Origin of the sequence: Vibrio orientalis CIP 102891 = ATCC 33934 (assembly GCF_000176235.1) — a bacterium.
In the GTDB taxonomy this organism is placed as follows: Bacteria; Pseudomonadota; Gammaproteobacteria; order Enterobacterales; family Vibrionaceae; genus Vibrio; species Vibrio orientalis.
Map to the genome: position 1 here is coordinate 1 of NZ_ACZV01000001.1, position 57671 is coordinate 57671.

Below are 57671 nucleotides of genomic sequence, written 5' to 3' on the forward strand. Positions count from 1 at the left end.
CACCTGCATGCGCTTTACGCCCAGTAATTCCGATTAACGCTCGCACCCTCCGTATTACCGCGGCTGCTGGCACGGAGTTAGCCGGTGCTTCTTCTGCAGCTAACGTCAAGTGAGGCCGCTATTAACGACTCCACCTTCCTCACTGCTGAAAGTACTTTACAACCCGAAGGCCTTCTTCATACACGCGGCATGGCTGCATCAGGCTTGCGCCCATTGTGCAATATTCCCCACTGCTGCCTCCCGTAGGAGTCTGGACCGTGTCTCAGTTCCAGTGTGGCTGATCATCCTCTCAGACCAGCTAGGGATCGTCGCCTTGGTGAGCCCTTACCTCACCAACTAGCTAATCCCACCTAGGCATATCCTGACGCGAGAGGCCCGAAGGTCCCCCTCTTTGGCCCGAAGGCATTATGCGGTATTAGCCATCGTTTCCAATGGTTATCCCCCACATCAGGGCAATTTCCCAGGCATTACTCACCCGTCCGCCGCTCGACGCCCTTAACGTTCCCCGAAGGTTCAGTTAAGTCGTTTCCGCTCGACTTGCATGTGTTAGGCCTGCCGCCAGCGTTCAATCTGAGCCATGATCAAACTCTTCAATTTAAGATTTTGTTCGGCTCAATGAATACTGACTTCAAAACTACTAATGTAATTTTAAAGCTATTATCGTTCCAACAGAACGATAATGAATTGACTGTGCCAAGTCCGAAGACTCGTTTGGTCACTTCGTTTCATTGAAACCTAATTTGATACCGAGGTATCTAATTGGATTATCATCAACGAGTGCCCACACAGATTGATAGGTCTATATTTTTAAAGAGCTTTTTCTAACTTCCGTTGCGCTCAGCGCCGCGTCGTTAGGGGTGCGTATCTTACGCTTCCCATTTTGAGAGTCAAGCATTTTTTCAAACTTTCTTTTCTCTCTTTCCAACTCGGTGTGTGATGTTTGTCTCACTCCGTGTCGGTGAGGCGGCATTATAGGGAGGTCTGACAGGATGACAAGTGTTTTTTCGAAATTAATTTCTGTTTGCTCAAAAAGAAATCAAATCATTAAAAATAGAATAAAATTTCAACATTTGAGTCATGTCACATCAATATATTGGAAAAACAACAACCATATACGTAAGATCCCTGTGTCTATTTTGTTAACAGTAGACCTAATTTTTCTTCAAACCTAAAAGTTGTATTCTAATATGAGTTCAAACAAATCGACCTTAATGATTGTCGCCTTAGCTGTATTAGGTGGAATCATCTTTTCGCAGGTTGCTGTGTCGCCTGCATTAAGCTTTGTTCTGGGTGTTTTTGCTTCCGCTTTTATTCTTAAACTTTCGAACACCACTATTGAGCAGGAACAACCTAACGATCCATCCACTAAAACATTGTATGTAGGTAATCTTCCATACAAAGCAAACGAGTCACACGTAAAAGAGTTGTTTGCTAAACATGGTGAAGTCTTTGCAGTGCGCTTAATGAAAGATAAACGCACAGGTAAACGAAGAGGCTTTGGATTTGTGGTGATGGCAGCAACTGATGCTCAAACCGCTATCGATGCTTTAAATGAAAAAGACTACATGCAACGCACTTTAAAGGTACGTATCGCCAACGATCCTAAATCGCAATCGGAAAATGTTGAACTGGACTAAAGCCGAGCTGGTGTAATGCCTTATTTAACGCTCCCTCTTCCCAAGGGGGAGCTGTTGAGAAAATCTCTCGCTTTCCACGCGTTTCTTTCTTGCCCGTCGTCTCAAGTAAGTCTTCAACTCTTCTTGCGATCGCTTCCCCAGAGTCAACCAACAAAACACGATCTGTCAGTACCGCTTGAATCTCTTGCTTAATTAATGGGAAATGAGTGCAGCCCAGTACTGCGACATCTACTTTATTTTCGATTGCTGCGAGTATTTGTTTTAACTCGGCTAAGTCAACCGCCTTTCCTCTCAACTTCTCTTCCGCAATATCTACTAAGCGAGTCGAACCTAATAGCTCGACAGGCTTGCTTTGTGAGAAGTCTCGAATCAGGTCATGGGTATACGGGCGTGTTACTGTCGCAGGGGTCGCGATCAACCCCACCGCTTTATTGGCTAAGTTTGATGCAGGCTTGATAGCTGGAACCACGCCAACGACAGGAATAGTCAGTTTTGCACGTAGTGTAGGAAGAACGATAGTGCTTGCCGTATTACAGGCGATGACGACTAAATCGATATGATGCTTTGCAACTAATGAAGTAACTAATCTATCCACTCGGTCGATCAAAGTATCATGGTCCAACTCACCATACGGGTAGGCTTCATTGTCAAAGATATAGAGATACTCAAGTTGAGGCAGCTTACTTTGAATTTCTTGATAAACAGATAGACCGCCTACCCCAGAATCAAAGATTAAGATTTTTGCTTGTTGCTTGGACACTTGAGTCACTCATTTACTTTCGACCATGCAATGATACTCACTGCTCGATATTTGGCAATCTCTTCGCTTGATAGCGTTGATGACTGAACCGTTCGCCGTGCTCTACGTCGATTAATTCAAGTTCAAGGCGACCAGTGTAGCTACGGGTCTGGGTGACTAAGGTATGAAACTCACCATCTTCTCCGCATGGGTCAACGCCTGCGGGTAGACTATCGATGAAGGTTTTGGCGTACCATTTACCGCAATAACTTGAGTCCAACTGCGTGCCATCAGTTGTGACCACCAGCGTTGTGATGCCTCGTTCAATAATCTCTTCAGCAAGTTCGCGGCTGTTTGCTCCTAGTAGCGGAAAAACACACTCCCACCCTGCAGGTTCAATGTAGCTACGGCGGTATGCCTCGATACCATTACAAAACATATCGCCAAACGCGACTGCATCAATATTGAGGTTAGAAGCCTTTAGCGCGTTGATGATGGTTGATTGATACACCTCGTTGGAAGGAAACACTGCAGGCAGTTCGATTTTAATCAGAGGAAGACCCAACAACTCAGCTTGCATATCGACCACCGATATCGGCGTCGCTTGAAAAGGCACTTCGTCTTCAACATAGGTGGTATAAAGCCCTACCACTTGGTATTGATCGCTGTCCATCAATCTTTCGAGAGTGAGAGTCGAATCCTTGCCGCTCGACCAGCTAATGATGACGTTCTTTTTCATACTGTTTTTCTATTGATAAGAAAAAACCGCCCGGAGGCGGTTTGATACTTTAAAATGCGTATGTAGCATTCAGGTAATATGAACGCCCCATCGTGTTATAAGTTTCTTGTGTTGTGTACTCTTCATCGAACGCATTATGGATTCGACCTCGAACAGTCAACTGTTCACTGAATGCGTAGCTCGCTGCAAAATCAACTAACGTGAAAGCTTCTAACTCATTGGTATTGTCAGCATCTTCATAACTCTTACCACGGTAAACCGCTGTCGCATCTAGCTGCCATGCATTTAACTGATACCCTAAGTTCCAACGCGCTACATGCTTAGAACGACGAATTAGCTGTTTACCCGTTGATGAATCTGTCGCATCAACATAATCATAGCCAAACGTATTTGAGACATTATCTAGGTAGAAGGTAATTGATGATTCAATACCTTTCATTTCTGCTTTATTCACGTTCGAAGGAATCCAATCGCCTGCTGTGTTATTTGGATCCACTGGAGCCCAAGCAATCAACTGATCAATTTCAGATTTATAGCCCGTTACTTGCCATTCAACGGAGTCATGATAACCATGGAAGCCGAGTTCATAGCCAAAGCTTTCTTCAGGTTGAAGATTTGGGTTACCCGCATCAGGATAATAAAGATCATTAAATGTTGGTGCTTTAAAGCCAGTACCAACATTAGCCGCAGCTTTTATCTCGTCAGATAACTTATAAGATGCACCTAGTTGCCATGTATTGCTGCGGCCATAACTTTCGTTGTCATCGGTGCGCACACTCGCTTCCGTAGCAAACTGTTCTACCACATAGTTTGCAGTTACGAAGAGAGCTTTATTGTCACGAGACTCTTGGATGTAGGTTCCCTCTGTTGTAGAAACCTTCTCTTCATTCCACTCTAAGCCGCCAGCAAACGTGAAATCATTAGTTAGTTTGTAGCTATGCAGCCAAGTCGCAACGTTTCTTTCACTTTCAAAACGAGAGTCATCTTCCAAGTCGTTACTATCACGGCCTTTGTCAGCATTCACTGCTAGCGTAAGTTCAGAAAAATAACTTCCATTTAGATATTTAGCCTTACCAGCAAAGTTATAAAGTGTGCTTTCTGATTCCGCATTAGGCTGAATCACATTGGTGAACGAGCCAAAATCAAAGTTCGTCTTGTCGTATTCAGAGTTACCTTTGTGGTAATAACCTTGAAGGCTAACTTGAAGAGCATCATTCACTTGATGCCCAATCTCAGCCACAACACTCGCTTTATCATACCCATCTTTATCATCTTCAAAAGGTGTTGTATCTGTCGAGGTGCGCGCTGATACGGCTCCGCTATCACCATTAACAGAGACGCTTACTTTACCCCAAGTGTTTTCGTTGAGATCACTAGCTGCATTAATACCCGCTTCGTAGTAGCCATGGCTTCCCATACCACCAGTTACTTCGGCAATGCTTTCACCTTGGTAGTTGGTCACGATGTTGATCACACCAGAGATAGCATCAGAACCGTAAAGTGCAGCTCTCGCACCGCGAATAAACTCTATACGTTCAACACCCGTTAGTGGAATCTGGCTAAAGTTCGCTTCACCTGCAGTAGAGCTACCAATACGAACACCGTTAATCAGTACAAGTAAGTGGCGAGAAGAGCTACCACGAACATAGACGCTTGAATACTGTCCAAAGCCAACACTGTTAACTTGCACACCTGGTAATGAGCGCAACGCTTCCGGTAGTGATTTTACCTGAGAAAGTTCAAGCTCTTCTTTGGTAACAATAGTAATCGGAGAGATAACATCTTTGATACTTTGCTCAAAACGGTTCGCTGTGACTACCATAGTCTCATCGGCAGAAACTTCTTGAGCATAAGAATAAGAGGTGTGTGAAAGTAGCGATGCCACTGTCATCGCTAAAATAGATCGGTTCATTTTTATAATCCTAAATCGCGTAAGTCCTACTGAGCGTGGAGCGTCTTGCTTCCAGTGTGTTTACTCAGTTGCTGGCAGGTCTTCGGACTTAAGAGCTCGGATTTACCACCTAATCACTCGACTTCCCACACAACTCTATGTGCAGTGTCCTATTGAGCTTTCGTTCTCTTTTACCGCTGCGCGTCAGTTCTGGAATTACACCAGATTCCCTTTTCAGCCATCTATACATCTAAATGGCACCAGCTTGGCGACGATGTTATTAAGCTATTAGTTGTTTGTCTAGCCAATATTGTCGATTTATATCATTTAGACACATTTCATAGCGCTCACAACTGCCTCTTTACACACTATCTTTAACACATAACCGGACAAGACTGGACATAGCGCTGAGATTGAATAAAATCTGCGCTCTTAAACTAAATACACCTTCCACAGGTACCAAACCAAAGGTAATAATCATGGCGACTCTTGATGTAAACCCGCAAACCTACCAAGAACAATTGGCTGATAAAGTCGATCGTCTTAATGAAATGTTCGCATCTTACAATGTACCTGAGTTGGAAGTATTTGAATCTCCTGAGCAGCACTACCGTATGCGAGCGGAGTTTCGCGTTTGGCATGAAGGTGAAGACCTTTACTACATCATGTTTAACCAAGAGACGCGCGAAAAATACCGTGTCGACCAGTTCCCAGCCGCAAGCCGCCTAATCAACGATTTAATGCCACTGCTGGTTGATGCAATGAAAGACAATGATTCACTGCGTCGCAAACTGTTCCAAGTTGATTTCCTTTCGACGCTAAGTGGCGAGATTTTAGTATCACTGCTTTACCACCGTCAGCTTGATGATGAATGGACACAAAATGCCAAAGCGCTTAAGCAACGCCTAAATGATGAAGGCTTTAACCTCAATATTATTGGCCGTGCACGTAAGATGAAGATTGTCCTAGATCGTGACTACGTAATTGAGAAGCTGGATGTAAATGGCAAACCATACATTTACCAACAAGTAGAAAATAGCTTTACTCAGCCAAATGGTAAAGTTGCTGAAAAGATGCTTGAGTGGGCGGTGGATTGCACCCAAGAGAGTACTGGCGATCTGTTAGAGCTTTACTGTGGTAACGGTAACTTCTCACTCGCTTTGGCACAAAACTTTGACCGTGTATTAGCGACGGAACTTGCTAAGCCATCTGTAGTATCAGCGCAATACAATATTGCGGCGAATAAAATTGATAACGTACAGATCCTGCGCCTGTCTGCTGAAGAGTTTACTGAAGCAATTGAAGGTAAGCGTGAGTTCCGCCGACTAAAAGATGCCGGAGTTGATCTACACAGCTACAACTGCAACACCATCTTCGTTGATCCACCACGTTCAGGGATGGACATCGATACTTGTAAGATGGTTCAAGGTTACGAGCGCATCATGTACATCTCTTGTAACCCAGAAACGCTAAAAGAGAACCTAGATGTGCTGTGCGAAACGCATAATGTGACGCGATTTGCTCTATTTGACCAGTTCCCATATACCCACCATATGGAAGCGGGTGTACTGCTAGAGCGCAAAGCGTAACTACTCAACACAAAAAACGTCAAAACAAAAAACGAGCCACTTGGCTCGTTTTTTTTATCTCTGCGTTACTTAGAAATTACGACTCTACTTTTTCAGAAGATGGAGTTAAGAAACCTAACTTCTTCGCCACCCACACGAGTAAACCTAGAGTGATAAAGATGGCTAACATATTTGAACCAGCGTCTGGGTGCTGCGCCTTGATAAAGGCAGAATGGCCAAAGGCACCGACAAAGAAACACGCTAGGCCAACGAGCGGAATATCTTCAGAGACTGGGTTGTTTAGGTATTCTTGATAAAGAGCTTGTACTGAGAGAACAAGCGCAATCAGTGGAAAAATAGAGAAAGAAACTTCGCTCATTGTCAGCCAAGACAACATCGCATCACCACACATACCCGCAACCAGTGCCAGTACGAGTGTTTTTTTCTCAGAACCACGATTAACTTGGTTTATTTCATTCGACATTAATCTATCCCACCTTTTAATCGGTTACGTTCACGTTCTTTGCGATACCAGAAAGCCCCTTTGGCTATCATTCGCAATTGCATTATTAGACGCTCGGCGAGTTCATCTCGCTCATGTCCACCAAGATCCAACGCTTCTGCGCCAGAACTGAAAACTAAAGTGACTGACGCTTCCGCTTGGGTAAACGCTTCATCACGAGCCATACCTGTACTGATCAGGTATTCGGTCATCTCGGCTACAAAGTGCTGCATTTCTCTTGCAACCGCGGTTCGAAACTCAAATGAAGTACCAGAGCGTTCACGTAATAATAGTCGGAATACGTTGGGGCTACTTTCAATAAACTCCATAAAAGTTTCGACTGAAGTACGAATCACACTGCCTTCTTTGACAATGCGCTGACGAGCTTGGCGCATCAATTGACGCAGCAGCAAACCACCTTCATCAACCATGGTTAGACCTAACTCATCCATATCTTTGAAGTGGCGATAAAATGAGGTAGGAGCAATGCCAGCTTCACGCGCAACTTCACGTAAACTTAAGTTTGAAAAACTTCTATCGGCACTGAGTTGACTGAACGCAGCATCAATCAAAGAACGACGTGTTTTCTCTTTCTGCTGTGCTCGGATTCCCATCGATTTCATATTCTTTTTCTACTTCGTACTTCGATGGTCATTAATATACAACGATTGACTTAAGGAGATAACCCAAAATCTCTCGCTTTGACGATCGAGAGGCAATTAAACCGAGTTCCGTTGATTTTTCAATCTTTTCACTCTTAATTAGAGACATACGACATACCCTTTAATCTATTTGCTTGATTCTACGTGATCCCACCGACTCTCTAGTGTGCTTTTGGTGTACGCCTTAACGGAATCAGTTAAAATCTCGCTACAGCAATGTTAAGACAATATAACAAGGAAGAAGCTATGGTGGAGAGTAACCACTTTGATGTAATCGTTATTGGTAGTGGCCCAGGTGGTGAAGGGGCAGCGATGGGATTAACCAAAGCAGGACTAAATGTCGCCATTGTCGAAAAGGAAAGCAGTGTCGGGGGTGGTTGTACTCACTGGGGCACTATCCCTTCAAAGGCACTTCGCCACGCGGTTAGCCGTATTATCGAATTCAATAACAACCCTCTGTTCTGTCATAACAATACCAGCCTACATTCCACATTCTCGAACATCCTTGGTCATGCAAAGTCGGTTATCGATAAACAAACGCGTCTACGCCAAGGCTTTTATGATCGTAATCAGTGCTCACTGATTTTTGGTACGGCGCGCTTTATCGATAAGTACACCATTGCCGTGATGCAAAGCGATGGTACTGAAGAGACTTATAGTGCAGACCGTTTTGTCATCGCTACTGGCTCGCGCCCATATCAACCTGAAGGTGTTGATTTCACCCATGAGCGCATCTATGACAGCGACTCAATCTTAAACCTTAAACACGACCCTAGACATATCATCATCTATGGTGCTGGGGTGATCGGTTGTGAATACGCTTCAATCTTCCGTGGTTTAGGGGTGAAAACCGACCTGATCAACACTCGTGACCGTCTACTGGCGTTCTTAGATAACGAGGTGTCAGATGCGCTTTCCTATCACTTCTGGAACAGTGGTGTGGTGATTCGCAATGATGAAACGTTTGAGAAGATTGAAGGCACTGAAGATGGCGTGATTGTTCACCTAGAGTCTGGCAAGAAAATGCGCGCCGACTGTATTCTTTACGCCAATGGACGTACTGGTAACACAGATAAATTAAACCTAGCAGCTGTCGGTCTAGAAGCAGACTCACGTGGCCAGTTAAAAGTCGATGGCAACTATCAAACTGAAGTGGACCATGTCTACGCAGTGGGCGATGTGATTGGCTACCCTAGCCTAGCCAGTGCCGCGTATGACCAAGGACGATTTGTTGCTCAGGCAATTAACAAAGGCCAAGCTGAAGGTCACCTGATTGACGACATCCCGACCGGAATTTATACGATTCCAGAAATCAGCTCAGTGGGTAAAACTGAACAAGAACTTACCGCAGCTAAAGTGCCTTATGAAGTCGGCCGTTCTTCGTTCAAGCACCTTGCTCGCGCCCAGATTGCAGGTAAAGATATTGGCAGCTTGAAGATTTTATTCCACCGCGAAACCAAAGAGATTCTCGGTATTCACTGTTTCGGTGAACGCGCGGCAGAAATCATTCATATCGGTCAAGCAATCATGGAGCAAAAAGGCGAAGCGAATACCATTGAGTACTTCGTTAACACCACCTTCAACTACCCGACCATGGCGGAAGCCTACCGCGTTGCGGCATTGAATGGTTTGAATCGCCTGTTCTAAGCTTAATCTGCATATAAAAAAGCCGCACTGTGCAAAGTGCGGCTTTTTTGTATTTTACGTTCAATCAGTGACTATGGCCTTGAGAGAGGTTAATCAATACCACCCCGCCTGCAATCATTAACATGCCAATCCATACCGTGGTATCAAGATGTTGGCGATAAACAAAAGTCGAAATCAAACTGACCGTCACAATCGCCAGTCCAGCCCATAATGAGTGCACAATACCCACTGGTAAATCTTTCATCGCTTGACCTAAAAACAGAAACGCCGCCAAATGACCTGCTATCACCAATGCAGCAGGCACTGGTTTCGATAGACTAAAACCATCTGTTGCCTTTAACGCAACATGTGAAAGCGCTTCTGCCATCACGCCCATCAGTAAGAAAAGCCAACTCATTATGCAACTTCCTATTATTAAAATTGAACGGTAACGCTGTTTTCAAGGCATAAAAAAGCCTACACTGATTAAGCGCAGGCTCATCAATGAATTCGAGTTATTGATTTAAGTAAGCAGCATGAAACTCTAGGTGCTCATCAATAAAACTAGAGATAAAGTAGTAGCTGTGGTCGTAACCAGGTTGAATACGAACTTCAACATCTGAGTCATGCTCTTTCGCCGCTGCTTGCAACATTTCTGGTTTTAGTTGCTCGACTAAGAAGTTATCGGCATCACCTTGATCAACCAAAATAGGCAGTTTTGCTTGTGCTTGTTTAAGCAGTTCACTTGCGTCGTACTGCTTCCACGTTTCAAAATCATTACCCAAGTAAGCGTTAAATGCTTTTTGCCCCCAAGGGCATTGCATTGGGTTGCTGATCGGGCTAAATGCGGAAATTGAGCGGTAACCCTGAGCATTTTTAAGACCGATGGTTAACGCGCCATGACCACCCATGCTATGACCAGATATCGACTTAATGCGTGATACTGGGAAATTAGCTTCAATCAGTGCTGGCAACTCTTCTGTCACGTAGTCATACATATGGTAGTGACGTGACCAAGGTTCTTGTGTCGCATTAAGGTAGAAGCCAGCACCTTGGCCAAGATCGTAGCCTTCATCATCAGCGACATCTTCACCACGAGGACTAGTGTCTGGTGCAACAATGGCAATGCCCAACTCTGCAGCTCGGCGGAAGGCGCCTGCTTTTTGCATGAAGTTTTCATCGCTACAAGTTAAACCTGATAACCAATAAAGAACCGGTACTGGCTTGGTTTTCGATGCGTTTGGCGGTAAGAAGATTGCAAAGCGCATATTGCAGTTCAACGTTACAGAGTCATGGGTGTATTGTTTGTGCCAACCACCAGCAACTTTGGCTTGGCTAATATTTTCGATAGTCATTGAGTAGGCTCCATAAAGCTGACGGTTCAATTAAAAGGCATTCACTTTGGTAAAAGCGCGCAGGTAAGGACACTCTTAACAAAGGGAATGTCCACCACCTCCCGGGCGAAAGATGGTGAGAAAGATGTCTGGGCGAACAGACGGTCTCTTATCGACAGGACAGTGAGTCAATAAGAGACCTAAGTGAATTACTTATCCATGTGTAGAACAGTACGGATAGACTCACCTTTGTGCATTAGTTCGAATGCTTCGTTTACGTCATCTAGGCCCATTGTGTGAGTGATGAACTCTTGTAGCCCAAACTCACCTGCCATGTAACGGTTTACGATTTCTGGAAGTTCTGAACGGCCTTTAACACCACCGAAAGCAGAACCACGCCATACGCGACCAGTCACTAGTTGGAATGGACGCGTTGAGATCTCTTGACCTGCACCAGCAACACCGATGATGACAGACTCGCCCCAACCTTTGTGACAACACTCAAGTGCTTGACGCATCACGTTTACGTTACCGATACATTCAAATGAGTAGTCAACACCACCGTCAGTCATCTCAACGATAACGTCTTGGATTGGCTTGTCGAATTTCATTGGGTTGATGCAATCAGTCGCACCAAGCTGTTTTGCTAGTTCGAATTTGCTTTCGTTGATGTCTACACCGATGATGCGGCTAGCACCAGCCATACGAGCACCGATAATTGCAGAAAGACCGATACCGCCTAGGCCGAATACAGCAACTGTGTCGCCTTGTTCAACTTTAGCTGTGTTAAGTACCGCACCCATACCAGTCGTCACACCACAACCTAGAAGACAAACTTCTTCAAGTGGCGCTTCTTTGTTTACTTTCGCAAGTGAGATTTCTGGTAGTACCGTGTACTCTGAGAAAGTTGAACAACCCATGTAGTGGTAAATTGGCTCACCGTTGATAGAGAAACGGCTTGTGCCATCTGGCATTAGGCCTTTACCTTGAGTTTCACGAACTGCCTGACAAAGGTTAGTTTTACCAGACTTACAGAACTTACATTCGCCACATTCTGCTGTGTAAAGTGGGATAACGTGGTCACCAACTTCAACGCTAGTCACGCCTTCACCCACCATTTCAACAATACCGCCACCTTCATGACCTAAAATCGAAGGGAAGATACCTTCTGGATCGTCACCTGATAGTGTGAAAGCGTCAGTGTGACAAACACCAGTCGCTACGATACGAACAAGAACTTCACCTGCTTTAGGTAGTTCAACATCAACCGTTTCACGCTTTAGAGGTTCGCCAGCTGCCCAAGCAACCATTGCTTTTGATTGGATATGAGTTTGACCTGGTTTGAGTTCAAGTGTCATTGGATGTTTCCTTCAAATAGGTATTTAAGATGACGTAGTAAGCGTAGTAGAGCTTTCGTCTCACTTCTGCGTCGTTTTGTTGGTTGCCATTTTAGGCGTTTCACAGAAAATGATAATCCCATCAAATCGAAAATCATTTTTACATATACGTAATAATAAGCCCAATGAACAAAAAACCGGGCCTATAGCCCGGTTCATCATTAGCACTCAATTTATTAAGCGAGGAATTCTCCTCTGCGCCACTGGCGAGTCAATATCAAACCAAGTGTCACTCCACGCATCGCCATAAAGCTTAGCATTGCCAACCACAGCGCATGGTTACCCCAGCCCATCGCGAAGTAAAAAATAATAAAGAAGGCGCAAGTAGAGAAAAACATACTATTGCGCATCTCTTTACCTTTGGTCGCGCCAACAAAAATGCCATCAAGTAGAAAACACCACATGGAGATAAGTGGCATTGCTACCAACCAAGGCAAATAATTGAGTGCAATAGCGTGGACACTTTCAATATCCGTGATCAAGCTGATCAGGTTCGATCCCGCCAAAGCAAAGGCGATGGTCAGTCCGATACAAATCACCAAACTCCAGAAGAAGGTACCAATCAATGATTGATTAAGCTGATTGCGGTCCTTAGCACCAATCGCTTTACCCACCATTGCTTCCATCGCGTAGGCAAAACCATCCATGCCATAGGAGATCATCATCAAGAAGCTCATCAGTACCGCATTAGCGGCAACAATCTCATCGCCAAAACTGGCACCTTGGAAGGTCATAAAGGTAAAGGTCATTTGCAGACACAGTGAGCGCAGAAAGATGTCACGGTTAAGCTTTATAAATCGACTCAGGCCATTAGTGGTATCTTTGATTAAGCCAAGTAGTGGTGGCAAACTATCTTGATGCCACTTGCGCCATACACACCACAGACCAAAACTCATCCCAGTATAGTCAGCAATGACTGAAGCCAGCGCCGCGCCCTCGACTTTCCAACCAAAGCCAATCACAAACAGTACATCTAACGCTATGTTGGTCACGTTAGCAATGATCACCATCCACATTGGCGCTTTGGCGTTTTGTGTTCCAAGTAACCAACCGAGGAGAACAAAATTGGCCAATGCCGCTGGGGCACTCCAAGCGCGAATCAAAAAATATTGCTCGCCGTAATGCTTCACCTTGTCACTGGCATCACTAAAGCTAAACACCCAGTCCGCAATGGCTTGGTGGAATAAGAGAAACAGCCCTGCGAAGCCCAAAGCCATCGCTATCCCTTGTGTAAAGACCAGTCCCAATTGATGTTTATTGCTCGCGCCGTAAGACTGCGCCGCTAGGCCCGTGGTCGACATACGTAAAAAGCCAAGCAGCCAAAAGGTTACACTGATCATTGTGCTGCCAAGCGCGACACCACCGAGATACCAAGCGTGGTCAAGATGGCCTATCACCGCAGCATCAACCAAACCCAATAGCGGTACAGTAATGTTAGAGAGAACCATAGGGATCGCGATCAGTAGCACTTGTTTGTGCACATCGCGATTGGAGAGAGTCTGGAGTATTTGCACGTTGCCACTCAAATAAGGATTGAATGGCAAGTGTAACGGGATCACCAGCGAAGCTGAACCACTACTGGTGTTAAACGTTGTTTTAAGAAGTTCACTTTGTTAAGCCAGCGCTGCCAAAGCTTCCACCGCCCACAGTTTTGCTCGAGTGGTCGATAGGTCTTGACCCAGCGTGCCCAAGGTAAGTAACCCAACATTGCTTCGCCCGGTGCGCTATAACCATGACCGTACTGATCGGAGCCAAGTTTCTGGCCTAGCTTGGTGTGGGTAAGATCACCGGCTAAAACGATGCAGGCACGAGCGCTATCAAAATGACAGCCCAAAGCCTGAATGAACTTCGCGACCTGTTTTTCTGAACAATCGAGTAATGCATGCTCACATACGATCATCACCGGAGTTTTTTCTGGTACTGGTAGCTGCTCAAGCCAACTTAGATCATCAACGCTACCGCAGACAAGGTGATAGCGTTCACTGTTGTGGAACAGTTTCTGTCGCCAAAGTAGATTTTCAGTAACATCGAGCTCGAGCCAATGACAACGACCATTATCAACGCGGTAAAAGCGGGTATCTAATCCGGCACCAACATTAACGATCCAACCATCTGGATTACGTTTAATAAAGTCGGAAACGTGCTGATCGCACAATTGGGTAAGGGTGGCGTGAAGGAGCTGTTTTTGGTCGATGTCACCAGCAAAACATTCTGGTGCCAATTGGCAACGCTGACACGCACGGGCAGCGATAGGGTCATACACCAAGCCATTATCAACCAAACTTTCACGGCTACGAAGCCATAACGGTTTCAGTAAATTACTGGGTATTTGATAGCGATGTTTAGCTGAAGTTTGATTGGCGGCCATTATCATCTTCCTTCTGTAGCCAGAAATCAGATGATAATGAATATCAATTACAAAATCAACAAGTGAGAACTTATCTCAAACAGAGATTACATCCAGTCTGTGTTGCGAATAATGCCAACAGCTAAACCTTCAATCGCTAGGTGCTGACTGGTCAAATCCACTTTAATTGGTGCAAACTCTTCGTTTTCTGCATGCAGTAATACCGTTGAGCCTTTACGCTCTAACCGCTTCACCGTTACGTCATCATCAACGCGTGCAACCACAACCTGTCCATCACGAACATCTTGTGTCTTATGCACAGCGAGTAGATCGCCATCCATAATACCGATGTCTTTCATACTCTCGCCGTTAACACGTAGTAAGAAGTCCGCTTGTGGTTTAAACATCCCCGGATCGACTTGGTAATGTGTTTCTACATGCTCTTGAGCAAGAATTGGCTCACCTGCGGCTACTTGGCCAATCAATGGTAAACCTTCATCATCATTGGCAGCATCTTCTAACAAGATACGAATACCACGAGAGGCACCAGGAATGATTTCAATCGCTTCTTTACGAGCAAGCGCTTTTAAATGTTCTTCAGCAGCATTTGCTGAACGGAAGCCGAGTTCACGTGCAATTTCAGCACGAGTTGGCGGCATACCAGTCGATTCAATTTTGTTTTTGATCAGGTCAAAAACTTGTTGTTGGCGGGGCGTTAACGGCTTCATAAGTCACCTGTCTTTTTATACAGTTAACTGTGAGTATATCCAGTAATTGGTTAAATGCAAAGCCAATTGATTGTTTTTTGGTGAGTTTAGAAAAATAGGATTTCTAACCAGGTGTAACCCGCCAATAACATGGTCACCATAACCGCGGCCGAACCGATATCTTTGGCTCGTCCAGATAGCGGATGGTGCTCCTCACTCACCCGATCCACCACCGCTTCAATCGCACTATTAAATAGCTCAGCGATTAACACCAACACAACGGTAGCAATCAGCAGGAGACGCTCAAGTTGGCTGTCAGCAATAAATAATGCGGCAGGAATCATCAAAGATGCGAGGATAATTTCTTCTTGAAAAGCAGGCTCATGTTTAAACGCGGCTTTTAATCCTTGGCATGAGTAGCGGGTGGCATTTCTCAGCCGTTTAAATCCATGTGTCGTTTTTGGCTTCAAGCTCTTTTCTCTATTTTATTTAACAAACAATTCATTCAGAACAAAGATTGATGTTTTCATAATCAATAATAAGTAAAAGGTTCGACCAGTTTCTGTTATCCTTGCCCGCTATAAAAATACCCGCTTAGGTGCATTCCCACTTCTATAGTTAGAGAAATGGAAATGCGGTTAGGCAAAACATCTATTTCGAGGCTAAGAACCTTATGTCTTCTGGACGAATGTTATCGCGTTCCTTACTAAAACTGCCAATGTCAGTGTTAGTGAAAGGAACCACAATTCCTTCAAACCCTATTGAAGATCATAGCATTGATATAAACAAGCCTATTGTCTACGCTTTGCCATACCGCTCAGATGTCGACTTACTCGCGCTGCAAGCTCAAGTAATGAAATTAGGTCTACCGGATCCACTTGAAGCAGTAGAAATTAACGGTAAGCAATTTAACCGCTACGTTTTCACCTCTTCTCGCCAAACCGTCATGGCTAACGACCAAGACGTACCTAGCGATTCAATTACGCAATTTTCCGATCTGCTTGAGCTACACAAATTCGATAGCGAGTTGGATGTTCAAATCATTCCGACGACTGTTCTGTGGGGGCGTAAGCCGGGTAAAGAGTCACAGCAGAAGCCATATCTGCAATCATTAAATGGCCCACAAAAAGCCAAGGCGATGCTCCTGGCAGGTCGTGACTGTTTAGTGCGTATTAGCCCAGTGGTATCACTGCGTTACATGGCAGACTCTCACGGCACCGATACTTCTATTGCCCACAAATTGGCACGAGTGGCGCGTATTCATTTCTCACGTCAGAAGCTCGCCGCGTCAGGCCCTAACTTGCCAAGTCGCCAAGCTTTGTTTGATCGCTTAATGCAGTCAAAAGCGATTGAAAAAGCAATTGAAGATGAAGCGAAAGCGAAAAATATCCCGATAGAGAAAGCACGCAAAGAAGCGCAAGCGATCATGGATGAGATTGCTGCTGACTTCTCTTATTCACTGATTAAAAATGGTGAGCGTCTGCTCGGCTGGCTGTGGAACCGTATCTATCAAGGTTTGAACATCACTAACGCTGCCACTGTGCGCAAGCTTGCTCAAGATGGTCATGAGATTGTTTACGTGCCTTGTCACCGTAGCCACATGGACTACTTGCTGCTTTCTTATGTGCTGTACCGTGAAGGCATGGTGCCACCGCATATCGCGGCGGGTATCAACCTAAACTTCTTCCCGGCAGGACCGATTTTCCGTCGTGGCGGTGCGTTCTTTATCCGTCGTAGCTTTAAAGGCAACAAACTTTACTCGACAATCTTCCGTGAATACTTAGCCGAGCTATTTGCTAAAGGATATTCAGTAGAATACTTCAGTGAAGGTGGTCGTTCACGTACGGGTCGTTTGCTGCAAGCGAAAACCGGCATGCTGGCAATGACGATTCAAGCAATGCTACGTGGTCTTAACCGCCCAGTGACGCTTGTGCCAGTCTACATCGGCTATGAACACGTGATGGAAGTCGCAACCTACGCTAAAGAGCTACGTGGTAAGCGCAAAGAGAAAGAGAACGCGAGCTTAGTACTGCGTACAATTCGTAAGCTGCGTAACTTTGGTCAAGGCTATGTGAACTTCGGTGAGCCGATTCCGCTTAACCAATACCTCAACGAGCAAGCTCCTGAGTGGACCAAAGATATTGATCCTATGGGCTCTAGCAAACCACAGTGGCTAAACCCTGTGGTCAACGATCTTGCCACCAAGATGATGACGCATATCAATGATGCCGCTGCAACCAACGCGCTAACACTGTGTGCGACGGCGCTGCTTGCTTCTCGTCAACGTGCTCTATCTCGTGACAGCTTGGTCAATCAGATCGATTGCTATCTTTCGATTCTGAAGAACGTGCCGTACTCATCAACCTATACCGTCCCGCAAGATGATGCTGAATCTCTGGTTAAGCACGCGGAGTCACTGGATAAGTTTATGCTCGAAGCGGACAGCATGGGTGATATTGTCTCTCTTGACCGTAACCAATCGATCTTGATGACTTACTACCGTAACAACATCATTCACCTACTGGCCCTGCCGTCGTTGATCGCGCAGATGCTCGTGCGTCACCAACAGCTATCACTTACGCAAATTCAAGAAAACGTCGCCTTGGTTTATCCGTTCTTAAAACAGGAACTGTTCTTAAGCATTGAGCAAGAAAACTTAGCTCAGCTGACCGAAGCGTATATCGAAGAGTTGGCGAGCCAAGGTTTAGTGACCATCAACAGTGAACAACAAGTGTCAATCAACACCGCGAACAGCCAAGTGCTGGTATTGCTCGGTCGTACGATTACTGAAACTCTACAGCGCTACTCGATTGCACTGAATCTATTGGTCGCTAACCCTGAACTGGGCAAATCTGACTTAGAGCTTAAGAGCCAAGATATCGCTCAACGACTTGGTCGCCTGCACGGTATCAATGCGCCAGAGTTCTTCGACAAAGGGGTATTCTCTGCCCTGTTTACCACGCTAAAACAGCAAGCTTATCTTGATGTTGATGGTAACTGTGACAGTGCTAAGAGTGAGCAACTGGCTAAGCTCCTTTACTCAATGCTCTACCCTGAAGTTCGCTTAACCATTGAAGAGAGCATCTACCAAGCGGTAGAAGCCAAGCAAGCGCAGTAAAATTACTCGTTTTGAAATCTAAAAAAGGGCATCCAATCGATGCCCTTTTTTATTACCAGAATGCGATAAACAAACCTATGGTGACTATCATGCCAACATAGTTGTTATTGAGGAAAGCCCTAAAGCAGAGGTCACGCTCGCGATGACGAATCAAATGCTGCTGAAACACAAACAGAGCACCGACCATCAATAAGCTCCAATAGAAGCTTGCGCCGAGCTGATACCAAGTACCGACAAACATCAGCATGGTTAAAGTCATCAGTTGTAAAACGCCAATCACCATCTTATCGAAGCGACCAAACAGAATCGCGGTCGACTTAATGCCTATCTTGAGGTCATCGTCTCTATCAACCATCGCATACTGAGTATCGTAGGCAATGGTCCATATGGCATTAATGGCAAAGATAAACCAAACCATCATCGGCACTTCGCCTGATTGCGCCGCCCACGCCATTGGGATTGACCAACTAAACGCCAGACCTAAAAACAGCTGAGGCAAGTGAGTAAAGCGCTTCATAAATGGGTAAATAAAGGCCAGCACAATACCAACAATAGAGAGCTGAATCGTCAGCGTATTCATGCTCAATACCAACACGAATGAACTAATCGCTAACGCTAAAAATAAGCCAATTGCTTCTTTCGAACTAACCCGACCCGATGGCAACGGGCGTTGCTTAGTGCGTTTAACATGCCCATCAACCTTACGATCGGCAAAATCATTAATGACGCACCCTGCGGCGCGCATGAAAATAACCCCGAGCACAAAGACCAATAAGACTTTAAAATCAGGGATGCCCTGAGCTGAGATAATTAGCGCCCATAAGGTCGGCCAAAGCAGTAATAAGGTCCCGATGGGTTTGTCCATACGCATTAACTGCCAATACGCGACGGCCTTCTCCGAGGTCATTTAATACTCTCCTTTGTATAAATGGGCGCAGTAGGTAAAAACAACTCAGCAACGAGCATCGGTTTATGGTTCATCCATAGGCGAGAGCGACGAGCTAGCAAGATTTCGTTATTGACTTCAACAATGCCAACCTGAAGGGCATCTCGCTTTACATCATTAGCGCTAAATACAGTGAGCCCTAAAGGAATTTCACCTTGCTGAGCAAGATCGAATTCTTGGCCTTGCATTGACGATTGAGGGATTAGGGTACGACCTAACACCCAAGCTTGACCATCACCTTTGAGCACAACTTTACGCAGCAAACACGCCTCTTGTGCCAATAGGGAGACTTCTTGGTCGTTAAGCTTCTCTGCTTTTACAATTTTGTTATGGAGTAGATCTACATTCAAAGATTGGCAATAAGACTCTAATAAACGTGACAATGAGCCCTGTTCTAATAACCATTTTTTTGCACTTTGTGTAGGAAAGCTAAAATTATCAGGGTCTTGCCATTTAGTCTGGCGTAAGGCTGATAAATAAAGCGCAGTCGATTGATTCATACTAGTATTCAATAAGTAGCCTTATCATCGTACAATAAAGCTTCGATCTCTGATGTTAACCACTACTTCGAGTGCTTAACGCATTTTTATTACAAATAGATGCTCCATTGTAACAAGACTCAGGCGATTCGAATATCGTGATTGGAAGAAAGAAAAGTTATAAATATGATTAAACGTTACCTAGCCCAAATATTTTGCCTCTTGAGCCTTGTTATTAGTTTGCCGACTTTTGCAGAAGAAGAGTCAACACCGAAGTTAGCCTACTTCACCCTAGAACCTGATTTAACCACCAACTTCTACACCAAAGGTAAGAAGCTTGGCTATATTCAAGTTCGCATTGATATCATGGTTGCCAGTGAAGCCGATTTGAAAATCATCGAACTACACCAACCTTTGATTCGTGATGCAGTGATTGAACTGTTAGGCAAACAGTCAGAAGATACCATTACTTCATTAGCCGGGCGTGAAGACTTACGTAAAACCCTCGTCAGCCAGCTCAATGAAACCTTACTACCAGAAACCGGTAAAACCATCATTGCTGATTTACTATTTACCAAGTACTTATACCAGTAACTTGAGTAATCTCTTGATACTAAAAAGCGGCGCTAAACGCCGCTTTTTTCTTGCTTACTGTTTGGCATTAGCTCGACTTGCGTCGACTAAGCCAAATACCACGCCAGATAATAAGCCGACTAGATGGGCCGTATTGGCAATGGCCATAAATGGCTGCATAAAGCCAAGAACCAACCACACCAACATAAAACCAATAACAGGTTTAGGCATACTCAAACCAACTTGTGGCGCTTTATAGCCTAGCATCCATAGGTAGCCGACTAACGCATAAACAACCCCTGACAAGCCGCCGAAGTTGGCCCCTTCAACCCAATATTGCCCAGCCCCCGACAATGCCGCAGAAACCAAAAACAGCTGAATCAGTTTTGTCGAACCTAGCTTTTGCTCGATATCACCACCTAACTGCCACCACCAGAGTAAGTTAAAGGCGATATGCATCACCGAGAAATGCAATAGAGCATGGCCGAACCAGCGCCATAGTTGCCACTCTTGACCCGCTAGGGCCGGAAAGTGCAACGCCTGAAAAATAGCATTGCTCATACCAAACTGTTGCAAGACGAAGATCACCGAGCAGACCAGCATCACCAACAAAGTCATTGGCCCTGCCTTGGCTTTGATCATTGCCAACATACTTGGTGAATTGTAGGTAAAGTGACTCTTGCGTGACTCAGCCATATCCCACGAGGCTGCCTGATATTTATTGGCGTTGGGGTTGGCAAGAAAATGATCGAGTTCGGCTTGAACCTCAACTTGGTGCTGACCGTCCTTTAGCCATAATGCGAATCGCCCTTCTCCCTCAGGCATCATCTGAATATCAATCTGACGTGAGGCCATATAATCGATAAAGGCCTGCGCTATACGCGGATTATTGAGAGAGATGAGTCTATGCATAAAGTTATCCTAGATTGGACTGCGTCGGTAATTGAGCTCTTTGCCAGGCTTCAAAGCCACCATCAACACTATACACCTGCTCAAAGCCTTGGTTAACCAAATACTGAGCGGCACCTTGACTACTTACCCCGTGGTAGCACATCACCAAGACTGGTTGCTCAAACTCCACTTCATCCATAAAAGAAACCATAGTGTCATTGGTTAGGTGAAAGGCATTTTTAGCATGAGCAACGGCAAAAGATTGTGGGTCACGGATGTCGACCATTGTTGCGTCACCTTGCTCCAACAAGCGCTGCGCGCCATCGACATCAATATGTTTAAACTGGTCCATCAACTTTCTCTTTTCTGTTTTAATTATCGGCCGTCATTGTAACCTATCCAGTGATTAACAAGTACACGGAGTGAGTAAGGTTATCCACTAGCGATCATATTTCGACCATCTGTGGATAAAACTGTGGATTGCGTTGATAAAGTGTCTATTCGATTCTGGATCCACAATATATAGTAATGATCCTTATTTGAATGTGTGTAAGCAAGAAACTATCCCCATCAACAACTTGCCTCTAATGCCTTTATTCACCCCGCTTTCTGACAGATAGCAAAGAAATTTACCACAGAGTTACCCACAGGCAATTACATCAAGATTAGATCCCGTTATCGCGTTTAAATACCGTTTATGATCGGCAATAAAAAAGCCGAGATCATATGATCTCGGCTTCTTAAAAATTCGGAGAGGGAGAGACTAAAACTCGCCAACCGCAGCCTTAAGCTTTTTCATCGCATTCTTTTCAAGCTGACGAATACGTTCCGCAGATACGCTGTAAGTTTCAGCAAGCTCTTGCAGGGTAGATTTATTGTCATCTAACCAACGAGAACGAACAATATGCTGACTGCGATCATCTAAGCTCTTAAGTGCTAAGCTCAAACGGTTATTGGTGTGAGCTTCCCAGTTTGACGCCTCAACATGGTCTGCAACGTCTGACGCTTTGTCTTCTAAATAGACCATAGGTGCAGTGTACGAGGTGCCAGTCTCGTCATCATCAGTCGGCATCTCAAAGGTTGCATCTTGTGCAGCTAGTCGAGATTCCATTTCACGTACTTCTGATGGCTCTACACCAAGCTCGCGTGCAACGGTTTCCACTTCACCATTATTGAACCAACCTAGACGCTTTTTCGACTTACGTAGGTTAAAGAACAATTTACGCTGGGCTTTGGTTGTGGCGATTTTCACAATGCGCCAGTTACGTAGCACATACTCGTGAATTTCAGCTTTAATCCAGTGAACAGCGAAAGAGACTAGGCGAACGCCCACTTCAGGGTTAAAGCGTTTTACCGCTTTCATTAGGCCGATGTTGCCTTCTTGAACAAGGTCAGCCATTGGTAGGCCATAACCTGAATAACCGCGAGCAACGTGCACAACAAAACGTAGGTGTGAAAGGATCAATCCTTTTGCCGCCTCTATCTCGCCGTCGTAATGCAGTCTCTCAGCTAAATCACGCTCCTCTTCAGGAGTTAGCATTGGGTAGCTGTTTGCTGAGCGAATGTAGCTATCTAAGCTATCTTGCGTTACAGCTGCCATTGGGTATGCTTGACTTGTCATTCAGTTCCTCATCAATCTCTGATCTGGAGTATTTTTAACCCATCAATCTTGAACCTAAAATGAACAGGTTTCAAGCAGGGGAAAGTTATTATGCATAAACAAACTGTCTATACAAGATAAAAGTATACGGTAGCGTGTACTTTTATCAATAGTATGACAGCGACATAATAAACAGGTTCAATTTAAACGGGCTCTATTTCTTTTAGATGACGCTGAGCAGAAACCTTCGCCGCAAGGCAGCCTAGGAAAGTACCTAACATCACCAACAACAGGGATTCATCCCAGCTCAAACCAACCAGTCTAAAACGGCTATCATACAGTAGCGCCAATTGCTCAACACTGTTGTTGAGTATAATTGTGATAACCGCTGTTAAAATCCAAGCAATCGTCGCACCGAGCAATCCAAACCACATGCCAGAATAAAGATACGGGCGTAAAATATAGCTGTTGGTGGCGCCAATCAGCTTCATGGTTTGAATTTCATCTTTGTTGGCCAGTACGTTAAAGCGCAATGTATTACCAACAATTAAGAATACCGAGCCTAGCATAAGCACAGATAGAGTGACGACGATACCGCCAACAAGATTCTTAATCGCATCCAAACGAGTCAGCCAATCCTCATCAAGACGTACATCAGTAATACCATCTTCTTTTGCCACACGTGCCGCTAACTGCTTGATCGATTCTTTATCTTCCTGACTTGGTGTAATCACCAAGACACCAGGTAGAGCATAATCATCAAGCATAGTCAGCGCGCGCTCAAAGCCCGAATACTGACTAAGGTCATCGAGACCTTGCTGAGGGGAAACGTACTCCACACTCGCCACATCCAACGCACTCTCTAACTGATCTTTCAATACCATCACGCGCGCTTCCGGTGTTTGCTCTTTTAAGTAAGCACTCACTTGCGAAGGGCTAGTGACATTGGTAGAGGCAGCAGAAATATTCTTACCCAATAAATAGAGTGCAGAAGGCATCGCTAACGCCATAGAGATGACGGCTAAGGTGAGAATATTGCCCATCGGGCGCAGCCACATCTCACCTAATGAGGCTTTAGCTTGCTTAAGATGCACAGTGAAGAAGCTATCGCGTTTAACACGATTTTTGGCTCGATTTGAATTGCTCGCTTTTTTACGAGATTTAATGGCCATAATCTTCGACCTCACTCAAGAAACCTTGGTTTAACTCCAGATGACGATATTGTGGGCGAGTATTCACTAACCCCAGGTCGTGAGTCGCTAATAGGATGGTCACGCCAGCACGGTTAAATTCTTCAAACAGCTTTAACACGCGATTTGATAAATCTGGGTCTAGGTTACCCGTTGGTTCATCGGCCAATAATAGTGTTGGTCGATTGACAACCGCCCGTGCAATGCCCACGCGCTGTTGTTCACCACCCGACAATTGACTTGGTAGACACTTGGCTTTGTCGAGTAAGCCTGTTTTATCTAACGCAGCAGAAACACGGCGCTTAATCTCGTTTTCTGCAATTGACTCAATCCGCATAGGCAAAGCAACGTTATCAAACACACTTCTATCCATCAGCAGTCGATGGTCTTGGAAAACAATTCCGATATTTCGACGCAAGAAAGGGATGTCTTTGCTTGGGATACGAGTGATGTCGTGCTCATTGAAGCTAATTTTTCCATCGGTTGGACGTTCAATAGCACATATCAACTTTAGCAGCGTACTCTTTCCGGCACCCGAGTGGCCACCGAGAAAGGCCATTTCACCTCGACGGAGATGAAAGTCGACCTTCTGTAAAGCTTGTCGACCACCTCGATAAGCTTTACTCACTTGCTGAAATTTTATCACTCGAAATCCCTCTTAACTGAGTTTCTTCAATTGCTTGTTGGATAGATGACCGAATTAGTCTTCTCGACTAAATAATGCGTCGATAAATTCTTGAGTTTCAAATGGACGTAGGTCATCAATACCTTCGCCCACACCGATGTAACGAATAGGGATTTGGAATTGATCAGCTAGGGCAAAGATCACCCCACCTTTCGCTGTGCCATCTAGCTTAGTCAGAGTAATACCCGTTAGCGGTGCAACATCGCTAAACAGTTTTGCTTGGCTAATGGCATTCTGACCAGTTCCCGCATCGAGCGTCAGCATAATTTCGTGCGGAGCAGAACCGTCGACTTTTTGCATCACGCGGACGATCTTACGCAGCTCTTCCATTAGGTTCGCTTTGTTCTGCAGACGACCAGCCGTATCGGCTATCACCACATCAACACCTTTAGCTTTCGCTGATTCAATCGCATCATAGATAACCGAAGCACTGTCAGCACCAGTATGCTGAGCCACAACCGGGACGTTATTACGCTCGCCCCATACTTGCAGCTGCTCTACTGCTGCAGCGCGGAATGTATCACCTGCCGCCAGCATCACTGACTTGCCTTGCGCTTGGAACTGCTTGGCTAGCTTACCGATCGTGGTTGTTTTACCCACGCCGTTTACACCCACCATCAAAATAACGTAAGGCGCTTTACTGCTATCAACTTCAAGTGGTTTCTCAACGTTAGACAGAATCTCAGCCATCTCTTCCTTAAGCAGCCCGTATAGTGCTTCGCCATCTTTCAGATCCTGACGAGACGCTTTTTCTGTCAGGTTATCAATGATTTTTAGCGTGGTATCCATACCAACATCAGCAATCAGTAGCTGCTCTTCAAGCTCTTCGAATAGCTCGTCATCGATCTGTTTGCCTTTAAACAAGCCAAAGAAGCCAGCACCAATGTTGGCTTTAGTGCGCGCTAGACTGCGTTTAAGACGCGCAAAAAAGCTTTCTGTTGGTTTTTCTTGTTCTGCCACGCGAGGTTCGACTGGCGGAGCAACTTCTTCTTCAACTTCAACAACTGCTTCTGCTTCTGCTTCTGCTTCTGCTTCTGCTTCTGCTTCTGCTTCTGCTTCTGCTTCTGCTTCTGCTTGCTGAGTTTTGGTTTGTTCTAACTGCTCGTCAACAGTTTCAAGCTGCTCTTGCTCACGTTCTTCGGCAGTTTGTTGTGTTTCTTCAACGGGTTGTTTTGCTTGTTCTTCATCACCAAAACCAAGCCAAGAGAGTAAACCGCGCTTCTTTTTTTCCGTCATCTGGGGCTATCCTAGATCGTCTTAATTAAATCAGACTCTTTTCTGGGGCTATTATCGCTACTCAGAAAAGACAAATGACAACAAAGTGAAAAGTTTTCACTGATAAAGCGATGGTATACACTTTGTTATCAACAAATTTGGGCTGTATGTTGGCGCTCTACAGCAGAGCGACTGGCTATAGTATCACTTTATTAGCGGTCAAAAAATCTATGGTAAGACGTCGCCAGCAAAACACATCACAAAAAAAGCCATCGACGGGCTTTGTTCGTATTATTAGCGGCTTATGGAGAGGAAGAAAACTGCCTGTTCACGATACAGAAGGTCTTAGACCGACAACCGATCGCGTAAAAGAAACGCTATTTAACTGGATTGCTCAAGACGTGCCACGTGCAAAGTGTCTTGACCTTTTTGCAGGTTCTGGCGGTTTAGGCTTTGAAGCCGCTTCTCGCCAAGCGGAGATGGTGACGCTAATTGAGCTAAATCCACAAGCTTTCAAGCAATTGCAAACTAACATCGCCTCATTAAAAAGCGATAATTTGCAAGCAGTGAACAGCGATGCCCTCAGTTACTTAAAGCAACCGGGCACCCCCCATCACGTCGTATTTATCGATCCTCCTTTCCGTAAAGGGCTACTCGATGAAACCGTTAGTTTGCTAGAAAGTAATGGCTGGTTAGCGGACGATGCGATGATTTATATTGAAACAGAAAAAGAGTTGGCTTTGGAAAGCATTCCGGCACACTGGCGCCTGCACAGAGAAAAAACCGCAGGGCAGGTCTGCTACCGACTGTTTGAACGACAACAAGACTAAATAGGACGTCGATATGAAAGCGTTATTGTTACTCGCAAAAGCCGCGATTGGCTTTGTGTGGTTTATTTTGATTTTTAATATCTTTCACCCTTTCCCTGGTAATTCGGCGATTGCACTCTACATCATGACAGCGTTTCTGTTCATCATGCATGGTCTACAGATGCTGATCTTCATCGGTGCGTTTGGTGACAAGATCACGATGAGTCGCTGGGAAAAGTGGTCGATTCTAGTTTTTGGCATTTTTGCTCTGCTCGATATCCGACGCAAACATATGATGTAAAAAAAGCCGCTCAAACGAGCGGCTTTTTTTTGTCTTTTAGGCTAAATACCCTTTCACCCCATCAAGGAACATCTGGGTAGAAATCATAATCAACAATAGGCCCATTAGCCTCTCAACCGCTTTTAAGCCTCTTTCACCTAACATGCGGTGGAAGAAGTTATAGAACATCAAGATAAAAAAGGTCGCGCCCCACGCCAGCATCACCGCGCCAGATAGCTCAAGTAACTTGTCTGGATGTTGGCTAGAAAGCAGCAAAATCGACGCTATAACCGAAGGACCAGCAATCATAGGAATCGCCATCGGCACAAAGAATGGTTCTTCACCCGCCGCTAAGCCAACAATACTACCACCGCTTGGGAATATCATCTTAATCGCGATAATGAACAGGATAATACCGCCGGAGATGCTCAAGGTTTCAGGTTGAACATGGAGGAAATTCAGAATGCTTTTGCCCGCAAAAAGGAACAACAACAAAATGCCAAGGGCAAAGCAAAGTTCACGTACCAGTACGATGCGACGGCGCTTAGGATCTAAGTGCTTTAATATCGATAGGACGATAGGTAGGTTGCCGAGCGGATCCATGATAAGAAAGATCATGGTCGCGGCAGAAAGAATGTCCATGAATTAAGCCTCCAAAATGTTATAAATCAAGCGCACAAAAAAGTCGGCGAAGTATAACAATCTCATCTTGTGATTTGGAGGCACAAACGCAATTAATCTCCTTCACTTAGAGATTAACAACCCCGGTCAATTAGTGATTGCAGACTCGCTCAGCATTAATCTGCCAAATCCCCTCTTGCACAATCACTTTTTCACGCTCAATAAAGAACTCTAATAATGTATCTAGGGTAAAGCCATTGCACTTACAGGTTCTAAAACGAGCTTGCTCACCAAACGTTTCGTTCACCACCGATTCCAATTCTGATTTTGACATCGGGCGCTCTCTCAATAAGTTTAGAACGTTATGGGCATGAATTTCAGTCGACATTATGTTTCCTCAACAAGGTTTGGATTGTTGAGGATAACCAATCAGAGAATTTTTTCTTTGATTTTAAATAACCAGAGAAGCGGTGATCAGGCTATGGGCAAGTAGATAGCTGCCCGAGATGAGGTAACGCCCTTGGCGCAAAGGATGTTTATAGTCATGGATGGCAAGTAAGACGGCAGATAAGGTTAAAGTCAAACAACCGATAAATCCAACAGCACTCGCTTCCCCTCCTTGTATTAACCACACTTCACCGGCTGCCCAGTTCAGTTGCAGTAACACAATCCCCATCATCACTACAGGAAATATCAATTGATCGATCTTAGGTAGCAGCAGGAAAAAACTCACCACACCAATTCCAAGCAGCAGTGCTGGCAGCCAAAGTACCATGTCGCCAGACAGCTTAAACCAGAAGGATGCACTATAACAAAGCTGAGCGGCCACAAAGCCTGCAAAGCTCAGTCTAAGGTGCTTCTTAAAAAGGTAGAGTCCGTCAGCCACCATTGAGATCACTAATCCAAGCGATACCCACCAAGCCGCAGCGCCCACTAGCGCACTGTGACTCCAAAGCATCACTAACAACATAAGCAACGACATTGTTTTAAACATCACTGCCTGCTTTACATGATTATTTTCATTGGCGGAAATACTGATATACCCAGAAAGGGCAACCGATAGCCAGCTCCACATTCGAACACCTCAATAAAAATGAGCTGCTAGTGTAGGCAGACCGACCTAGATGTCTAGCCACAGAAAGCAAAACTTGGATCTTGATATGACTTATCTGCTTCTCTTTACTAGCAATAAACAGTACGAAACACCATTAAATAACAACTCTAAACTTGAAAAACTCGACAATTCTATTTAATTGTCTCGATTATAATAACTAAGCCATCAAAAATGGCATACCAATAACAAATAGGCAAAAACAAATAATAATAATCAATAACTTAAGAAGATTGCGAGATTAAATCGCATTTGAAAAATAGAGATTTCCAGTAAATTCACCTGACAATCTAGTGACAAATGACTGCCACTGTCATTAAAACATCAGAAACAGAAAGCACTTTTAACGTAAAACAAACTGAAAAATGACCAGCAAAAACCAAGCAGGTAAAAACAAAACAAAACTGTCATTAACAATAGAAAAACACAATATAACCCAATAAAAATCAAATAGTTAATTGCAATTTGAATTTAAAAAGATTAAGTAATGTACAAGTTTTATTTTTATAAACCACAGACAAACCGTGAAATTCCGCCCCATTCAACCAAGAAAAGTTATACTTTTGGAGCTTAGGCAATAAAATACTTGATCAAACCACCAAAACACTGCTATTCTAAAAAACATAGAATCAAACATCACATTAAAGGAGCAGTGCTATGATTTCTTCTTCACAAAAACAAGGACTTGTAATGATCGCAGTAGTCGTAGGCTTAATGACACTGCCGATGATGTACTAAGTCAAATTTAAAAACAAAAAGGGACGCAGATGCGTCCCTTTTTGTTTCAATCAACATTTCTTATGGCGTTTTTGATTTAATTATCAGCGACATGTCTAGTTTTAACACAGTCACTAAAACCACCATTTTTAAGCTTTAAGCTATAAATGCTTAGACAACACATCCCAATGAGCATAATAGAACAGAAGTGCTGCTACAGTAATTAGCGTCATCAACGTAATTGCAGCGCGCCAGACAAAACGACTACTTCTCGGCGTAAGCTCTTTTTCACATTCATCACATGTGGTTAAGAAGTCTTTGCGGTTATCAAGCTTAAAATCTTCTTCATGCACAACTTTGTTGCGAATCGTCGCAATATATCTCAGCTTACCGATCACATCGTGAGGAAGCCGCTCTTCACAGCTCGTAATGAGCTGGTGCAATCCTCTGCCATCAGCGTGATATTGAGTACGGAGAAGCTTCTCGATACGACGAGTGCGTGTCACCACTTTTTCGATATCAGACATAGTTTTCCTCCATTGCTACTAAGTTTAGCGGCATTTGCTCCATCTATTACCTACTCTCCCATTTTTTATCTAACTTGCAAGAAAATTTGTGCTGTGGAATCAATACTTAAAACCTCATTCCAACTTTTTCCGACTTGCATTGATGTGATATGGCTCGAATAGTTTTTTGCCCTTGAGTATTTTATCTTTATAGCAAGACTCATACCCAGAATAGAGTCTAAAATCTCGCTATCATTAAGCTAAACCCATTAGAGGCCGTGAAACATGCCTGTAACGCTATTCATTACTGTTGTTATCTTTGCCCTTGCTAGCGGCTGGGCGTTCGTCCACTTCTATCGCAAGCACATCCAAGGTGAGGATGCGCCAGAACAAACCGCTGTTGTCACCGTATTGGACAAACAATCGATCGATATTGATAACACTCAGCCTGGACAGGATGATCAAGAATATTGGATATACGTACAAAAAGGCCGCTTAGGCCCTAAACGTGAATTCCAAGTTGGCGTGCACTATTTCCACGCACTTAATCCTGGCGATCAGGGCACGCTCACTTATCAAGGCGATAAATTTCTCCACTTTGCCCTCAAACGTTAAGGCAATAGCCAACGGGTTTTGCCGGATTTTGCCAGCCACCAGCTCATCATTAATGCACCGCCGCCACTCAAGACAATCCATACAGGGATAACCCAGGCTGGGTGTCCTTGGTACCAACCAAACGCTTTCATTGGCCATAAGAAGATAGGATGAAGAATATAAATCCCCAGACTGTGCTGGCTGATAAAACCAATGACCTTGTTGGCTTGCGCCGATAAGCCCTCACCAAAGTAGCGGCATAACATAAAGAGCATACTCGCCGCCAAAATCACATTGAGTGTCTTATAGGACAACCAACGCCCGACCGTATACTCGCCAGCGAGCTCGCTGTTATGAATCACCATATAAGCCGTTGTCACTAACGCTGCTAAACCTAGTAACGTAAACAGCGCAACATAGCCTTTCGACAAGGGAACACGTTGATAGAGCAGATAGCCTAATGGCAAATAGCCGCTGTAAAGCCACAGCTGGTTGCTCCACGGTCCATCGATTTTGAGTAAGTACATCAGCGATGTCACGAGCCAGACCGCGACAAAGCCATACAAGGCACTCGCACCATAGCGCTTAACCACCAACTGGAAAAACGGGATAACAAAATAGAGTGGGATAAAGTAGTAAAAGAACCCAAGGTGGTAATAGGTTGCGTGTGATGAGCTATCCGCCAGCACTTGCTGCGTCACTGAAAAGTCATAGCCGCTACTTGTAAGGCCTGAAAGCAGAGCGTAAAAGAGTGACCAAATGAGAAACGGTACTAGCACCTTGCCTAAACGCCGTTTGACATAATACTTGGCATCAAATGGGCGCTTATCACTCAGCATCAAGGCGCCAGTAATTAGAATAAATACCGGTACGGCCCAGCGAGTGACACTGTTTACCCCCACTGCCGTTGCCCATTCACCGAAAGGGATCACACCAAACTCGTGTCGATACGGCGCTAACACATGAATCGCTATGACCGCAACTGCAGCCACACAACGTAGCAAATCAAAAAACAGAACCCTTTCTCTCATACTGCCACCTTCGAAAAATAACCTCTTGAATATAGCAATAAAAAAGCTGACCGCATTAGAAACTTGGTCAGCTTTTAGTCAATAAATATTCAGATTACTTAGACGATTACCGGCGGTTTCACTTTCGGTAGTTTGAGTGAAATCAGCGTAGTTAAGGCAAGGAAAACGAACGATACCCACAAACATGCCGATAAACCTGCCATCTGAAACACCCAGCCAGACAAGATCGTTCCGATTAAGCGCCCCATCGCATTTGCCATGTAATAAAAACCGACATCTAAAGAGACACCATCACCTTTGGCATAACTGACGATTAGATAAGAGTGAAGCGAGGAGTTCACTGCAAAAATAGCACCGAACAACATCAATCCGCCGATGATCACAAGCTCTGGCTGCCAACCAATTTGTACCGCGTAAGCAATGCCTGCTGTCACCAATGCGAGTAGCCCCGCCCATATCAAAGCTGCGTGTCCATCTGGCACCTTACCTTGTGCTTTCCCGGTAATTTTAGGCGCAACGCCTTGCACGACACCATAAGCGATCGTCCAGGCTGCTAAGAAGCCGCCCACCATTGAATGATCCCAGCCAAATACGCTTCCTAGATAGATTGGCAGAGCAATCACAAACCACACGTCACGCGCACCAAAGAGGAACATACGTGCCGCGGAGAGAATATTAATCGATTCAGACTTTGAGAACAGTTGGCTAAACTTAGGTTTGGTCTTCGCTTTGCCCATATCCGCTTCAAGGCTAAGCATACTGCCGATAAAGACCAGCGTCAGCACTGCTGCCATTGACAGTACCGCATACTTGAAACCAATGAGAGACAGCAGCAAACCACCAACGAAGAAGCCCGCCCCTTTCAGGGCATTTTTCGATCCGGTTAGAATTGCGATCCACTTATACAGCGAACCTTGCTGCTCATCAGGAACCAGAGTCTTGATTGAGCTTTTCGCACTCATCTTATTCAGGTCTTTGGCGATCCCAGACAGAGCTTGCGCGGCCATGACCCAAGGAATGGTCAACATCGCACTTGGTACAGCAAGCATCAAAAGCGCAACAATCTGCATTCCAAGCCCAAGGTTCATGGTTTTATTGAGACCAAGACGAGCGCCTAACCAGCCACCAATCAGGTTTGTCACGACACCAAAGAATTCGTAGAAAAGAAACAGTGAGGCGATCTCTAACGAGCTGTAGCCCAGACCATAAAAGTGCAACACCACCAGCATGCGAAGTGCACCGTCCGTGATGGTGAAGTTCCAATAGTTGAATGTCACCAACATGTATTGGCGCACGCTTTTGCTTAGGCTTGAGAACATAACATCACACCTATTAACTCGATGAAAAGCGAAAGGAAACGGTTTTCAGAGCTTTTGGATCATGATGTTCCAAAAGCTCTGATCGCTAAGTAGGGACTACTTTTGCGCAACCGCGTTGATGTAATCGACTTGAATTGGTTTGGTAAAAGCTCCAGGACGTAATGCCTGCACTTCTTGAACAATCTTGTCCAAATCCCAACCTTTTTCTAGCAGTAGATGAGCAGCAAATAACCCTGTACGGCCAGAACCGCCCATACAATGCATCGCGACCTTACCTCCGCTATTCACAATCTTGTGTAACTCAGGGCTGGCAGCTTGCCATTTCGCTGCAAACTCAGCGCCCGGTGCACAATCATCTTCAATTTCAATTTGGAACCACTGCATACCTAGCGCACGTGTTTTCTCGCCAAGTGCTGCCACGTCTTTGCTTGCAAGCTCCGCGTCATCTAACGCAGTAACAATCGCTTCAACACCTTGCTCTTTAAGCTGCGCTAGCGATGAATCTAGATCCGCCTCTTTCGTGCCTGGACACGGAGTAAGTACTAACGCACCAGCATCTAAATCAAGTTGCCATGTAGGATGTGACATATTCATTCCCAAAATTCTTATGTGTTTTACTAATACTCAAAATAATTGGATTTGCAGCTAGGCAACAAGTAAGTTCAGCCCTATGAGCATAGGTTCTCTATGTGATTAGGGTGAACTTACGCAGTTAACAACGCTGCAGATTCAAGTATGAAGAGTATTATGCTAAGCCAACGGTACGAACTAGCTCAGCTGTACGTGTTGCGTAACCCATTTCGTTATCATACCAAGCGTAGATCTTAACCATACGCTTACCCACCAGCATGGTTGAGAGTGCATCTACAATCGTCGAGCGTTGGTCACCTTTGTAATCGATAGAAACCAGTGGACGCTCTTCAAAGCCAAGAATACCTTTCAGTTCATTCTCAGACGCTTCTTTCAGCATCGCGTTCACTTCTTCTGCCGTGGTGTCTTGCTTCACTTCGAAGATGATGTCGGTCAAAGACGCGTTCGCTAGTGGTACACGCACTGCATGACCGTTAATACGGTTTTCAAGCTCAGGGAAAATCTCAACAATCGCTTTAGCACTGCCCGTTGTGGTTGGGATAAGGCTCATACCACACGCACGCGCACGACGTAGGTCTTTGTGCGGCGCATCGAGAATAGTTTGGGTGTTAGTTAGGTCGTGAATGGTGGTGAATGATGCGTTCTCGATACCAAGCTTCTCATTGATAACTTTAACCACAGGCGCAATACAGTTTGTAGTACACGATGCCGCTGTTACGATCTTGTGCACCGCTGGGTCAAAGATATTGTCATTCACACCGACAACGATGTTGGCAATGCCCTCTTCTTTCACAGGTGCAGATACCACAACACGCTTCACACCTTGCTCTAGGTATTTGTTTAGGAAAGATGTCTTACGGTGAACGCCTGTCGCTTCGATAACCACATCACAGCCAGACCAATCGATCGCATCGATGTCACGCTCTTGCGTTGTTTTGATGCGCTGACCGTTGATGACCATCTCATCGCCTTCAACCACCACTTCATGGTTCCAGCGACCTTGCACTGAGTCGAACTCTAGAAGGTGTGCCAGTGTCGCTGTGTCACCTGCGACATCATTAATTTGTACAAACTCTAGCTCTGCCCAGTCGAATGCCGCGCGAAGTGCTAGGCGACCAATACGGCCAAAACCATTAATACCTACTTTAACTGTCATATCTCTATTCTCTCAGCTAATAATTAAATTCATTAAACGCAACACTGTGGGCGTGAAGTCATCGCCTCTAGTCGCTCAATATCTTGCTTGTATTCGGTTTTCAAACAGTTAGATGCAATAAGGTCATCGATTAACTTTAGCATCCAGCCGGGTAAATCATTTGAAAGGCGGTAAAACACCCATTGACCTTGACGAACGTCTGTCAGAATCCCACTCGAGCGTAACTGCGCGAGATGGCGAGAAACCTTTGGCTGACTTTCTTGCAGTGCTTCAGTCAACTCACCAACAGATAAACACTCTTGGCGAACAACCATCATCAAACAGCGTACACGTGTCTCATCGGACAATAATTTAAAAAACTGGTGAGGAAGCATCTTATATACTCATATCTGGATATGCATATATATTAGATCGAAGAGCATATACGTCAAGCCATATATGCTAATTGTCATAAAAGTTTCATTTAGAGAAAGAAGACAGGTTAGATGATGGTATTGAGCTCTTGGCTCCAACGTTGTGCCTGAGAAATACGCGGCATGACATCATTTACAGAAACATTCAGTTGCTGGCAAACCGCTTCTACGCCGTGCCAATCGGCTTTTTCGTAGCACTCTTCAAGCTGAAGTAGCTGCCCGTACGGACCTTCACGATTCAGTAGGGCCTGCTTGATTGAAGCACACAACGGCAATTGCTCAACCAGCTCTTTAAGCGACACATCGAGCAAAGCATCAAGCAACGAAAATAGACCAATTAAGAAAGCCTGCTCTCGGAACTGACTGAATGGATTCTCGTGTGCCATTAGCATAAAGAATTGCGCACGTTGCAACGACAAGGTGTAGAGTTCTTTGGGTTTATTGACCGAAACAAACGAAGCCACCGCCAGTGAAACAAACATCTTCAGTTTGTCTTGGCCCAAATAGACTAACGCTTGCCTAAAAGAGGAAATTGGCACTTCGGTGCGATCCGACAGGGTGTTAACAAAGCGCAGCAGCTTATAGGAAAGCGCGACGTCTTTAGCCACAATCGCCTCCACCTTCAAAAAGTCGACCTCCGGTTGGCACACTTCTCGAAATAGCTCCATCGCGATAAGTTGTTCAGGGCTCACATAGCGTTGGCGAACAATCTCTGGCTTACTGAAAAAGTAGCCTTGGAAAAAGCTAAATCCCGCCGATCTCGTCGCCAAGTACTCTTCTTCCGACTCGACACGCTCCGCTAAAAACTTTCGTTTCGAGCTTTTTGCTTGTAGCTTTTTCACCATCACACAAGCTTGCTCTAAACCGAGTGCCATAATGTCGAGCTTCACGATGTGAACGAAAGGTAAGAAACGTTCCCACTCAGTAGAATAGACAAAATCATCCAGCGCAATCAGGTAACCATGAGCGTGCAACTGCTTGATGGCGACCAGAAGCTCATCGTTAGGAATACATGTTTCTAAGACTTCTACCACAATGCGATCTTTAGGCAGGGATAGAGGAAGCTGTCGAACTAGGCTCTCATGAGGAAAATTAATAAAACAGCGGGATGTCGATAGCGTGGGGTTACTGCCTACGGAGAGGAAGTTTTCCACAATCAGGCGATACGTCGCCCGATTGGGATCTATATGTGCAGGATAAGCATTTCTTTCACCGTCACGAAACAGCAGCTCATAGCCTAACGTTTGTCGTTTAGCATTGAGGATCGGCTGACGGGCGACGTAGGTTTCTTTGATTCGCTGCGGCATCGTGACAGTACGTTCGGTTTACGCTTTTGCAGCGGCAAGTAATGCGCCGCAACCCATAAACATTGAGCCGAAAACTTTGTTTATTTTCGACATGATCTTATCTGAACGAATAAAGCGCCCCATTTGCGAAGCTAAGCTGGTGTAACCAAGCATTACAACCGCATCAATAAATACGGTTGTCACCCCAAGCACCAGTAACTGAGTCAGCTGGTCTTTAGCTGGGTCAATAAACTGCGGAAACAGTGCCACTAGAAAAACAATCGATTTAGGGTTAGTTAGGTTGATCAAGATCGCCTTGCGCATCAGATTCATACTAGAAAGCTGGCTACCCGCATCAGCCATCGTGATGCTTGAGCGATCGCGCCATTTTTGAATGCCTAACCAGATCAGATACGCCGCACCAACCCATTTAATCACACTAAAGGCCAACGCTGATTGAGCCACTAAAGCGCCAATACCAGCACCGACTAACATAATATGAATCGCGAGGCCAACTTGGAGCCCTGCAATCGCGGCAAGAGAACGCCTTGTGCCATAGCTTAAACCATTACTGATCGAGTTAACCGTACCCGATCCAGGAGCAAGGCTGAACACAATTGCGGTGACCACATAAGCAAGCCAAACATGCATATCCATAGTATTTCCTCTCGACTAAACGCTCATAGCCACACATAATCTAGTTCTGTTGCAAAAACTCAAACCACAGCCAGGCTTTACTTCACCATGAATGATTCACGCTCCAACATTAGTCCTTCTTATACTCAAGAGTCCGATTTTGAGCAAGTGATCAATAGTAATATTGCCAACTTATGGCGCTCTCGTGAAGAAGGCTACCTTAAATCGTTTGATAAGAAAGCTCTTTATTGGATTAAGTTGACTGCGCCTCAACACGATAAAGCGATTGTTGTGGTTAACGGGCGCATTGAATGTACCTCCAAATACCAAGAGCTGTTCTACGATCTCTATCAACAAGGCTATGATATTTATTCGTTTGATCATCGCGGACAAGGCTTATCTGAGCGCCTAATTGAAGATAAACAAATGGGCTTTGTCGGCGAATTTGCAGACTATGTAAAAGATTTGGCTCAGCTCATTGAATACTTTGATTTATCTGGCTATTCAAAGCGCTATCTCCTTGGCCACTCAATGGGTGGTAATATCGCCACGCGTTACCTACAAACACACGACGCTAAGTTTGATGCCGTTGCCCTCAGTGCGCCTATGTATGGCGTTAACCTACCTTGGCACCTCAAACCGGTTGCGACACTGTTGGGCCAAGTACTCACTGCAGTTTACCCAAAACCAACCTTTGCCCCAGGCCAAGTCGCCTATTACCCAAAACCTTTTGCAGGCAATCTACTCAGTCAAAGCGATGCCCGTTACCATTGGTTCCGCAATTGGTATGAGCAGCACCCAGAACTGAAAATTGGGGGCGCTAGTACTCAGTGGGTATGGCAAGGGTTAATGGCGTGTAAGCAGTGCTATCTCATGACTCGCCATATCAAGACGCCACTATTGGTCATGCAAGCTGGGGATGATCAGATCGTCTCAAATCAGGCGCAAACTCAGTTTATGAAGAAACTCGCTAAGACCCATAGCCAGTGCGAGTTTAAAATCATTCATGACGCCAAGCATGAGTTGTTGTTTGAACAAGACCAATATCGCAACCAAGCACTGGATGCTACTTTGCAGTTCTTCGCTCAATACTAAAATAGGAAATAGCGGAGGGTGATCTTTACCCTCTTTTTCCCCTTTATGTTCAAGTAAAATACCCTCTCTACCCAAATGGGAAACTATTCGCAGTACATACGAGGGCGATATGACCGAAGCACGCAAAGATACTCCTTTTCACATTGTAGCCTCAGATCTCGATGGCACTCTTCTCGCACCAAACCACCAGCTTAGTGCCTACTCCAAAGAGACATTAAAAACACTGCATGAAAAAGGCTTTACCTTTATCTTTGCTACCGGTCGCCACCATGTAGATGTGGCTGGAATTCGTGAGATTGCCGGCATCCCTGCTTACATGATCACCTCAAATGGCGCGCGCGTTCATGACCAGAACGATCAACTGATGTACAGCAAAAATGTCCCAGAAGAGCTAGTCCAGCCAGTGATCGATGTGATCCGTCAAGATCCAGAGATTTTTGTCCACATGTACCAAAATGAAGATTGGTTACTGGACCGTGACGATGAAATGCTAGCGAAATTCCACAGCGAGTCAGGCTTTGCTTACAAACGCTTTGCAGCGGATGCCGCCCCGACCAATGGCATTGCTAAAGTGTTCTTTACTCATCCAGAGCAAGACCATGACCACCTAGTTACCTTCGAACAAAAACTGCGTGAAGCGTTTGGTGACCAACTGAATATCGCTTTTTCTACACCTTGGTGTCTTGAAGTGATGGCTGCAGAAGTGTCTAAGGGCCACGCGCTAGAAGCGGTTGCCAAGTCACTCAACCTAACGTTAGACAACTGTATTGCGTTTGGTGATGGCATGAACGATGCGGAGATGCTGGCGATGGCTGGTAAAGGATTGGTGATGGCTACTTCACACCATAAAGTGAAAGAAGCGCTACCAAACAATGAAGTGATCGGCAGTAACGCAGACGATGCAGTAGCGCATTATCTGCAAGACAACCTGCTATAACGCCACGATTATTCCTCTTCATCAGGCAGCATATCGCTGCCTGATTTGTTTTTATTAGTCTAGCGCTGACTTGGCAGCTTTTCTTTATCTAGAATCGCCAGCCACTCTTGCTCACTCACCGGCATGATAGAAAGGCGGTTACCGCGCTTAACTAACGGCATGTTTTCCAACTCTGGCATCGCTTTCATCACCGTCAGCGGAATCAAACGCTGCGTTTTGCGCACGAACTCAATATCAACCATCACCCATCTTGGGTTGTCTGGGCTCGATTTAGGATCGTAATAGTCACTTTCAGGATCGAAGGCAAAATGGTCGGGGTAAGCCTCTTTAGTCACCTTGGCGATACCAGCAACGCCAACTTTCTTACACGAAGAGTGGTAAATCAGCACTAAATCGCCCTCTTTTACCTCATCTCGCATCATATTTCGCGCCTGATAATTGCGTACACCTTCCCAGCAAGAACTATTTTGTGTTCTGAGTGTGTCAATAGAGAAGGTGTCAGGTTCAGTTTTGAATAACCAATATGCCATAATAGAATCCGCCAGTTTCTGAATAGGGAAGATATAGCATGAAGGCGCTTCGAAACCCAGTCGCTATTGTGACATTACTTGCGTTACAAGCTTGTTCGATTTCAACACAGCCAAGTTCTCAGCCATCACCGACCGCACCTGCGGCCAGCTTAGATAAACCTGCCAGTATCACACCGCAGACTTTTATTATGCGTGGTGAGATCGTTTTAGGCCATGAGGTACGAACCATTACGCCTTGTGGTAGCCAGCAACAGTATTGGCTCGAATTGCCCAACGACCGTTTTCAACAAGCGATGTCACTGGTTCAGCGTCCATATGAGCCTATGTATGGAGAAGTTATCGGCCACTTAGAAACTGGCCTGACCGATGGCTTTGTCGCCGACTACGCGGCGCGATTTGTGGTGGATTCCATCAACCTGATTACCGCGGAAAATCCAAAGCGATGCCAGCAAGACACTAAACCAACTCGTGCATTTGGTACTGAACCTTTCTGGTCAATGAGCTTTGAAGGCAACCAACTTGCTTTCCAGAAAATGGGCGAAGAGAAACAACTGTTAGAGCTTAGCTCAAGCCGTATTGAGAGCGACCGCCGCCGTTACCAATTTGACCGCGGTTCGCTAGAGCTCAATCAACGTAGCTGCAGTGACGGCATGAGTGATTCACTATATGGCTGGAGTGCTACGCTGGAAATCGATGATGGGCAATATCAAGGCTGCGCTACGCTATCAAATCAAGATGGTACACAAGACTGGACGGGCTATTACCAAGCGAGTTCAACCAAGAGCAGCGATTTTTCTATCTCACTGCAACTCAAGCCCGATCACACCGCGACCACCTCATATTCCTACAATAATGGCGAGTCCGATTCTGTTGAGCGGGGCTATTGGCAGCAACTTAACCCTGAACAAATTCAGGTAGTGATGACCCATCATCAACAACAACCCTTGTTATCAGAACGCCTGTTCTCACGTCAAGGGGAGCAGTTAACCGCGACCAAAGAGAAAGTCGGTAATGTGATTTATCCGATTGCTGATGGTGGCGTGACACTATTTAAAAGCGCCTCTGAGCAAGCGCAAACGAACAAGCAAGAATCGCCTAACCAAATCCCATCCTCAGCAGAATTTAACCCTAAGGTGGATAAAGCACTGCGCAACTATTTTACCAGCACTGAAACCGATCCGACCGGTACACGCTATCGCTGGCTCAGTTACGATTTAAATGGTGATGGTAACAAGGAGCTCATCACTCAGCTTGACTGGTGTGGCTCAGGTGGTTGTACTCTGCTTATCTTTGAAAACCACCAGAACAGTTGGCGCTTTAACAGCCGTATCACTCTGGTCAGTACACCGCTTAATCTCGGTGTTAACCGCAGTGAAGGTTGGCAAGATATGGTATTTTTCGTCAGTGGCGGCGGAGCAGTGCCTAACCAACATATTGTTAAGTTTGATGGACAACAGTACCCGCTAAACCCAAGCACCGCACCTATCGCAAGCTACGACGAGATCAGTCAGATTCAACTCTTCTCTGATGGCTTAACCCCTCATCAACAAGGTATTACTCTGTGACACCGTCAACCAGTGACGAGGGCACGCTAGCTGCCTGCCCTCAGTGCCAACTTCGCCACCAATGTCTCTGTGAGCAATTACCGACTCTCACATCAGCCTGTCATCTTGCGCTGTTAATGCATGAGAATGAGCAGCAACGTGATACCAACACTGGCCAGTGGTTGCTTAAGAGCTTACCCGCATCGACCAGTGTGCATATTTGGCAACGCAAAACGCCCAGCCCAGCACTGCTCGAACTGTTGAACAATGACCAGTACCAGCCTTACTTGTTATTTCCACATGATGAGAGCGTGCCAGTAAGCCAGGTCTCTCAGCAGGCAAACAAAGCAGCTAAAGTGCCACTGTTTATTATTCTGGATGGAACTTGGCAGGAAGCGAAGAAGATGCTGCGCAAAAGTGCGTGGCTCGAAAACCTGCCCGTTGCGCATATCACCCCTAGCCATACTTCCAACTATCAATTACGTCGTAATCAAGAAGATGGGCACTTGTGTACCTTAGAAGTGGGTTGCGAAGTCCTAAAGGCGCTCGGGGAAGAGCGCCAATCAGAGCAGTTGCTGAATTTCTTTGACCACTACATGCAAGCGTTTAAAGCCGACAAAAGTGGTCATGCACTCACAACTAAAACAAACGGCTAGGCTCGGCGAGATAGAAGCCTTGCAGATAATCGACACCGAGATCTTCGGCAATTTCACACACTTCTCGGTTGTGGACGAACTCGGCCACCGTCTTCGCGTTCAAGACTTGGCATAGCTGAACCAACTGACCAGTAATCTGGCGCTGCTTAACATCGCGGTCAATGGTCTTAATCAGACTACCATCAAGCTTGATGATGTCTGGCTCAAGGCGAATAATCTCATCAATGTTCGAGTAGCCTGAACCAAAATCATCCACCATCAGACGTACACCCATCTGTTTAAAATGACGACAGATTTCAGCCATCCGACCAAAGTCCTTAATTTGTTCCGACTCCAATACCTCTATCCCTAAACGATAGGGGTCATTGAGCTTGGCAATCGACTCTTCTAATAAATAAAGCGTCTTATCACTGAGCATATCTTGCGGTGATAAATTAATCGAAAAAGAGTCTTGTTTATCCGCCATATAACTCAAGGTTGAAGACAACATATAACGACTTAAGCGGGTATATAGATGCGTACCCTCGATGATAGGTAAAAAGCGTCCAGGAGAGATGATATTGCCTTCATCTTCTATTCTCACTAAACACTCTTGAGACACCTGCTGGCGAGTCTGGGCAGCAAAAATAGGCTGAGTGTAGGTAATGATATTTTTTTTGAGAATCGCCCGACTGACAACTCCCATCAAATTGATCTTGTCTTGCAGTTGTTCGGCGGTAATCGCACAATCTTTGGCGTTAAAGAAGTGGGTATTACGCTCTTTACCCATTCTTCTGGCATCGATCGATTTAAGCAGAAGCTCATCTCCGGGAATATCTGGAAAATCACTGCTGCTGGCTATACCTCCGGTAATCGAAACCGACAGGTAATCCACATCCGGAAGATCGTAAGGCTCAAAGTTAATTCTCTCGATTTGATCAGCAAAAGCCGAGAAGTCTTGTTGAATTTTATGACTTGAAACCTCAGCCGAAAATACAATTGCCCATTCCGCAGGACCGATATAGTAAAGGTTTTTCACGAAATCATGGCCACGGCGCAGAGATAACCTCTCAACAAAATGATCGCTCAAATCTCGGATCAATTCATCCGCTACTTGATAGCCATACTTTTCGTTTACCTGATGAAAGTTAGAGAGCTTGATGGTGATTACATGTTGATGCTGTTTAAACACTTTCAGCCGCTCTTGCAGCGCAACACGGTTATTAAGCCCGGTATGTTTATCAAGGCGGTAGCTTTCTATCAGCTTTTCGGTCTGCTTCGCGAGTTTGTCCTGCATCCCTTTCTGAGCTTGGTTAAGCTCATCAATAGAGTGGCGAATCAAGTGGAACAACGGCGAGACGGGGAATTCGTCTTGCTCATCAATCACAATCGCAGGACGCTGGCTATCTTCACTCAGCGCTAAATAAGTCATGCTGTGGTGGAGCGTTTCCTGACAATCGCCGCGGTAAAACTCGCCCATGCAGTAAGAGCCATTACTGCATTCAAGGTGCTCAAACGGTTTGGTCTCACTGACCCCTTCAAGAAACTCTAATCGGGATTCGCAATTAAAGATAAAAACCGACTCTGGGTTACTGCGCGCTAACTGAACCACATCATAACGCACTTGTTCCAATGTCAATGAAGGATGGTTATAGCAAATTCGAACTTCGTCACCGATATTGACCGGATTATCGAGTCGCATGCTGCCATCGGAATAAATCTCGCGCATGCTACTGATTTGGCCACTGCTCGCTTGAAGAGGAAAGCTATACAACTGCTCTAACGTAATCGAACGGTCTTCCGCTAGCCGCTGCTGATAAATCGCATAAGCCGACTGATAGTCTAGGGTTTTGAGTATATATCCCTGGCTACCCGTCACCCTCAATGTGCCTCCAATAGGCGTCCATTCAGAAAACGCATTGCGATGTATTGTGAGCCGCTCACTATGTAGAGCAACAAAAACAGCAGCGTTGCGATAAGTTTGATTACCAAACAGAACCCACTCGTGATGCCCACCAACACTGGTCGCAAGCCCACCACTAATTGGGATTTCCACCACTTGACCGAGTGCTTGGTAAAGTCCACTGGCATGAGCGGAAAAACTGATCATCGCTTTAGATGCCATGCCCAATTGAAGCTCTTCACATAACGCTTCGACTTGAGGCTCCAAGTCGCTATTAAGCAGAGCTCGTGCGGAGGTCAGCGAAGTGTGGTCGAAACAAGAAACAACAATGAGACTACCATTATGGTGGAGTATTCCATCACACATGGTATGGCGAGTACTGTGGCCAATAATATGGCAATGGGGGAGGTGTAATTTAAGCCGATTTGCATAGTCACACACAACTTGTTCGGTATCGGTCGATAGTACTTGGACCAAATACGAAGCCGAATCTCTCACAGGAATACCCTGAAGAAATAACTGAAGTTGCTGACTATTTACCACTAGTGCGGAATAGGTGCGCATTCTTATAAGCCTGAGACGTGATTATTTATATAGTATTTTTTCTATACCGTAATCTATGTGCCCTGATATGAAAAGCGTTGTTTTCATGCCCCGCTATTTACATCTCACTCAATAGCAACAACTGATGCAAACGGTTTACTTCTACATCTGGTAAGGTGCGGCTTTTACTACATTCATAGATATCTTGGCCTTGGTCGTTAAACCAGCACGCCTGAAAACCACTGCGCTTGGCCCCAGCAACATCGGAGATTAAATGGTCCCCGACATGAAGGATGTTTTCGGCTGATAATGAAAGAAATGACTGAGCTTTATCAAACAATTCACGGTGAGGTTTGGCGTACCCATCTGGTCCTGCTTTTAGTACCAATGAAAAGTAAGGTGCAAGACCAATTTTCTCAACATCAACATTCCCATTCGTAATCGCGACTAGCGGTAATTGACTTGCAAGCCGCTCTAGCACCTGATGTGCTTGCAATGGCACGGTAAAGTCACTACGCAGGCGATGTACTTGCTCTATGGCCTCATTAGCAGCTTGAGTGGCCTGAGCTGGCGCGTAACCCAGTTCCAGTAATCCACATTCGATCTGCTTGAAGCGCCATAAGGTGACATCATTAACTAGCCAGCTATCTTGTTGTGCTAAACGCATTTTAAGCTCATACCACCAGCCCAGCGGCTTAGTCGCTGAAACAGGGTGATGGTGATGCATCCATTGCGCCATTTGCGCCTCAACCTGACGAATGATTGGGCGGTTATCATAAAGGGTGTCATCCAGATCGAACGTCATCGCTTTAATTGGATTCAAATGGCGGTAGAATTTCATTGGTCACTGCCCTTCTTTTTCGCTCTGGGGTGAGCTTGATCGTAGACCTCAGCAAGGTGTTGGAAATCCAAGTGAGTATAGATCTGGGTGGTAGAAATATTTTCGTGGCCCAAAAGCTCTTGTACAGCACGCAAGTTATTACTCGATTCAAGCATATGAGTCGCAAAAGAGTGACGCAGTTTATGCGGGCTAATGTGACTTGCCACCGCTTGCTTTTGTCCCCACTCCGCCATACGTTTTTGCACGTTACGGTGAGAAATACGCACACCAAGCTTGGAGACAAACAGCCCAAGCTCATCGCTATTTGCCAAACTGGGGCGAACTCTTAACCACTTACTCACCCACTCTGCAGCCATACCAGTAAAGGGCACTTTACGTTCTTTATCCCCTTTACCCACCACTCGTATTTCACCAGACGAAAGGCCGACATCTTTAACATTAATGCTAACCAATTCAGCTAAACGCAGCCCAGCACCATACATCAGTTCCATCATGGCGCGATCGCGTATCGCCAATGGGTCGTCTTCATTAACTTCAAGTAACTGCCCAATTTCATCGACATCGAGATTTTTAGGCAACGGACGTTTTTTACGTGGTGCAGAGACCCCTTTAGCAGGGTTAGCGCTCATCTCACCACGTAGCATCATAAAATCAAAAAAACTGCGCAGCGAAGAAAGACGAGTCGCGAGACTGCTCGGCTTCATCCCTTCGCGCATGCCTTTACTGGCTAATTGACGCACCCAGCCCGCATCCACTTGTTGCCACTCTTTTAAACCAAGTTGAGCTAAATGACCGGCCATAGTTTCAAGTTGCTGTTTGTAATTACGCTGGGTATGCAGGCTCAGCCCCTTTTCACTTCTCAAGTATTCATAGAAGCGTTCAAGAGGCTGCTGTAGGCCATTAGGCAGAGGTACTGCTGATTCGCTCATTCGACTCACACTGCCAAGGAAGGGTTTCGATAAGGTGAGAAAGCACAAGGGCTAAGTGACGTAAGAACAAGGTATCCATATGCGGCTGGAAATGACCGCCATCGCTGCTCGAGAATGCCAAAATACCTTGCAGACCTTTATTATACAGCGGCAACACCACATAAGAGCCCATTTCGGGTGCTCGGGAGTTATCTCCTAGCAGCAGTTCACGGTCAACTTTGCGCATTCGGCCAAGATACGAGTCTTTACCATTAAGGTGGTTAGTTGCAAAGCGTTGATAGTTGGTTTTATCCAACGAGTAATAGCTCGACTCACTATCGACTAAGCGAACATAAGCGACTAAGCCTAAAGCCTTGGCTTTCTCTTCAATCGCTTTAATCACCGGCAGCAATGCATCTCCTCTTAAGATTTGCTCTTGCAAATCCATAAATTCATGGAAGGTTTGATCATTGCTTTTTGCCAATGACATCAAGGTCGTGATCTCTTCTTCAAGCTCTTCGATACGTTGACGTTGACGGTTCATCTGAACATGAACAAGAGAAACAGCGCCTTGCTCTTGCATAGGCAGTGCTAATCGATCCACCAGCTCACGGCGATGGATAAAAAAATCAGGGTTGTCACGCAGGTATTCCGCTACGACTTCCGCCGTCAGCGCATCTGCTTCGATATGCGACACGATTGTTCCTTTTATTATTATCTACCCAAAATAGTTGGGGGTTCAGCTAGGCGAAAAATCAATTCAACCCTATGAGCATAGGTGCTCTATGTGATTAGGGCGGCCGGCGTTCCGGGGAATTGATACAGTCAACGACGCTGAAGCTTCAAATATGCAGGGTATATTAGCAGCTTAGTTGCCCATCAAAGACATGCGTAGCCGGACCTGTCATATAAAGTGGTTTGCCCACTCCTTGCCACTGAATATTCAGCGAACCACCGGGTAGATTTACTTTGACGTTTTCGTCGAGTAGCCCTTGCACAATACCTACCGCAACTGCACCACATGCGCCGCTGCCACAAGCTTGAGTTTCACCCGCACCGCGCTCATACACACGTAAGTTAACTTCGTTGCGATTAAGCACCTGCATAAAACCGGCATTGACGCGCTCAGGGAAACGTTCGTGAGATTCAAGCAGTGGGCCGAGAGTATCGACATCTGCCGTCGCGACGTCATCGACTACCGTTACAACATGGGGGTTACCCATACTCACCGCGCCACAGAACAAGGTTTTATCTTCAGTACGTAAGATATAAGTCTTCTCAGTTTGCTTGGCTTTGAACGGAATTTTACTCGGTTCAAACTCAGGCACGCCCATGTTGACCGTGACTTGATCATCCTCTTCGATGCTCAAGACCATTTTGCCTTTCTTCGTACTGACACTGACGCTGTATTTATTGGTGAGCCCTTTCATACGCACAAAGCGGGCAAAACAGCGAGCCCCATTACCACATTGCTCAACTTCACTGCCATCGGCATTAAATATTCGATAGTGGAAGTCAGTTTCTGGATCGTACGGAGCTTCTACCACCAGCAGTTGGTCAAAGCCGACACCAGTATGACGATCCGCCAGACGGCGGATCAGGTCAGGGGAAAAGAAAATATTTTGAGTAATACAATCAACGACCATGAAGTCATTACCCAAACCGTGCATTTTAGAAAAATGGAAATGCATAAGACTTCAATTACTCCGGAAGTACGTTTTCAAGCGCCCATAGGCTAGAGAGTTCTTCACGCTGACGGACTAAGTGGGCTTGCTTACCATCAACCATCACTTCCGCAGCACGAGAACGTGTATTGTAATTCGATGACATCACAAAGCCATAAGCACCTGCAGAGCGAACCGCTAGAAGATCATTTTCCTCTAGCACTAACGCACGATCTTTACCTAGGAAATCGCCCGTTTCACAGATCGGGCCAACTAAATCGTAAGCTACGGCCTCACCTTCACGAGGGATGACTGGCACAATATCTTGCCACGCTTGGTAAAGCGCTGGACGCATCAAATCATTCATTGCCGCATCAATAATGGCAAAGTTCTTATGCTCAGTGTGCTTTAAAAACTCCACTTTCGTCAGCAATACCCCAGCATTGGCAGCAATCGCACGGCCAGGCTCAAAGATCAGCTCTAAATCTTGGTGATTCTCAAGACGGCCAAGCAGCGCTTTCGCATACTCAGAGGGTTGAGGTGGTAGCTCATCACGATAAACGACCCCTAAACCACCGCCGACATCTAAGTGTTCTATGGTGACACCCTGCGCTTTAAGATCATCAATCAAAGCAAGCAAGCGATCAGTTGCGTCAATGAATGGTTCAATGTCTGTCAGCTGTGAACCGATGTGGCAATCAATACCGCGCACATCTAAGTTATCCAAGCTTTGTGCAAACTTGTAGACTGCTGGAGCACGGTCAAATGCGATACCAAATTTATTGTCACGTAGGCCGGTAGAAATATAAGGGTGGGTATTAGCATCAACGTCAGGATTAATACGCAGAGAAATCGGTGCTTTCACGCCGAGCTCACCCGCGACTTTATTCAAGCGCTCAAGCTCTGGTTCTGACTCAACGTTAAAACATTTGATGCCAAGTTCTAGTGCGCGTTTCATCTCAGCTTCTGTTTTACCGACACCGGAAAACACAACTTTGGCAGCGTCACCACCCGCAGCAATCACTCGCTCTAGCTCACCGCCAGAAACAATATCAAAACCAGATCCTAAACGAGCCAGTGCATTTAACACACCAAGGTTTGAGTTTGCTTTCACTGCGTAACAAACTAAATGAGGATGCTCACCAACCGATTTATCAAACGCGTTCCAATGGCGCTCTAAAGTCGCACGCGAATAGACGTAAAGTGGAGTTCCAAACTGCTGTGCTAGTTCCGTTAGTGAGACATCTTCAGCCCAAAGCTGGCCATCATCCTGATAGTTGAAGTAATCCAAAATTCTTTCCCTTATATTCTGATTCTATTTTATTGTGAAGGTTGCTCGTTCTGCTGAGCATCTTCAGGCATGTAAAGAGGTCCAGTTTGACCACAGCCAGCTAAGCCAAGAAGCGAAAAGATAAATAGCGCTAAGAGTGATTTTTTCATCGGTTGTATCGTGATTATTCTGTCAATGCCCCCTATAATCGCACCACACTCAAGAAAAGCAATAGGATAGATTGGATGAACGAGACTGAATTTCATCAGTTAGTAGATGTTCAAATGCAAATCATCGAGGAAATGATTGATGATTCAGGCGCGGACATCGACTACGAGACCTCTGGTAACGTGATGACCCTAGAGTTTGAAGACCGTAGTCAGATCATTATTAACCGCCAAGAACCAATGAAAGAAATTTGGCTGGCGTCTAAGTCAGGTGGTTTCCATTTCTCGCTGATCGATAATCAATGGACCTGCTCTAAGACTCACCTTGAGCTGATTACCATGGTTAAGCAAGAGTGTGAAAAGCATTGTGATGAAGAGATTGAGTGGGTCTAACCCTCAATCAGATAGATACAAAAAAAGAGCATCATCAATGCTCTTTTTTTATATCTCTTCGTTAGGCGTTGACGATTTTACTCGGCCTAGAGTAACTGGCGCCATCATTGCGATAAGGAACAATATAAGGTTCATCGTCTTCAGGGCGAACAATTTGATAGTACTGCGGAAGGTTGAAGTTGATGATCTTCGACGATAATGGATTCTCATCCTGCACCGAAGTATAGAAACTGTTCACGCTCGCAATCATCTCATCTTTTTCACCCTTGAACTGGTGATAAACTTCTACGCGATTTGACTCATCAAGCACATAAATATTGAAGCCTTGCTCGCCATCTTCAAAGAAAAACTGAATCAAGCCTTCACTAGCAAAACCATCGACCACTTCTGGCAATTGGTAATCCTGCTCTTTATCGAGCATGAGCAGTGGTGAACCTTTCAGTTTATTGGTCGAGATACTACGGTAGAAATCGACCGAGTTTTCAAGCATCTGTACCGATACACCACGACGCTCAAAGAACAAACCGTAAGTTTGCTGACCAATGCGTAACGCCTTAAAGCGGCGACGTTTTTCTTGTTCAACAGGCTTCAAACGCAGGTCAATACATTCTGCCAGTAGCTGATACACCATATTACGCATCACGCCACGCAGGTTTTTACTGTAGCAGAATACATCCACCGACTCTGGTGGGATCGCATCTTGGTGCATCTTACCCAGTATGGTTTTCAACGCATCGAGCATCGCTGTCTCGCCTTTAAAGTGCAAGGTACGCACTTCGTGCCAGGAGTTGCGATAAACCAGATCAACACTGCCGACTAAGCATTTCTGCTCTGGGCCAAAGCTGAAAATATCAGTGCTCTTTGGATCAAGTTTGAGCGACTTGCCACTAAGCTCTGATGTTGGGTCACTTTCAAAGTTGATAAACATCGCCAACTGGCTAATTTCACATGGGCTCGCCAATGCTTGCATCGTTGGGCGACGTTTACGCAGCGAGAAGGTATTACGTAAGTCACTCACCATCTGATAAAACTTATCAATGTCTAAGTGCGCATCACGAATCACAGAGTGCAAGCGTGTTGACTCAGTAATCAGGCCATTGAAGAATGACCAAGCAACCAACTTACTGAGATATTCATTGTGCTCAAGCGGTGCTTGACCAAGAATACGGTGCGGTGTTATTGGCTGTTTGTAGAGATACCAACCCGACTTATTAGTACGCCCAGGGCGAACCTCAATAAACGTCAGATCAGACTCATGTAAGTCTGGTGAAATCTGTGGATTAAGTAGCGTCACTTTACCCGGCAATACCTCAAACGCCGCATAAAGCTTACGAGCGAGAATACTGATGTCTTGCGGACTGATCGCTGACGTAATGTCGTTACGACGTGCAAACTGAATTAAGTTACGGTAGCTCTGCATTAACGCATCAAGCAAGGCATGGTGCACCACTTTGACCTGCTCTACCTTCCAGTTACGACGATCATCAAGTTCAGCAATGACTGCTGGTGACCAATCCCATTTTTTCACCATATCGGTCAAGGCTTCACGACGCCATGCAACGGAGCCAACACTGGACTCACGCGAAAGCTTTTCATGGGTTTTAAGATAGAAACAGCGGCGCACTAAGTCCAAACGCGTGGTATCACCAATACGTTCAAGGTAACGGGTTACTTTCTCAAGCATTAGATAGTACGCATCCATGCCATAGAGATCAGGCTCATGGGCAAAGAAACGACGTTTGGTGTCTAAGCTAAGAAGTTGAGTGTTTGGGTACTCCCACGAATAAGCTTCCAGCAAGATAGCCTTTAGAACAGACTTGTACGGCGAGTCGATACTCTTATACAGCTGCCATAAGTTCGAGCCAAAATATTCCTCTGCCGGGATACGATTGAGCTGACCGAAATCGATCCACTTGGAACAATCGATATAGCCTTTATTGCAAAGGTCATTCACATATTCGTCGTAGCACTCTTCCATCTCAGGTGGCACGATTTGCCACAATAGACGCTGACCCGCTAGGCGAACAGCACTGCGATAGAATTCATCAAGTAGCAGTAAGTGTTGAGATGAACCACAGTTGTCACCTGTCATTTCTTCAGAGTGGTTTGAGCGAAAACGCTGCTCATCCATCAAGAAGAAGTTAGCTTCTACACCCTGAGTTTGTGCCCAGTCAGTGATCAGTAGACATTTATTGGTCAGGCTTTCACGCTCACCAGAACTCATACTAGGAGAAACACACACCCAAATATCTAAATCACTGGATGTACTTTGACCAATAGAAGAAGTGCTGCCCATCGTATACAAGCCTAAAATGGCTGGGTTGTTCGATGTTACAAGTTCTTGACCAATCGTTAACTGTGTATCTTCTACAAACTGCTGCTGAATTTCATTAAGTGCGAAGTCACAAATCCCAAACGGAACATGTGCGTCGAAATAACCAGGCATAACTGGATGATTGAAATGAAGCAGGGTTGGAATAAGGTGGAATACACGCTGGCTTGATAAATCCATAAGCGCCAGCGCACGCTCAATGCGTTGCTGGTTAAGGTTATCAAGTCTGTTAGTTAGCGTCTTGGTGTAAGCCTGCAAGAGAGCTTCCTTGGTTCATATCCTAGATAGTGCCTTGACCATTAATTGTTCTAAAGCACCAACAAAACGTGATCAATCTAACATTTTTCTTTAAGTTGGTAAAGAAATGTACGATCGATTCGACACAATTTTGCCCACCTGAAATTATCGCTCTTAGTGTGGTACGTAACTTCTATTAATAATAATAGCCTATTTTACAAACGAGACGTTAGTCACACTCTTTTAATGATTTTATGCTAGCGAACATCAAACTTGAATCCTATTTGATAACCAATAATGCTTTTTTAACCGACAGTGGTAGGATTAGCTCATTATTTTGTTTTCAGTAGAACGCTATGACTCAATCAACTCCTATTCGAATCGCTACACGTAAAAGCCCTCTTGCTCTTTGGCAGGCTCACTTTGTTAAAGACGCACTAAAAGCGGCTCACCCAGGTCTAGAAGTTGAACTAGTAACAATGGTTACTAAAGGCGACATCATTCTCGACACACCGTTAGCGAAAGTCGGTGGCAAAGGCCTATTCGTTAAAGAGCTAGAAGTGGCGATGCTTGAAGGTCGAGCTGACTTAGCCGTTCATTCAATGAAAGACGTACCGGTAGATTTTCCTGAAGGACTAGGCCTAGTGACAATTTGTGAGCGTGAAGACCCACGCGATGCCTTTGTTTCTAACACCTACCACAATATCGATGAGCTTCCTCAAGGCGCGATAGTCGGTACTTGTAGCCTACGTCGTCAATGCCAACTCAAAGAGTACCGCCCAGATCTTGTGATTAAAGAGCTGCGCGGTAATGTCGGCACACGTTTAGGCAAGCTCGATGACGGTCAGTATGATGCCATCATCCTTGCCGCTGCGGGTCTAAAGCGTTTAGAACTCGAAGAGCGTATTAAGAGCTTTATTGAGCCAGAGCAGTCACTGCCAGCGGTTGGCCAAGGCGCGGTAGGTATTGAGTGTCGCTTAGATGATGAACGCTTAATTAAGCTGCTTGAGCCACTAAACCACAAAGAAACCGCCGATCGCGTTCTATGTGAACGCGCAATGAACCTTACTCTAGAGGGTGGCTGTCAGGTACCAATCGGTAGCTACTCATTAATTGATGGTGACAACATTTGGTTACGCGCGCTAGTTGGCGAGCCTGACGGTTCTAAGATCATCCGTGGCGAGATCCGTGGCTCACGTGCTGATGCAGAGACTCTAGGTGTAGAGCTAGCGAATCAGCTGCTTGATGACGGCGCAAAAGAAATTTTGACCAAGCTATACGCTGAGCACGAGTAATCATGTATGGCAGTACTGGTCACTAGGCCGGGAAAGCAAGGCCTTTCACTATGCCAACAGTTATCAGAGGTGGGGATCGCTAGCCATCACCACCCTCTGATTGCAATCCAATCCGGAGATCAACTATCTGGACTGGAAGATCATATCTCTTCCTTCGATATTATTATCGCTGTTAGCCAACATGCGGTAAGTGAAACTAGCCAGCATCTGACTCAAACATGCAAAAGTTGGCCGACAAATCCCATCTATCTTGCCGTTGGTCAAAAAACTGCGCACGTTTTAAGCAAAGCCGTCAAACAACAAGTACACTACCCCGATGTCAGTGATAGCGAACATTTACTCAAGCTGGAAGCTCTTCAGCATGTTGCCAATAAGAAAATCCTTATTTTGCGAGGAAATGGCGGCAGAGAACTCATTTTTGACACTCTGGCCGATCGCGGCGCTATGGTTGAGTACAGGGAAGTCTACAAACGAGAAAACCTAGCTTTCCGCTCAGATTTATTAGTGCCACTCTGGCAAGATAAACAAATAACCCAATTAGTCATAACCAGTTCAGGTCAACTTGAGTATTTTATTTCTCAATTGAGCAACGTAGAACGGAACTGGTTGTTTACGCTTCACCTTTATGTACCGAGTGAGCGTATCGCACAAAATGCACGTGAGGCTGGTTTTAAAGTGGTCACCAATACCTTAAGTGCCTCTAACCCAGTGTTGTTGGCTGCTCTCCAGCCAGATAGAACAGGACAATAAGTAATGACAAGCAAGAATAAAAACGAAAACATTGCCCCTGACCAAGACAAGCAATCGGCAGAGGATAGCAACAAGGTTGAATCAACCACGTCTGACGTTGAGCAAAAGACGACAAATGAAACAAGCGTGGAAGAAACTACGGCACAAACACCTGAAGCAAATCAATCGCAATCTTCTCAACCTGCATTCGAAGAAAAACAAGGTAAGCGAGGGGTTAAACTTGGCACCGTTGCGATTATCATCTCTATCCTATTTGGAGGCGGTCTAACGTTCCAAATACAACAAAAGAACGCCGAGTACCAAGCTCAAATCAATGCTCTGCAAACCCAGCTTAAGCAAACCCAAGATAACATCCAATCAGAGCTAGACTCGACGCAAAAGCAAGCTATCGATAAAGCGACTGAAATTACCCATCGTGCAGAAACCGTTCTTGCCCAGCAACAGAAAAGCATTGTCAGCCTTCAGGTAGCAATGGCTGATGTTAAAGGCCGTCGTCCAAATGATTGGCTACTAGCGGAAGCCGACTACTTGGTAAAACTTGCCGGTCGTAAGCTTTTCCTTGAACACGATGCAGTCAGTGCAACCAAGTTGATGGAGTCTGCCGATCAACGAATCGCTGCTTTAAATGACCCAAGCTTAGTCCCACTGCGAAAATCAATGGCAAATGATATTACTAAGCTTAAAACCATCCCACTGATCGATAGGGAAGGCTTGGTTCTGAGAATTACAGCCCTGCAACAACAAGTTGATAAACTGCCTCTCGCCAATGCTCTATTACCTGAAGCGCAGCAAGTAGAAAAACAGGTTGTATCTGAAGATGTCTATGACTGGAAAGATAATCTTATGACATCGTTGAAAGACTTCTCAGAGAACTTTATTACCTTTAGAACTCGCGATGGTAACGTCATTCCACTACTTTCTCCTCAGCAGCACTTCTACTTAAAAGAGAACATTAAAGCCAAGCTAGAGACAGCCATTAAGGCCGTCTACGTTGAGCAGCAAGAGATCTATTCAACAGCCTTAACAACCGCTGACAAATGGTCTGCGACCTTCTTCAATCAGGACTCAAATGAAGTGATTGAGTTCAACAAAGCTTTAGAGTTGCTAAGCAAGCAGACAGTACAAGTTGAATACCCAGTTAAGCTAGAAACTCAACAAGAGTTATCTGACGTGATTCGCGAGCGTCTGCGCCGTGAAGTGACCACCCTAGTAGCGGAGGACAAATAATGTTTCGACTGATTTTCCTTTTTGTCGTCCTAGGACTGGGATTATTTGCAGGCACACAATTTTCTGGCCAGCAAGGCTATGTACTGATCTCAGTTGCCAGCAAGACCATCGAAATGAGTGTCACGACACTGGTAATATTCGTCATAGCGGCACTGGCTGGCCTGTTTGGCCTTGAGTATCTAGTAAAGAAAGCTTTTTACGCAAGTTCAGCAACTTGGAACTACTTTAGTGTCCGTAAGATGCGCCGCTCGCGCCGCTACACTAACGAAGGCATCATTAAGCTATTAGAAGGTGACTTCAAAGTTGCTGAGAAGAAAGTGACTCGTTGGGCAAATCACCACGATATGCCACTACTATGTTATTTAGTCGCTTCTGAAGCGGCTCAAGGTATGGGCAACAATGAACAGCGTGATCGCTACCTTGAACTGGCAGCTAAGCAAGATAACTCAACTCTAGCGGTTGAACTCACTCGTGCGAAACAGTTAATTCGTGAAGCTGACTACAGCGCAGCGTTTGATACTTTATCTAGTCTTAAGTCTAGCTACCCAAATAATACCATTGTGCTTAACCTTCTTAAGCAAGTGTACATTGAGTTGAAGCTATGGCAGCCACTACTCGACCTACTTCCTAAGCTCGTTAAGCACAAAATCATCCTTAAAGAGGAACAAGAGCCTTTAACACAACGTGCTCAATGTGGATTGCTGCATGAAGTAGCCGCGCAAAAGGGAAGTGAGGGCCTCATTGCCCACTGGAACTCTCTACCACGAAAAGTTAAAGCAGATACTCACTTAATAGAATGTTTTGCTAAGCAATTGATCTCTCGTCAAGCAGATAGTGAAGCGTTTACGTTACTCAAAGAGACATTGAAAAAGCATCCTAACTCAGACTTATATGCTCTTCTTCCTAAGCTGAAGCTCACAGACAGTCACCCGGCGGTCGTTTTTCTTGAGGGTGTGCTACAAAAAGATGGTAACAATGCAGGTGCTCATAGCGCACTAGCTCAGTTTTATCTGCGAGAAGAAAAATGGTCTGATGCTCAAGGGCACTTTGAGAAAGCCCTCTCTGTCCGCTCTAGCGTCTCTGATTATGGTTACCTCTCTGATGCTTTAGAGAAGCAGAACCTTACAAAGGCGGCTCATGAAGTGTCTAAGAAGGCGTTAACTTTAATCAATGAACCTGCCGCGTAATAGGTAATCAAGTAAATCAAATAAGCCACTCTTACTAGGGTGGCTTTTTTATATCTAGAGAAAAGAACGACCACTATCGTGTATCGAGATGGCATCGCTGGGAAAGTACTGTCAGAGCAGCGAGCGAATATCTACAACAAGCTAAACTCTTGGTTTGAAAGGCAAAGCAGAATGGATTGATACTGTCCTAGCTAGTAAAGGATATGATTCTTTAATCGATAAAAGCTCGGATTATTTGTAGGAGAGAGACGAGTGAAAGGTCAGCATAAGCTGGCCTTTTTTGTTGTCGAGAAACGAGAAATTATTAGAGGTTAGCACTTAGTGTCAACCTACTTTGTTTCGATGAGTTAGACAGCTATGCTCACTAGTGAGGCGTCAACAGTAGAGAGTTCGCTTGAAGTAAGTCGAAAAATCAATGAGATCCCCTACTCACTCCTTCGTCGTTCTATGGAATGACAATGTGTCAGTCAAAGACCGAAGGAAGGCAATTTCTCAGCTCCAAGAAGCGCTATAGAGAGCTAGCACTATTCCTTACCTCTTAAACGCAAAAAGCCCGTTGCGTCAGCAACGGGCTTCTAAAATATGCATTCATAAACGACGAAAGCCTAGTCGTAAGACTAGGCTTTCTAAATAAGTGGCAGATGGCTGGGCTTGCAGGCAAGCGGGACTCGTTGGTCACAGACCAAATTAACCCTATACAGACGAAAAAGCCCTAGCATTTCTGCTAGGGCTTTGTCTGAATAAGTGGCGGAGCGGACGGGACTCGAACCCGCGACCCCCGGCGTGACAGGCCGGTATTCTAACCAACTGAACTACCGCTCCGCACTGGTTAGACTCTAGAGTCTAAATTTAAAGCCTGGCGATGTCCTACTCTCACATGGGGAAACCCCACACTACCATCGGCGCTAATTCGTTTCACTTCTGAGTTCGGCATGGAAATCAGGTGGGTCCAAATCGCTATGGTCGCCAAGCAAATTCTTAAAATTCGGAAAGCTGTTTAAGTTCTTAACACATTCAATATTCTTGTATTGAGTCCATCAAAACCCTTTGGGTGTTGTATGGTTAAGCCTCACGGGCAATTAGTACAGGTTAGCTCAATGCCTCGCAGCACTTACACACCCTGCCTATCAACGTTCTAGTCTCGAACAACCCTTTAGGACCCTCAAGGGGTCAGGGAAGACTCATCTCAGGGCTCGCTTCCCGCTTAGATGCTTTCAGCGGTTATCGATTCCGAACTTAGCTACCGGGCAATGCGTCTGGCGACACAACCCGAACACCAGAGGTTCGTCCACTCCGG

57 protein-coding genes, 1 tRNA gene, 3 rRNA genes and 1 riboswitch (1 of these 62 running past the window's edge) are annotated in these 57671 nt (G+C 45.3%); of the genes, 17 read left to right on the top strand and 44 right to left on the bottom strand.

The window, feature by feature from the left end; genetic code table 11:
• Positions 1–597, bottom strand: a 16S ribosomal RNA gene (locus tag VIA_RS00005); the annotation flags it as partial.
• A 590-nt stretch (positions 598–1187) separates the two neighbouring features.
• On the opposite strand from VIA_RS00005, the gene VIA_RS00010 reads away from it, so the two are divergent.
• A complete protein-coding gene (locus tag VIA_RS00010; protein ID WP_004409518.1) occupies positions 1188–1637 on the top strand; it encodes an RNA recognition motif domain-containing protein in 450 nt (149 codons plus the stop codon).
• On the opposite strand, the gene murI is transcribed toward VIA_RS00010, so the two are convergent.
• The 3 genes from murI to VIA_RS00025 are packed head-to-tail and all read right to left on the bottom strand — an operon-like array spanning position 1603 to position 5027.
• Entirely contained in the window at positions 1603–2406 is an 804-nt protein-coding gene (gene murI / locus VIA_RS00015) for a glutamate racemase (RefSeq protein WP_004409520.1), read from the bottom strand. The genes VIA_RS00010 and murI overlap by 35 nt on opposite strands.
• 28 nt (positions 2407–2434) lie before the next feature.
• Positions 2435–3115 (bottom strand): Dph6-related ATP pyrophosphatase, encoded by a 681-nt coding sequence (locus tag VIA_RS00020; RefSeq protein ID WP_004417950.1) that lies wholly within the window; start codon positions 3113–3115, stop codon positions 2435–2437.
• Between the two features lie 49 nt (positions 3116–3164).
• Positions 3165–5027, bottom strand: a complete 1863-nt coding sequence (locus tag VIA_RS00025; protein ID WP_004409526.1) for a TonB-dependent receptor domain-containing protein — start codon at positions 5025–5027, stop codon at positions 3165–3167.
• A gap of 56 nt (positions 5028–5083) precedes the next feature.
• Positions 5084–5286, bottom strand: a riboswitch (cobalamin riboswitch).
• Positions 5287–5485: 199 nt separating this feature from the next.
• Between VIA_RS00025 and trmA the strand changes: the two genes are divergently transcribed.
• Positions 5486–6595, top strand: coding sequence for a tRNA (uridine(54)-C5)-methyltransferase TrmA (gene trmA, locus VIA_RS00030; RefSeq protein WP_004409528.1), 1110 nt, complete (start codon positions 5486–5488; stop codon positions 6593–6595).
• Between the two features lie 76 nt (positions 6596–6671).
• Here the strand turns inward: trmA and VIA_RS00035 are convergent, their stop codons facing one another.
• Positions 6672–7058, bottom strand: coding sequence for a YijD family membrane protein (locus VIA_RS00035; RefSeq protein ID WP_004409529.1), 387 nt, complete (start codon positions 7056–7058; stop codon positions 6672–6674).
• Positions 7058–7699, bottom strand: coding sequence for an HTH-type transcriptional repressor FabR (gene fabR / locus VIA_RS00040; RefSeq protein ID WP_004417952.1), 642 nt, complete (start codon positions 7697–7699; stop codon positions 7058–7060). The genes VIA_RS00035 and fabR overlap by 1 nt, the downstream gene beginning before the upstream one ends.
• A 255-nt stretch (positions 7700–7954) precedes the next feature.
• Between fabR and sthA the strand changes: the two genes are divergently transcribed.
• Complete coding sequence (gene sthA, locus VIA_RS00045) at positions 7955–9385, top strand: Si-specific NAD(P)(+) transhydrogenase (RefSeq protein ID WP_071816255.1); 1431 nt, start codon at positions 7955–7957, stop codon at positions 9383–9385.
• 64 nt (positions 9386–9449) lie between these two features.
• On the opposite strand, the gene VIA_RS00050 is transcribed toward sthA, so the two are convergent.
• The 7 genes from VIA_RS00050 to VIA_RS00080 form a co-directional block, all read right to left on the bottom strand.
• Positions 9450–9782: a DMT family transporter gene (locus tag VIA_RS00050; RefSeq protein WP_004409536.1), complete on the bottom strand. Its 333-nt coding sequence runs from the start codon at positions 9780–9782 to the stop codon at positions 9450–9452.
• A gap of 97 nt (positions 9783–9879) precedes the next feature.
• Complete coding sequence (fghA, locus tag VIA_RS00055; protein ID WP_004409538.1) at positions 9880–10719, bottom strand: S-formylglutathione hydrolase; 840 nt, start codon at positions 10717–10719, stop codon at positions 9880–9882.
• Between the two features lie 188 nt (positions 10720–10907).
• Positions 10908–12056 carry an S-(hydroxymethyl)glutathione dehydrogenase/class III alcohol dehydrogenase gene (locus VIA_RS00060; protein WP_004409546.1) on the bottom strand — a complete coding sequence of 383 codons (1149 nt, stop codon included), beginning with the start codon at positions 12054–12056 and terminating at the stop codon, positions 10908–10910.
• Positions 12057–12271: 215 nt separating this feature from the next.
• Positions 12272–13609 carry an MATE family efflux transporter DinF gene (dinF, locus tag VIA_RS00065; RefSeq protein ID WP_004417954.1) on the bottom strand — a complete coding sequence of 446 codons (1338 nt, stop codon included), beginning with the start codon at positions 13607–13609 and terminating at the stop codon, positions 12272–12274.
• A 41-nt stretch (positions 13610–13650) separates the two neighbouring features.
• On the bottom strand, positions 13651–14463 hold the full coding sequence (locus VIA_RS00070) for a class I SAM-dependent methyltransferase (RefSeq protein WP_004409549.1): 813 nt from the start codon (positions 14461–14463) through the stop codon (positions 13651–13653).
• Positions 14464–14549: 86 nt separating this feature from the next.
• Positions 14550–15170, bottom strand: a complete 621-nt coding sequence (lexA, locus tag VIA_RS00075) for a transcriptional repressor LexA (protein ID WP_004409550.1) — start codon at positions 15168–15170, stop codon at positions 14550–14552.
• An 86-nt stretch (positions 15171–15256) separates the two neighbouring features.
• Entirely contained in the window at positions 15257–15619 is a 363-nt protein-coding gene (locus VIA_RS00080; protein ID WP_004417957.1) for a diacylglycerol kinase, read from the bottom strand.
• A 203-nt stretch (positions 15620–15822) separates the two neighbouring features.
• On the opposite strand from VIA_RS00080, the gene plsB reads away from it, so the two are divergent.
• The gene (gene plsB / locus VIA_RS00085; RefSeq protein WP_004409559.1) at positions 15823–18267 is read left to right on the top strand and encodes a glycerol-3-phosphate 1-O-acyltransferase PlsB; all 2445 of its coding nucleotides are present in this window, start codon (positions 15823–15825) and stop codon (positions 18265–18267) included.
• 52 nt (positions 18268–18319) lie between these two features.
• Here plsB and ubiA read toward each other — a convergent pair whose 3' ends face one another.
• On the bottom strand, positions 18320–19174 hold the full coding sequence (ubiA, locus tag VIA_RS00090; protein ID WP_004409561.1) for a 4-hydroxybenzoate octaprenyltransferase: 855 nt from the start codon (positions 19172–19174) through the stop codon (positions 18320–18322).
• Positions 19171–19713, bottom strand: a complete 543-nt coding sequence (locus VIA_RS00095; protein ID WP_004409565.1) for a chorismate lyase — start codon at positions 19711–19713, stop codon at positions 19171–19173. Before VIA_RS00095 ends, ubiA begins: the two co-directional genes overlap by 4 nt.
• A gap of 165 nt (positions 19714–19878) precedes the next feature.
• Here VIA_RS00095 and VIA_RS00100 point away from each other — a divergent pair, with 165 nt between their 5' ends.
• Positions 19879–20286 (top strand): flagellar basal body-associated protein FliL, encoded by a 408-nt coding sequence (locus VIA_RS00100; protein WP_004409566.1) that lies wholly within the window; start codon positions 19879–19881, stop codon positions 20284–20286.
• Between the two features lie 54 nt (positions 20287–20340).
• On the opposite strand, the gene glpG is transcribed toward VIA_RS00100, so the two are convergent.
• From glpG to ftsY, 6 genes are all read right to left on the bottom strand, one after another.
• Positions 20341–21177, bottom strand: coding sequence for a rhomboid family intramembrane serine protease GlpG (glpG, locus tag VIA_RS00105; protein WP_004409567.1), 837 nt, complete (start codon positions 21175–21177; stop codon positions 20341–20343).
• A 4-nt stretch (positions 21178–21181) separates the two neighbouring features.
• A complete protein-coding gene (glpE, locus tag VIA_RS00110; RefSeq protein ID WP_004409568.1) occupies positions 21182–21508 on the bottom strand; it encodes a thiosulfate sulfurtransferase GlpE in 327 nt (108 codons plus the stop codon).
• 411 nt (positions 21509–21919) lie between these two features.
• Entirely contained in the window at positions 21920–22777 is an 858-nt protein-coding gene (gene rpoH, locus VIA_RS00115; protein ID WP_004409569.1) for an RNA polymerase sigma factor RpoH, read from the bottom strand.
• 182 nt (positions 22778–22959) lie between these two features.
• Entirely contained in the window at positions 22960–23928 is a 969-nt protein-coding gene (ftsX, locus tag VIA_RS00120; RefSeq protein WP_004409570.1) for a permease-like cell division protein FtsX, read from the bottom strand.
• Positions 23918–24592, bottom strand: a complete 675-nt coding sequence (gene ftsE / locus VIA_RS00125; protein WP_004409571.1) for a cell division ATP-binding protein FtsE — start codon at positions 24590–24592, stop codon at positions 23918–23920. The genes ftsX and ftsE overlap by 11 nt, the downstream gene beginning before the upstream one ends.
• Positions 24593–24646: 54 nt before the next feature.
• The gene (gene ftsY, locus VIA_RS00130; protein ID WP_004409572.1) at positions 24647–25867 is read right to left on the bottom strand and encodes a signal recognition particle-docking protein FtsY; all 1221 of its coding nucleotides are present in this window, start codon (positions 25865–25867) and stop codon (positions 24647–24649) included.
• Positions 25868–26076: 209 nt separating this feature from the next.
• On the opposite strand from ftsY, the gene rsmD reads away from it, so the two are divergent.
• Together rsmD and VIA_RS00140 are read left to right on the top strand one after the other, a co-directional pair.
• Entirely contained in the window at positions 26077–26676 is a 600-nt protein-coding gene (rsmD, locus tag VIA_RS00135; protein WP_004409575.1) for a 16S rRNA (guanine(966)-N(2))-methyltransferase RsmD, read from the top strand.
• A 13-nt stretch (positions 26677–26689) separates the two neighbouring features.
• Entirely contained in the window at positions 26690–26956 is a 267-nt protein-coding gene (locus VIA_RS00140; protein ID WP_004409577.1) for a DUF1145 domain-containing protein, read from the top strand.
• 36 nt (positions 26957–26992) lie between these two features.
• Here the strand turns inward: VIA_RS00140 and VIA_RS00145 are convergent, their stop codons facing one another.
• From VIA_RS00145 to VIA_RS00160, 4 genes are all read right to left on the bottom strand, one after another.
• Positions 26993–27577: a YhgN family NAAT transporter gene (locus VIA_RS00145; protein WP_004409579.1), complete on the bottom strand. Its 585-nt coding sequence runs from the start codon at positions 27575–27577 to the stop codon at positions 26993–26995.
• Between the two features lie 130 nt (positions 27578–27707).
• The gene (locus VIA_RS00150) at positions 27708–27944 is read right to left on the bottom strand and encodes a YecH family metal-binding protein (protein WP_004409582.1); all 237 of its coding nucleotides are present in this window, start codon (positions 27942–27944) and stop codon (positions 27708–27710) included.
• A gap of 63 nt (positions 27945–28007) precedes the next feature.
• On the bottom strand, positions 28008–28631 hold the full coding sequence (locus VIA_RS00155) for a lysoplasmalogenase (protein ID WP_004409583.1): 624 nt from the start codon (positions 28629–28631) through the stop codon (positions 28008–28010).
• A gap of 914 nt (positions 28632–29545) precedes the next feature.
• Positions 29546–29911: a hypothetical protein gene (locus tag VIA_RS00160; RefSeq protein WP_004409587.1), complete on the bottom strand. Its 366-nt coding sequence runs from the start codon at positions 29909–29911 to the stop codon at positions 29546–29548.
• Positions 29912–30175: 264 nt separating this feature from the next.
• On the opposite strand from VIA_RS00160, the gene VIA_RS00165 reads away from it, so the two are divergent.
• Positions 30176–30505 carry a DUF2500 domain-containing protein gene (locus VIA_RS00165; protein WP_004409589.1) on the top strand — a complete coding sequence of 110 codons (330 nt, stop codon included), beginning with the start codon at positions 30176–30178 and terminating at the stop codon, positions 30503–30505.
• On the opposite strand, the gene VIA_RS00170 is transcribed toward VIA_RS00165, so the two are convergent.
• The 7 genes from VIA_RS00170 to rhtB form a co-directional block, all read right to left on the bottom strand.
• The gene (locus VIA_RS00170) at positions 30502–31515 is read right to left on the bottom strand and encodes an acyltransferase (RefSeq protein ID WP_004409590.1); all 1014 of its coding nucleotides are present in this window, start codon (positions 31513–31515) and stop codon (positions 30502–30504) included. The two genes, VIA_RS00165 and VIA_RS00170, sit on opposite strands and share 4 nt — an antisense overlap.
• A 98-nt stretch (positions 31516–31613) precedes the next feature.
• Positions 31614–32834, bottom strand: a complete 1221-nt coding sequence (gene arsJ / locus VIA_RS00175; protein WP_004409591.1) for an organoarsenical effux MFS transporter ArsJ — start codon at positions 32832–32834, stop codon at positions 31614–31616.
• A 96-nt stretch (positions 32835–32930) separates the two neighbouring features.
• Positions 32931–33422, bottom strand: a complete 492-nt coding sequence (locus VIA_RS00180; protein WP_004409592.1) for a cyclin-dependent kinase inhibitor 3 family protein — start codon at positions 33420–33422, stop codon at positions 32931–32933.
• 157 nt (positions 33423–33579) lie between these two features.
• Positions 33580–34581 (bottom strand): ArsJ-associated glyceraldehyde-3-phosphate dehydrogenase, encoded by a 1002-nt coding sequence (locus VIA_RS00185; RefSeq protein ID WP_004409593.1) that lies wholly within the window; start codon positions 34579–34581, stop codon positions 33580–33582.
• 32 nt (positions 34582–34613) lie between these two features.
• Positions 34614–34955, bottom strand: coding sequence for an ArsR/SmtB family transcription factor (locus VIA_RS00190; RefSeq protein WP_004418022.1), 342 nt, complete (start codon positions 34953–34955; stop codon positions 34614–34616).
• Between the two features lie 107 nt (positions 34956–35062).
• Positions 35063–36301, bottom strand: a complete 1239-nt coding sequence (locus VIA_RS00195; protein ID WP_004409597.1) for an EAL and HDOD domain-containing protein — start codon at positions 36299–36301, stop codon at positions 35063–35065.
• 18 nt (positions 36302–36319) lie between these two features.
• Positions 36320–36937 carry a homoserine/homoserine lactone efflux protein gene (gene rhtB, locus VIA_RS00200; protein WP_004409598.1) on the bottom strand — a complete coding sequence of 206 codons (618 nt, stop codon included), beginning with the start codon at positions 36935–36937 and terminating at the stop codon, positions 36320–36322.
• An 87-nt stretch (positions 36938–37024) separates the two neighbouring features.
• Between rhtB and VIA_RS00205 the strand changes: the two genes are divergently transcribed.
• Positions 37025–38011, top strand: a complete 987-nt coding sequence (locus VIA_RS00205) for an alpha/beta fold hydrolase (RefSeq protein ID WP_004409599.1) — start codon at positions 37025–37027, stop codon at positions 38009–38011.
• 109 nt (positions 38012–38120) lie between these two features.
• The gene (locus tag VIA_RS00210; protein WP_004409600.1) at positions 38121–38948 is read left to right on the top strand and encodes a Cof-type HAD-IIB family hydrolase; all 828 of its coding nucleotides are present in this window, start codon (positions 38121–38123) and stop codon (positions 38946–38948) included.
• A 59-nt stretch (positions 38949–39007) separates the two neighbouring features.
• Here the strand turns inward: VIA_RS00210 and VIA_RS00215 are convergent, their stop codons facing one another.
• Positions 39008–39478, bottom strand: coding sequence for an EVE domain-containing protein (locus VIA_RS00215; protein WP_004418020.1), 471 nt, complete (start codon positions 39476–39478; stop codon positions 39008–39010).
• Positions 39479–39516: 38 nt separating this feature from the next.
• On the opposite strand from VIA_RS00215, the gene VIA_RS00220 reads away from it, so the two are divergent.
• The gene (locus VIA_RS00220) at positions 39517–41043 is read left to right on the top strand and encodes a COG3650 family protein (RefSeq protein WP_004409603.1); all 1527 of its coding nucleotides are present in this window, start codon (positions 39517–39519) and stop codon (positions 41041–41043) included.
• Entirely contained in the window at positions 41040–41678 is a 639-nt protein-coding gene (locus tag VIA_RS00225; RefSeq protein ID WP_004418018.1) for a tRNA-uridine aminocarboxypropyltransferase, read from the top strand. The genes VIA_RS00220 and VIA_RS00225 overlap by 4 nt, the downstream gene beginning before the upstream one ends.
• On the opposite strand, the gene VIA_RS00230 is transcribed toward VIA_RS00225, so the two are convergent.
• The 7 genes from VIA_RS00230 to lptM form a co-directional block, all read right to left on the bottom strand.
• Positions 41662–44124, bottom strand: coding sequence for a bifunctional diguanylate cyclase/phosphodiesterase (locus tag VIA_RS00230; RefSeq protein WP_038211389.1), 2463 nt, complete (start codon positions 44122–44124; stop codon positions 41662–41664). The genes VIA_RS00225 and VIA_RS00230 overlap by 17 nt on opposite strands.
• Before the next feature lie 97 nt (positions 44125–44221).
• Complete coding sequence (gene yigB, locus VIA_RS00235; protein ID WP_004409606.1) at positions 44222–44944, bottom strand: 5-amino-6-(5-phospho-D-ribitylamino)uracil phosphatase YigB; 723 nt, start codon at positions 44942–44944, stop codon at positions 44222–44224.
• On the bottom strand, positions 44941–45873 hold the full coding sequence (xerC, locus tag VIA_RS00240) for a tyrosine recombinase XerC (RefSeq protein ID WP_004409607.1): 933 nt from the start codon (positions 45871–45873) through the stop codon (positions 44941–44943). The genes yigB and xerC overlap by 4 nt, the downstream gene beginning before the upstream one ends.
• The gene (locus VIA_RS00245) at positions 45845–46549 is read right to left on the bottom strand and encodes a DUF484 family protein (protein WP_004409608.1); all 705 of its coding nucleotides are present in this window, start codon (positions 46547–46549) and stop codon (positions 45845–45847) included. The genes xerC and VIA_RS00245 overlap by 29 nt, the downstream gene beginning before the upstream one ends.
• A gap of 163 nt (positions 46550–46712) precedes the next feature.
• On the bottom strand, positions 46713–47543 hold the full coding sequence (dapF, locus tag VIA_RS00250) for a diaminopimelate epimerase (RefSeq protein ID WP_004418014.1): 831 nt from the start codon (positions 47541–47543) through the stop codon (positions 46713–46715).
• Between the two features lie 10 nt (positions 47544–47553).
• Positions 47554–48807 carry a diaminopimelate decarboxylase gene (gene lysA / locus VIA_RS00255; RefSeq protein WP_004409612.1) on the bottom strand — a complete coding sequence of 418 codons (1254 nt, stop codon included), beginning with the start codon at positions 48805–48807 and terminating at the stop codon, positions 47554–47556.
• A gap of 29 nt (positions 48808–48836) precedes the next feature.
• Positions 48837–48956, bottom strand: coding sequence for an LPS translocon maturation chaperone LptM (gene lptM / locus VIA_RS22640; protein WP_004409613.1), 120 nt, complete (start codon positions 48954–48956; stop codon positions 48837–48839).
• A gap of 75 nt (positions 48957–49031) precedes the next feature.
• Between lptM and cyaY the strand changes: the two genes are divergently transcribed.
• Positions 49032–49346 (top strand): iron donor protein CyaY, encoded by a 315-nt coding sequence (gene cyaY / locus VIA_RS00265; protein ID WP_004409615.1) that lies wholly within the window; start codon positions 49032–49034, stop codon positions 49344–49346.
• Between the two features lie 61 nt (positions 49347–49407).
• Here cyaY and VIA_RS00270 read toward each other — a convergent pair whose 3' ends face one another.
• A complete protein-coding gene (locus VIA_RS00270; RefSeq protein ID WP_004409617.1) occupies positions 49408–51936 on the bottom strand; it encodes a class I adenylate cyclase in 2529 nt (842 codons plus the stop codon).
• A gap of 335 nt (positions 51937–52271) precedes the next feature.
• Between VIA_RS00270 and hemC the strand changes: the two genes are divergently transcribed.
• Genes hemC through VIA_RS00290 form a run of 4 tightly spaced genes read left to right on the top strand, consistent with a single transcriptional unit; the run spans position 52272 to position 56374 of the window.
• Entirely contained in the window at positions 52272–53210 is a 939-nt protein-coding gene (hemC, locus tag VIA_RS00275; RefSeq protein ID WP_004409618.1) for a hydroxymethylbilane synthase, read from the top strand.
• 6 nt (positions 53211–53216) lie between these two features.
• Positions 53217–53960, top strand: a complete 744-nt coding sequence (locus tag VIA_RS00280) for a uroporphyrinogen-III synthase (protein WP_004409619.1) — start codon at positions 53217–53219, stop codon at positions 53958–53960.
• A gap of 3 nt (positions 53961–53963) precedes the next feature.
• Complete coding sequence (locus VIA_RS00285) at positions 53964–55187, top strand: uroporphyrinogen-III C-methyltransferase (RefSeq protein ID WP_004409621.1); 1224 nt, start codon at positions 53964–53966, stop codon at positions 55185–55187.
• Positions 55187–56374: a heme biosynthesis protein HemY gene (locus tag VIA_RS00290; protein WP_004409623.1), complete on the top strand. Its 1188-nt coding sequence runs from the start codon at positions 55187–55189 to the stop codon at positions 56372–56374. Before VIA_RS00285 ends, VIA_RS00290 begins: the two co-directional genes overlap by 1 nt.
• 745 nt (positions 56375–57119) lie before the next feature.
• Here the strand turns inward: VIA_RS00290 and VIA_RS00295 are convergent.
• From VIA_RS00295 to VIA_RS00305, 3 genes are all read right to left on the bottom strand, one after another.
• Positions 57120–57196, bottom strand: a tRNA-Asp gene (locus tag VIA_RS00295).
• A gap of 32 nt (positions 57197–57228) precedes the next feature.
• Positions 57229–57345: ribosomal RNA gene (gene rrf / locus VIA_RS00300) — 5S ribosomal RNA — on the bottom strand.
• Positions 57346–57432: 87 nt separating this feature from the next.
• Positions 57433–57671: ribosomal RNA gene (locus VIA_RS00305) — 23S ribosomal RNA — on the bottom strand; it runs 2652 nt beyond the window's last position.

Excerpts from the sequence above, each read along its gene's own strand:
- dapF (WP_004418014.1), bottom strand. The coding sequence starts at position 47,543 with ATGCATTTCCATTTTTCTAAAATGCACGGTTTGGGTAATGACTTCATG.
- fabR (WP_004417952.1), bottom strand. The coding sequence starts at position 7,699 with ATGAAATCGATGGGAATCCGAGCACAGCAGAAAGAGAAAACACGTCGT.
- VIA_RS00285 (WP_004409621.1), top strand. The coding sequence starts at position 53,964 with ATGACAAGCAAGAATAAAAACGAAAACATTGCCCCTGACCAAGACAAG.
- VIA_RS00190 (WP_004418022.1), bottom strand. The coding sequence starts at position 34,955 with ATGCTTCCTCACCAGTTTTTTAAATTATTGTCCGATGAGACACGTGTA.
- VIA_RS00020 (WP_004417950.1), bottom strand. The coding sequence starts at position 3,115 with ATGAAAAAGAACGTCATCATTAGCTGGTCGAGCGGCAAGGATTCGACT.
- VIA_RS00160 (WP_004409587.1), bottom strand. The coding sequence starts at position 29,911 with ATGTCTGATATCGAAAAAGTGGTGACACGCACTCGTCGTATCGAGAAG.
- VIA_RS00150 (WP_004409582.1), bottom strand. The coding sequence starts at position 27,944 with ATGTCGACTGAAATTCATGCCCATAACGTTCTAAACTTATTGAGAGAG.
- VIA_RS00185 (WP_004409593.1), bottom strand. The coding sequence starts at position 34,581 with ATGACAGTTAAAGTAGGTATTAATGGTTTTGGCCGTATTGGTCGCCTA.
- fghA (WP_004409538.1), bottom strand. The coding sequence starts at position 10,719 with ATGACTATCGAAAATATTAGCCAAGCCAAAGTTGCTGGTGGTTGGCAC.
- ubiA (WP_004409561.1), bottom strand. The coding sequence starts at position 19,174 with ATGACCTCGGAGAAGGCCGTCGCGTATTGGCAGTTAATGCGTATGGAC.
- VIA_RS00165 (WP_004409589.1), top strand. The coding sequence starts at position 30,176 with ATGCCTGTAACGCTATTCATTACTGTTGTTATCTTTGCCCTTGCTAGC.
- VIA_RS00220 (WP_004409603.1), top strand. The coding sequence starts at position 39,517 with ATGAAGGCGCTTCGAAACCCAGTCGCTATTGTGACATTACTTGCGTTA.
- ftsY (WP_004409572.1), bottom strand. The coding sequence starts at position 25,867 with ATGACGGAAAAAAAGAAGCGCGGTTTACTCTCTTGGCTTGGTTTTGGT.
- yigB (WP_004409606.1), bottom strand. The coding sequence starts at position 44,944 with ATGAAATTCTACCGCCATTTGAATCCAATTAAAGCGATGACGTTCGAT.
- VIA_RS00010 (WP_004409518.1), top strand. The coding sequence starts at position 1,188 with ATGAGTTCAAACAAATCGACCTTAATGATTGTCGCCTTAGCTGTATTA.
- trmA (WP_004409528.1), top strand. The coding sequence starts at position 5,486 with ATGGCGACTCTTGATGTAAACCCGCAAACCTACCAAGAACAATTGGCT.
- VIA_RS00050 (WP_004409536.1), bottom strand. The coding sequence starts at position 9,782 with ATGAGTTGGCTTTTCTTACTGATGGGCGTGATGGCAGAAGCGCTTTCA.
- VIA_RS00025 (WP_004409526.1), bottom strand. The coding sequence starts at position 5,027 with ATGAACCGATCTATTTTAGCGATGACAGTGGCATCGCTACTTTCACAC.
- VIA_RS00195 (WP_004409597.1), bottom strand. The coding sequence starts at position 36,301 with ATGCCGCAGCGAATCAAAGAAACCTACGTCGCCCGTCAGCCGATCCTC.
- sthA (WP_071816255.1), top strand. The coding sequence starts at position 7,955 with ATGTTAAGACAATATAACAAGGAAGAAGCTATGGTGGAGAGTAACCAC.
- VIA_RS00035 (WP_004409529.1), bottom strand. The coding sequence starts at position 7,058 with ATGTCGAATGAAATAAACCAAGTTAATCGTGGTTCTGAGAAAAAAACA.
- VIA_RS00180 (WP_004409592.1), bottom strand. The coding sequence starts at position 33,422 with ATGTCACATCCTACATGGCAACTTGATTTAGATGCTGGTGCGTTAGTA.
- xerC (WP_004409607.1), bottom strand. The coding sequence starts at position 45,873 with ATGAGCGAATCAGCAGTACCTCTGCCTAATGGCCTACAGCAGCCTCTT.
- lptM (WP_004409613.1), bottom strand. The coding sequence starts at position 48,956 with ATGAAAAAATCACTCTTAGCGCTATTTATCTTTTCGCTTCTTGGCTTA.
- hemC (WP_004409618.1), top strand. The coding sequence starts at position 52,272 with ATGACTCAATCAACTCCTATTCGAATCGCTACACGTAAAAGCCCTCTT.
- plsB (WP_004409559.1), top strand. The coding sequence starts at position 15,823 with ATGTCTTCTGGACGAATGTTATCGCGTTCCTTACTAAAACTGCCAATG.
- glpG (WP_004409567.1), bottom strand. The coding sequence starts at position 21,177 with ATGCATAGACTCATCTCTCTCAATAATCCGCGTATAGCGCAGGCCTTT.
- ftsX (WP_004409570.1), bottom strand. The coding sequence starts at position 23,928 with ATGGCCATTAAATCTCGTAAAAAAGCGAGCAATTCAAATCGAGCCAAA.
- VIA_RS00205 (WP_004409599.1), top strand. The coding sequence starts at position 37,025 with ATGAATGATTCACGCTCCAACATTAGTCCTTCTTATACTCAAGAGTCC.
- lexA (WP_004409550.1), bottom strand. The coding sequence starts at position 15,170 with ATGAAGCCGTTAACGCCCCGCCAACAACAAGTTTTTGACCTGATCAAA.
- VIA_RS00060 (WP_004409546.1), bottom strand. The coding sequence starts at position 12,056 with ATGACACTTGAACTCAAACCAGGTCAAACTCATATCCAATCAAAAGCA.
- arsJ (WP_004409591.1), bottom strand. The coding sequence starts at position 32,834 with ATGTTCTCAAGCCTAAGCAAAAGCGTGCGCCAATACATGTTGGTGACA.
- VIA_RS00155 (WP_004409583.1), bottom strand. The coding sequence starts at position 28,631 with ATGTGGAGCTGGCTATCGGTTGCCCTTTCTGGGTATATCAGTATTTCC.
- cyaY (WP_004409615.1), top strand. The coding sequence starts at position 49,032 with ATGAACGAGACTGAATTTCATCAGTTAGTAGATGTTCAAATGCAAATC.
- VIA_RS00210 (WP_004409600.1), top strand. The coding sequence starts at position 38,121 with ATGACCGAAGCACGCAAAGATACTCCTTTTCACATTGTAGCCTCAGAT.
- glpE (WP_004409568.1), bottom strand. The coding sequence starts at position 21,508 with ATGGACCAGTTTAAACATATTGATGTCGATGGCGCGCAGCGCTTGTTG.
- VIA_RS00290 (WP_004409623.1), top strand. The coding sequence starts at position 55,187 with ATGTTTCGACTGATTTTCCTTTTTGTCGTCCTAGGACTGGGATTATTT.
- VIA_RS00140 (WP_004409577.1), top strand. The coding sequence starts at position 26,690 with ATGAAAGCGTTATTGTTACTCGCAAAAGCCGCGATTGGCTTTGTGTGG.
- VIA_RS00145 (WP_004409579.1), bottom strand. The coding sequence starts at position 27,577 with ATGGACATTCTTTCTGCCGCGACCATGATCTTTCTTATCATGGATCCG.
- VIA_RS00170 (WP_004409590.1), bottom strand. The coding sequence starts at position 31,515 with ATGAGAGAAAGGGTTCTGTTTTTTGATTTGCTACGTTGTGTGGCTGCA.
- rhtB (WP_004409598.1), bottom strand. The coding sequence starts at position 36,937 with ATGGATATGCATGTTTGGCTTGCTTATGTGGTCACCGCAATTGTGTTC.
- VIA_RS00230 (WP_038211389.1), bottom strand. The coding sequence starts at position 44,124 with ATGCGCACCTATTCCGCACTAGTGGTAAATAGTCAGCAACTTCAGTTA.
- rpoH (WP_004409569.1), bottom strand. The coding sequence starts at position 22,777 with ATGACAAGTCAAGCATACCCAATGGCAGCTGTAACGCAAGATAGCTTA.
- VIA_RS00100 (WP_004409566.1), top strand. The coding sequence starts at position 19,879 with ATGATTAAACGTTACCTAGCCCAAATATTTTGCCTCTTGAGCCTTGTT.
- VIA_RS00215 (WP_004418020.1), bottom strand. The coding sequence starts at position 39,478 with ATGGCATATTGGTTATTCAAAACTGAACCTGACACCTTCTCTATTGAC.
- VIA_RS00070 (WP_004409549.1), bottom strand. The coding sequence starts at position 14,463 with ATGGCCGCCAATCAAACTTCAGCTAAACATCGCTATCAAATACCCAGT.
- rsmD (WP_004409575.1), top strand. The coding sequence starts at position 26,077 with ATGGTAAGACGTCGCCAGCAAAACACATCACAAAAAAAGCCATCGACG.
- VIA_RS00280 (WP_004409619.1), top strand. The coding sequence starts at position 53,217 with ATGGCAGTACTGGTCACTAGGCCGGGAAAGCAAGGCCTTTCACTATGC.
- VIA_RS00095 (WP_004409565.1), bottom strand. The coding sequence starts at position 19,713 with ATGAATCAATCGACTGCGCTTTATTTATCAGCCTTACGCCAGACTAAA.